General features: G+C 36.5%; 54 protein-coding genes, 1 pseudogene and 1 riboswitch (2 of these 56 cut by a window edge). Of the genes and pseudogenes, 39 read left to right on the forward strand and 16 right to left on the reverse strand.

What is annotated here, in order from left to right:
• The 13 genes from LACWKB8_RS01390 to LACWKB8_RS01450 form a co-directional block, all read left to right on the forward strand.
• Positions 1-242 carry the 3' portion of a ParA family protein gene (locus LACWKB8_RS01390; RefSeq protein ID WP_038521105.1) on the forward strand. 538 nt of this gene lie to the left of the window's left edge, so the window shows 242 of its 780 coding nt (coding positions 539-780); its start codon lies off the left edge, out of view; it ends in the stop codon at positions 240-242.
• Positions 220-1,107 carry a ParB/RepB/Spo0J family partition protein gene (locus LACWKB8_RS01395; RefSeq protein WP_038521108.1) on the forward strand — a complete coding sequence of 296 codons (888 nt, stop codon included), beginning with the start codon at positions 220-222 and terminating at the stop codon, positions 1,105-1,107. The genes LACWKB8_RS01390 and LACWKB8_RS01395 overlap by 23 nt, the downstream gene beginning before the upstream one ends.
• On the forward strand, positions 1,100-1,375 hold the full coding sequence (locus tag LACWKB8_RS01400) for a DUF951 domain-containing protein (RefSeq protein ID WP_038521111.1): 276 nt from the start codon (positions 1,100-1,102) through the stop codon (positions 1,373-1,375). Before LACWKB8_RS01395 ends, LACWKB8_RS01400 begins: the two co-directional genes overlap by 8 nt.
• Before the next feature lie 25 nt (positions 1,376-1,400).
• Positions 1,401-2,501 carry a redox-regulated ATPase YchF gene (gene ychF, locus LACWKB8_RS01405; RefSeq protein WP_038521114.1) on the forward strand — a complete coding sequence of 367 codons (1,101 nt, stop codon included), beginning with the start codon at positions 1,401-1,403 and terminating at the stop codon, positions 2,499-2,501.
• A gap of 9 nt (positions 2,502-2,510) precedes the next feature.
• Complete coding sequence (locus LACWKB8_RS01410; RefSeq protein ID WP_038521116.1) at positions 2,511-3,302, forward strand: DUF1129 family protein; 792 nt, start codon at positions 2,511-2,513, stop codon at positions 3,300-3,302.
• Positions 3,303-3,449: 147 nt separating this feature from the next.
• Complete coding sequence (locus LACWKB8_RS01415) at positions 3,450-5,174, forward strand: ABC transporter ATP-binding protein (protein ID WP_038521119.1); 1,725 nt, start codon at positions 3,450-3,452, stop codon at positions 5,172-5,174.
• A gap of 9 nt (positions 5,175-5,183) precedes the next feature.
• On the forward strand, positions 5,184-7,046 hold the full coding sequence (locus LACWKB8_RS01420) for an ABC transporter ATP-binding protein (RefSeq protein WP_038521122.1): 1,863 nt from the start codon (positions 5,184-5,186) through the stop codon (positions 7,044-7,046).
• 184 nt (positions 7,047-7,230) lie between these two features.
• Positions 7,231-8,757, forward strand: a complete 1,527-nt coding sequence (locus tag LACWKB8_RS01425; RefSeq protein WP_038521125.1) for an ABC transporter permease/substrate-binding protein — start codon at positions 7,231-7,233, stop codon at positions 8,755-8,757.
• Between the two features lies 1 nt (position 8,758).
• Positions 8,759-9,727 carry an ABC transporter ATP-binding protein gene (locus LACWKB8_RS01430; RefSeq protein WP_038521128.1) on the forward strand — a complete coding sequence of 323 codons (969 nt, stop codon included), beginning with the start codon at positions 8,759-8,761 and terminating at the stop codon, positions 9,725-9,727.
• A 178-nt stretch (positions 9,728-9,905) separates the two neighbouring features.
• Positions 9,906-10,592, forward strand: coding sequence for a response regulator transcription factor (locus tag LACWKB8_RS01435; protein ID WP_038521131.1), 687 nt, complete (start codon positions 9,906-9,908; stop codon positions 10,590-10,592).
• A 4-nt stretch (positions 10,593-10,596) separates the two neighbouring features.
• A complete protein-coding gene (locus tag LACWKB8_RS01440; RefSeq protein ID WP_038521134.1) occupies positions 10,597-11,763 on the forward strand; it encodes a cell wall metabolism sensor histidine kinase WalK in 1,167 nt (388 codons plus the stop codon).
• Between the two features lie 33 nt (positions 11,764-11,796).
• Positions 11,797-13,347, forward strand: coding sequence for a UDP-N-acetylmuramoyl-L-alanyl-D-glutamate--2,6-diaminopimelate ligase (locus LACWKB8_RS01445; protein WP_038521137.1), 1,551 nt, complete (start codon positions 11,797-11,799; stop codon positions 13,345-13,347).
• Between the two features lie 30 nt (positions 13,348-13,377).
• Positions 13,378-14,124, forward strand: coding sequence for an aspartate/glutamate racemase family protein (locus LACWKB8_RS01450; RefSeq protein ID WP_038521141.1), 747 nt, complete (start codon positions 13,378-13,380; stop codon positions 14,122-14,124).
• Positions 14,125-14,874: 750 nt separating this feature from the next.
• Here the strand turns inward: LACWKB8_RS01450 and LACWKB8_RS01455 are convergent.
• The 3 genes from LACWKB8_RS01455 to LACWKB8_RS01465 form a co-directional block, all read right to left on the reverse strand.
• Positions 14,875-15,114 (reverse strand): hypothetical protein, encoded by a 240-nt coding sequence (locus LACWKB8_RS01455; protein ID WP_038521144.1) that lies wholly within the window; start codon positions 15,112-15,114, stop codon positions 14,875-14,877.
• Between the two features lie 25 nt (positions 15,115-15,139).
• On the reverse strand, positions 15,140-15,643 hold the full coding sequence (locus tag LACWKB8_RS01460) for a hypothetical protein (RefSeq protein WP_038521147.1): 504 nt from the start codon (positions 15,641-15,643) through the stop codon (positions 15,140-15,142).
• A 401-nt stretch (positions 15,644-16,044) separates the two neighbouring features.
• Positions 16,045-16,563: a hypothetical protein gene (locus tag LACWKB8_RS01465; RefSeq protein WP_038521150.1), complete on the reverse strand. Its 519-nt coding sequence runs from the start codon at positions 16,561-16,563 to the stop codon at positions 16,045-16,047.
• A 373-nt stretch (positions 16,564-16,936) separates the two neighbouring features.
• On the opposite strand from LACWKB8_RS01465, the gene LACWKB8_RS08955 reads away from it, so the two are divergent.
• The 7 genes from LACWKB8_RS08955 (at position 16,937) to LACWKB8_RS01495 (ending at position 23,307) form a co-directional block, all read left to right on the forward strand.
• The gene (locus LACWKB8_RS08955) at positions 16,937-17,938 is read left to right on the forward strand and encodes an SLAP domain-containing protein (protein ID WP_052059623.1); all 1,002 of its coding nucleotides are present in this window, start codon (positions 16,937-16,939) and stop codon (positions 17,936-17,938) included.
• A gap of 195 nt (positions 17,939-18,133) precedes the next feature.
• Positions 18,134-18,883: a helveticin J family class III bacteriocin gene (locus tag LACWKB8_RS01475; RefSeq protein ID WP_052059624.1), complete on the forward strand. Its 750-nt coding sequence runs from the start codon at positions 18,134-18,136 to the stop codon at positions 18,881-18,883.
• 71 nt (positions 18,884-18,954) lie between these two features.
• Positions 18,955-19,182 carry a hypothetical protein gene (locus tag LACWKB8_RS09370; RefSeq protein WP_371211448.1) on the forward strand — a complete coding sequence of 76 codons (228 nt, stop codon included), beginning with the start codon at positions 18,955-18,957 and terminating at the stop codon, positions 19,180-19,182.
• Between the two features lie 110 nt (positions 19,183-19,292).
• The gene (locus LACWKB8_RS01480; RefSeq protein WP_038521153.1) at positions 19,293-19,556 is read left to right on the forward strand and encodes a hypothetical protein; all 264 of its coding nucleotides are present in this window, start codon (positions 19,293-19,295) and stop codon (positions 19,554-19,556) included.
• The gene (locus LACWKB8_RS01485; RefSeq protein ID WP_038521156.1) at positions 19,549-19,866 is read left to right on the forward strand and encodes a phage holin, LLH family; all 318 of its coding nucleotides are present in this window, start codon (positions 19,549-19,551) and stop codon (positions 19,864-19,866) included. The genes LACWKB8_RS01480 and LACWKB8_RS01485 overlap by 8 nt, the downstream gene beginning before the upstream one ends.
• Positions 19,867-22,035: 2,169 nt before the next feature.
• Complete coding sequence (locus tag LACWKB8_RS01490; protein ID WP_038521159.1) at positions 22,036-22,644, forward strand: hypothetical protein; 609 nt, start codon at positions 22,036-22,038, stop codon at positions 22,642-22,644.
• A 21-nt stretch (positions 22,645-22,665) separates the two neighbouring features.
• On the forward strand, positions 22,666-23,307 hold the full coding sequence (locus LACWKB8_RS01495; protein WP_038521162.1) for a hypothetical protein: 642 nt from the start codon (positions 22,666-22,668) through the stop codon (positions 23,305-23,307).
• A 376-nt stretch (positions 23,308-23,683) separates the two neighbouring features.
• Here the strand turns inward: LACWKB8_RS01495 and LACWKB8_RS01500 are convergent, their stop codons facing one another.
• Both LACWKB8_RS01500 and LACWKB8_RS01505 read right to left on the reverse strand, forming a co-directional pair.
• A complete protein-coding gene (locus LACWKB8_RS01500) occupies positions 23,684-23,923 on the reverse strand; it encodes a hypothetical protein (RefSeq protein ID WP_038521165.1) in 240 nt (79 codons plus the stop codon).
• Between the two features lie 24 nt (positions 23,924-23,947).
• Positions 23,948-24,451 (reverse strand): hypothetical protein, encoded by a 504-nt coding sequence (locus LACWKB8_RS01505; protein ID WP_038521168.1) that lies wholly within the window; start codon positions 24,449-24,451, stop codon positions 23,948-23,950.
• Positions 24,452-25,097: 646 nt separating this feature from the next.
• On the opposite strand from LACWKB8_RS01505, the gene LACWKB8_RS09375 reads away from it, so the two are divergent.
• On the forward strand, positions 25,098-25,232 hold the full coding sequence (locus LACWKB8_RS09375; RefSeq protein ID WP_242491941.1) for an IS3 family transposase: 135 nt from the start codon (positions 25,098-25,100) through the stop codon (positions 25,230-25,232).
• Positions 25,184-25,432 (forward strand): annotated as a pseudogene (locus LACWKB8_RS09380) (IS3 family transposase); the annotation flags it as partial. The gene LACWKB8_RS09375 and the pseudogene LACWKB8_RS09380, both read left to right, overlap by 49 nt.
• Positions 25,433-25,850: 418 nt before the next feature.
• Here the strand turns inward: LACWKB8_RS09380 and LACWKB8_RS01525 are convergent.
• Genes LACWKB8_RS01525 through LACWKB8_RS01550 form a run of 6 tightly spaced genes read right to left on the reverse strand, consistent with a single transcriptional unit; the run spans position 25,851 to position 31,961 of the window.
• Positions 25,851-27,122, reverse strand: coding sequence for a PTS galactitol transporter subunit IIC (locus tag LACWKB8_RS01525; protein ID WP_038521174.1), 1,272 nt, complete (start codon positions 27,120-27,122; stop codon positions 25,851-25,853).
• 29 nt (positions 27,123-27,151) lie between these two features.
• Positions 27,152-28,153, reverse strand: a complete 1,002-nt coding sequence (locus tag LACWKB8_RS01530) for a 2-hydroxyacid dehydrogenase (RefSeq protein WP_038521177.1) — start codon at positions 28,151-28,153, stop codon at positions 27,152-27,154.
• Positions 28,154-28,178: 25 nt separating this feature from the next.
• Positions 28,179-28,940 carry an SDR family NAD(P)-dependent oxidoreductase gene (locus LACWKB8_RS01535; RefSeq protein WP_038521180.1) on the reverse strand — a complete coding sequence of 254 codons (762 nt, stop codon included), beginning with the start codon at positions 28,938-28,940 and terminating at the stop codon, positions 28,179-28,181.
• 31 nt (positions 28,941-28,971) lie between these two features.
• Positions 28,972-30,528 carry an FGGY-family carbohydrate kinase gene (locus LACWKB8_RS01540; protein WP_038521183.1) on the reverse strand — a complete coding sequence of 519 codons (1,557 nt, stop codon included), beginning with the start codon at positions 30,526-30,528 and terminating at the stop codon, positions 28,972-28,974.
• 12 nt (positions 30,529-30,540) lie between these two features.
• Positions 30,541-31,089 (reverse strand): glycerol-3-phosphate responsive antiterminator, encoded by a 549-nt coding sequence (locus tag LACWKB8_RS01545; RefSeq protein WP_038521185.1) that lies wholly within the window; start codon positions 31,087-31,089, stop codon positions 30,541-30,543.
• A 59-nt stretch (positions 31,090-31,148) separates the two neighbouring features.
• Positions 31,149-31,961 carry a class I fructose-bisphosphate aldolase gene (locus LACWKB8_RS01550; RefSeq protein ID WP_038521191.1) on the reverse strand — a complete coding sequence of 271 codons (813 nt, stop codon included), beginning with the start codon at positions 31,959-31,961 and terminating at the stop codon, positions 31,149-31,151.
• 248 nt (positions 31,962-32,209) lie between these two features.
• Positions 32,210-32,343, forward strand: a riboswitch (FMN riboswitch).
• Between the two features lie 120 nt (positions 32,344-32,463).
• Between LACWKB8_RS01550 and ribD the strand changes: the two genes are divergently transcribed.
• The 5 genes from ribD to LACWKB8_RS08965 all read left to right on the forward strand — a co-directional run bounded on the left by ribD (position 32,464) and on the right by LACWKB8_RS08965 (position 38,651).
• Positions 32,464-33,525: a bifunctional diaminohydroxyphosphoribosylaminopyrimidine deaminase/5-amino-6-(5-phosphoribosylamino)uracil reductase RibD gene (gene ribD, locus LACWKB8_RS01555; protein WP_207204686.1), complete on the forward strand. Its 1,062-nt coding sequence runs from the start codon at positions 32,464-32,466 to the stop codon at positions 33,523-33,525.
• Positions 33,510-34,115: a riboflavin synthase gene (locus LACWKB8_RS01560; protein WP_038521194.1), complete on the forward strand. Its 606-nt coding sequence runs from the start codon at positions 33,510-33,512 to the stop codon at positions 34,113-34,115. The genes ribD and LACWKB8_RS01560 overlap by 16 nt, the downstream gene beginning before the upstream one ends.
• Before the next feature lie 11 nt (positions 34,116-34,126).
• Positions 34,127-35,353 (forward strand): bifunctional 3,4-dihydroxy-2-butanone-4-phosphate synthase/GTP cyclohydrolase II, encoded by a 1,227-nt coding sequence (locus LACWKB8_RS01565; protein ID WP_038521197.1) that lies wholly within the window; start codon positions 34,127-34,129, stop codon positions 35,351-35,353.
• A 2-nt stretch (positions 35,354-35,355) separates the two neighbouring features.
• Positions 35,356-35,829 carry a 6,7-dimethyl-8-ribityllumazine synthase gene (gene ribH / locus LACWKB8_RS01570; RefSeq protein WP_038521200.1) on the forward strand — a complete coding sequence of 158 codons (474 nt, stop codon included), beginning with the start codon at positions 35,356-35,358 and terminating at the stop codon, positions 35,827-35,829.
• A 299-nt stretch (positions 35,830-36,128) separates the two neighbouring features.
• Entirely contained in the window at positions 36,129-38,651 is a 2,523-nt protein-coding gene (locus LACWKB8_RS08965; protein ID WP_052059628.1) for a BspA family leucine-rich repeat surface protein, read from the forward strand.
• 86 nt (positions 38,652-38,737) lie between these two features.
• On the opposite strand, the gene LACWKB8_RS01580 is transcribed toward LACWKB8_RS08965, so the two are convergent.
• The gene (locus tag LACWKB8_RS01580; protein ID WP_038521203.1) at positions 38,738-39,940 is read right to left on the reverse strand and encodes an MFS transporter; all 1,203 of its coding nucleotides are present in this window, start codon (positions 39,938-39,940) and stop codon (positions 38,738-38,740) included.
• Between the two features lie 261 nt (positions 39,941-40,201).
• Between LACWKB8_RS01580 and LACWKB8_RS01585 the strand changes: the two genes are divergently transcribed.
• From LACWKB8_RS01585 to LACWKB8_RS01600, 4 genes are all read left to right on the forward strand, one after another.
• On the forward strand, positions 40,202-42,013 hold the full coding sequence (locus LACWKB8_RS01585; RefSeq protein ID WP_038521206.1) for a PTS mannitol transporter subunit IICB: 1,812 nt from the start codon (positions 40,202-40,204) through the stop codon (positions 42,011-42,013).
• Positions 42,014-42,017: 4 nt separating this feature from the next.
• Positions 42,018-42,461 (forward strand): PTS sugar transporter subunit IIA, encoded by a 444-nt coding sequence (locus LACWKB8_RS01590; RefSeq protein WP_038524910.1) that lies wholly within the window; start codon positions 42,018-42,020, stop codon positions 42,459-42,461.
• Entirely contained in the window at positions 42,461-43,609 is a 1,149-nt protein-coding gene (locus LACWKB8_RS01595; protein WP_038521210.1) for a mannitol-1-phosphate 5-dehydrogenase, read from the forward strand. The genes LACWKB8_RS01590 and LACWKB8_RS01595 overlap by 1 nt, the downstream gene beginning before the upstream one ends.
• A 101-nt stretch (positions 43,610-43,710) precedes the next feature.
• On the forward strand, positions 43,711-45,756 hold the full coding sequence (locus tag LACWKB8_RS01600) for a BglG family transcription antiterminator (RefSeq protein ID WP_038521213.1): 2,046 nt from the start codon (positions 43,711-43,713) through the stop codon (positions 45,754-45,756).
• Between the two features lie 129 nt (positions 45,757-45,885).
• Here the strand turns inward: LACWKB8_RS01600 and LACWKB8_RS01605 are convergent, their stop codons facing one another.
• Positions 45,886-47,121, reverse strand: a complete 1,236-nt coding sequence (locus tag LACWKB8_RS01605; protein ID WP_038521215.1) for a zinc-binding dehydrogenase — start codon at positions 47,119-47,121, stop codon at positions 45,886-45,888.
• Positions 47,122-47,229: 108 nt separating this feature from the next.
• A complete protein-coding gene (locus LACWKB8_RS01610; RefSeq protein ID WP_038521218.1) occupies positions 47,230-48,177 on the reverse strand; it encodes a sugar-binding transcriptional regulator in 948 nt (315 codons plus the stop codon).
• 182 nt (positions 48,178-48,359) lie between these two features.
• On the opposite strand from LACWKB8_RS01610, the gene LACWKB8_RS01615 reads away from it, so the two are divergent.
• From LACWKB8_RS01615 to LACWKB8_RS01650, 8 genes are all read left to right on the forward strand, one after another.
• Entirely contained in the window at positions 48,360-49,160 is an 801-nt protein-coding gene (locus LACWKB8_RS01615; protein ID WP_038521221.1) for an SDR family oxidoreductase, read from the forward strand.
• Positions 49,161-49,162: 2 nt separating this feature from the next.
• Positions 49,163-49,579, forward strand: coding sequence for a PTS sugar transporter subunit IIA (locus LACWKB8_RS01620; RefSeq protein WP_038521224.1), 417 nt, complete (start codon positions 49,163-49,165; stop codon positions 49,577-49,579).
• Positions 49,579-50,055, forward strand: coding sequence for a mannose/fructose/sorbose PTS transporter subunit IIB (locus LACWKB8_RS01625; protein WP_038521227.1), 477 nt, complete (start codon positions 49,579-49,581; stop codon positions 50,053-50,055). Before LACWKB8_RS01620 ends, LACWKB8_RS01625 begins: the two co-directional genes overlap by 1 nt.
• 33 nt (positions 50,056-50,088) lie before the next feature.
• A complete protein-coding gene (locus LACWKB8_RS01630) occupies positions 50,089-50,895 on the forward strand; it encodes a PTS mannose/fructose/sorbose transporter subunit IIC (RefSeq protein WP_082229313.1) in 807 nt (268 codons plus the stop codon).
• Positions 50,896-50,910: 15 nt separating this feature from the next.
• Positions 50,911-51,744 (forward strand): PTS system mannose/fructose/sorbose family transporter subunit IID, encoded by an 834-nt coding sequence (locus LACWKB8_RS01635; RefSeq protein ID WP_038521232.1) that lies wholly within the window; start codon positions 50,911-50,913, stop codon positions 51,742-51,744.
• Positions 51,745-52,300: 556 nt separating this feature from the next.
• A complete protein-coding gene (locus LACWKB8_RS01640; protein ID WP_038524912.1) occupies positions 52,301-53,512 on the forward strand; it encodes an enolase C-terminal domain-like protein in 1,212 nt (403 codons plus the stop codon).
• Positions 53,513-53,533: 21 nt separating this feature from the next.
• Positions 53,534-55,381 carry a PTS transporter subunit IIBCA gene (locus LACWKB8_RS01645; RefSeq protein ID WP_082229314.1) on the forward strand — a complete coding sequence of 616 codons (1,848 nt, stop codon included), beginning with the start codon at positions 53,534-53,536 and terminating at the stop codon, positions 55,379-55,381.
• 89 nt (positions 55,382-55,470) lie between these two features.
• A complete protein-coding gene (locus LACWKB8_RS01650) occupies positions 55,471-56,250 on the forward strand; it encodes a MurR/RpiR family transcriptional regulator (RefSeq protein ID WP_052059629.1) in 780 nt (259 codons plus the stop codon).
• An 83-nt stretch (positions 56,251-56,333) separates the two neighbouring features.
• Here LACWKB8_RS01650 and LACWKB8_RS01655 read toward each other — a convergent pair whose 3' ends face one another.
• On the reverse strand, positions 56,334-57,137 hold the full coding sequence (locus LACWKB8_RS01655) for an ABC transporter ATP-binding protein (RefSeq protein ID WP_038521235.1): 804 nt from the start codon (positions 57,135-57,137) through the stop codon (positions 56,334-56,336).
• Positions 57,115-57,671, reverse strand: partial view of an ABC transporter permease gene (locus tag LACWKB8_RS01660; protein WP_038521238.1) — the 3' portion only. It continues 361 nt past the right edge of the window; 557 of the gene's 918 nt are visible here — the last part of the coding sequence; its start codon lies off the right edge, out of view — the gene reads right to left on this strand; the stop codon is at positions 57,115-57,117. Before LACWKB8_RS01660 ends, LACWKB8_RS01655 begins: the two co-directional genes overlap by 23 nt.

Below are 57,671 nucleotides of genomic sequence, written 5' to 3' on the forward strand. Positions count from 1 at the left end.
GTGTTTTGCTCACAATGCTGGATGCACGGACTAATTTAGGCGCTGAAGTAGTCAAAGAAGTACGCTCCTATTTTTCTAATAAAGTATATAAAACTATTATTCCGCGGATTACCAAATTGGCGGAAGCGCCAAGTTATGGTGAAGCAATTACAGAATATGCTCCTAATTCCCGCGGAGCTGAAGTTTACGACGATTTAGCCAAGGAGGTGTTAAAGAATCATGGCAAGAAACTCAAGAAATAAGGATACCAAAAAGCATGGTGGTCTTGGTCGCGGCATCGAAGCGCTGTTTGAAGACGAACCTCAGATCGAAGACAACGAAGAAGAAATTCAGGATCTTAATTTAAGCGATATTAGACCTAATCCCTATCAACCACGTAAAAATTTTGATGACAAGTCACTGAAGGAACTGGCTGATTCTATTAAAGAAAATGGTGTCTTTCAGCCTATAATTGTGCGTAAGTCTATTAACGGCTATGAAATTATTGCCGGTGAAAGACGGTTTAGGGCTTCGAAGATGGCCAAGAAAGGCACAATACCAGCTATAGTCCGTGATTTTAGTGAAAGTCAAATGATGGAAGTAGCAGTGTTAGAAAACTTGCAACGTGAAGATTTAACACCGCTTGAAGAAGCTCAAGCATACGAAATGTTGCAAAAAAACTTGGGCCTTACCCAAGAAGAAGTTTCTAAGAGAATGGGTAAATCTCGTCCGTATATTGCCAACTACCTACGTTTATTGACCTTACCAAGCAAGACTAAGCATTTGCTGCAACATGGTGATCTTTCAATGGGTCAAGCGCGGACGCTTTTAGGTTTGAAAAACAAAGATAAAATTGATGAAGTGGCTAAACAAGTGGTTAAAGAAGGAATGCCAGTCAGAAAAGTGGAAGCTTTGGTTGCTAACCTTAATTCCAAAAAGCCCCGCAAGAAGACTGTTAAAAAGTCTGCTTTTATTCGTGCCACAGAGCATCAATTAGCGGATAAACTAGGATCTAGTGTCAATATTTCTGAAAATAAAAAGGGCAGCGGCCATTTATCAATAGGATTTTCATCAGTTGACGAATTGAACAGAATACTTGATGTTTTGGGAGTAGATCTTGATGAATAAAGAAATCTCCTATAATTTAGCTGATACTGTACTCATGAAGAAACCTCACGCTTGTAAGACTAACGATTGGGAAGTTTTGCGTTTAGGAGCAGATATCAGATTAAAATGTATGGGATGTGGTCACATTGTAATGATGCCCAGATCTAAATTCACACATAATCTGAAAAAAGTCTTAACTAAAGCAAATGATCCCGTTAATGTTAAAAACGAGCTTTATGTACCTAAAAGTGACATAGCGCGACCAAATTTTAATCAAGATAATAAATAGTTTTTGTTAAAGAAAGAGGATAAAAATGTCATTAACTGCTGGGATTGTTGGACTACCAAATGTCGGCAAATCAACATTGTTTAATGCTATTACCAAAGCTGGTGCGGAGATGGCCAATTACCCATTTGCTACAATCGAACCTAATGTGGGCATGGTTGAAGTTCCAGATAAAAGACTGGCAAGAATTCAGGAATTAATTCCTGCTAAAAAGATTGTTCACACTACTTTTGAATTCACCGATATTGCTGGTTTAGTTAAAGGTGCTTCCAAAGGAGAAGGCCTTGGCAACAAGTTTTTGGAAAATATTCGTCAAACTGACGCAATAATTCATGTTGTACGGGCTTTTGAAGATGATAATATTACTTCTGTTACCGGTAAAGTTGATCCGGAAGAAGATATTAATACTATTAATTTAGAACTCGCAATTGCCGATTTAGATGCTGTTAACCGCCGGATTAATAAGGTTAAAAAGATTGCCCAGCAAAATGATAAAGAAGCTAAAGCTGAATTTAATGTTTTACAAAAAATCAAGCCGGTTTTAGAAGAAGGCAAGGCAGTACGCTCCATCAGTTTTAATGAGGACGAGCAAAAGATCGTGAAAGGCTTGTTCTTGTTAACTGATAAACCTGTGATTTACGTAGCTAATATTGCAGAAGGCTCAATGGCTGAACCTGAAAAAGATCAGTATTACCAAATTGTTAAAAAGCACGCTGAAAGTGAGAATGCTGAATGCTTAGGTATTTCTGCTGCTACTGAGGAAGAAATTGCTGGTTTAGAAGATGATGAAAAAGCTGAATTTTTAGAGGCAGAAGGCGTAACTGAATCTGGACTTGACCGTTTAATTCGTGCAGCTTACCACATTTTAGGACTCAGAACATTCTTTACAGCTGGTGGACCGGAAACGCGAGCTTGGACTTTCCATGAAGGAATGAAAGCTCCACAAGTTGCGGGAGTAATTCACTCTGACTTTGAGCGGGGCTTTATCCGCGCAGAGGTCGTTTCATTTACTGATCTTGATCAATATGAAACTATGCAAAAAGTTAAAGAAGCAGGTAAATTACGTCTTGAAGGTAAAGACTATGAAGTTCAAGATGGTGACATTATTGAATTTAGATTTAACGTTTAGGAAAAAATAATGGCAGAAAAGAAAACTGAAGAACAGGCTAATCAAGCTAACATAGATATAAATAAGCAACAAAAGCTTAAAGAGAAAGTAATCAACCAAAACAGGGACGATGAAGTTAAGCAGATGACACCCACTGAATTGCGTAAGCAGCTCAGTAATAAGAACTCCGATTACGTTTTTCGTTTGCAAAAAGAACTCGAAGCTCAGGGAAAAATGAGCAGTGAAGATGCACAAAAGCGCATTGATGCTCTTTTAAGTGATTTAGTAGTTGCCCAGCGTCACGGACAACCTGCTAGCACTTACTATAATATGTCTCCTAAGTTAAAAGCGGCAGACATGTTGAAGCCTAAGAAAAGAAAAGCGTCAGATATACCATTTTGGCAATATGCTACGGATAATGCAATGTTTTACACCGCCTTATTCTTTGGACTTTTTGGTTTAGTAGGTTTGTTCCAAAAAAATGAAAAGTATAATCCACAGACGGGTGTTCTGACTTTGCTGGTTATTGGTGTAACCTTAGGGGTCTTCATGACTAAATATAATGATTGGGTTGTTCCAAGTACCGGTAAGACTAAGAAGATACCGTGGTCCAAGTTTATTTGGAGTTCTGTTTTGTTAATGGTAGTTCTCTTTTTATTCCTCTACATCGTCTCAATACCAGCGTTTCGCATTATTAATCCTGCTTTGCCTGCTATATATAACCTCATTATTGCTGCTGCAGTTTATGGTATTCGGTGGCTCTTTAGGAAGCACTACCAAATTATTGGTTCTGCCTTTGCTCCAGCTGATAGGAGCAAATAAAGTGTTTTTTGTCAAGAAAAGAGCTATACTTAGATAACTATATATTTTAAAGGATAAATAGATTTATCATAGGTCTATTTATCCTTTTTAAACTGAATTCACTTACGAAATTAAGCAAATGCAGTAAAAATCAGAAAGGGGTATTCAATGATTAATACGCTGCGTAAATCAATTAGGCAGTATAAAAAACTATCTTTACTGTCGCCTTTATTTGTTACTGGTGAAGTTATCATTGAAATGTTAATACCGTATTTAGTTGGTATTTTGATTGATAATGGAATAATGAAAGGGAACATGGACTATATTACTAAGAGTGGTATAGTTTTGCTGGTGTTAACCCTGGTTTCACTTATTTTAGGTTCAGGTGCCAGTTACGCTTCCGCACATGCCGCAGCTGGATTTGCCGCTAATTTACGTAAAGACATGTTCTATCATGTGCAGGATTATTCTTTTGAAAATATTGATAAATTTTCAAGTGCCAGTTTGGTAACGAGAATGACGACTGATGTTAACAACATTCAGATGTCTTACCAAATGCTAATAAGAATTGCAGTCAGGGCGCCGATGATGTTGCTAGTTTCAATCATCATGTCTATTATTGTCAGCCCGCGGTTGTCACTGGTTTTTGTTGTGATTGCGCCCATTTTTGTAATTCTTTTGGGCTTGGTTATCAAGAGTGCCAGCAAGTATTTCCCTAAAATCTTCCGCGGTTATGACCGCATGAACCAAGTAGTTAGGGAAAATATCCGCGGTATCCGTGAAGTTAAGACTTATGTGCAAGAAGAAGCGCAGACTGTTAAATTTAAAAAGTCAGCCGGCTTCATTTATAAGTTATTTGCTACAGCACAGAAAATTATGTCGCTTAACTCAATGATCGTTATGGCGGTGTTAAATATTTCCAACTTGGCTATCTGCTGGTTTGGTGCAAAAGAAATAGTTGGCGGTAGTTTGCAAACCGGTCAACTGATTTCAATGTTTTCATATTCCAACTCTGTTTTGGGCAGTTTGAATATGCTGGCTATGATTATTACCCAGTTAGTTGTTTCAGGTGCTAGTGGTCATAGGGTTGCAGCAGTCATCAATGAGAAGCCTTCAATTGAAAATCCACGCAAGCCATTAAAGCACATGAACAACGGCGAAGTGATTTTTGATCACGTAAACTTTAAGTATGATCCAGATGATAAAAACCTGGCCTTGAATAATATCAACCTCAATATTAAAACTGGTGAAACGATTGGTATTATTGGTCGGACAGGTTCTTCTAAGTCAACGCTTGTGTCAATGATTCCGCGTCTTTATGACACAGATTCAGGGGCCGTGCGGGTAGCGGGGCATAACGTGAAGTCTTACGACTTGAAGACCCTGCGTGATAACGTTGCTATGGTTTTGCAGAATAACGTTCTCTTTTCCGGTACTATCAAGGAAAACTTGAAGTGGGGTAATGAAAACGCCACTGATGAGGAGATTATTGCTGCAGCCAAAGTTGCTCATGCTGACGATTTTATCCGCGAAATGCCGGATCAATACGATACAATGGTTGAGCAAGGTGGTAATAATGTTTCTGGGGGACAAAAGCAAAGAATTACTATTGCGCGGGCATTATTGAAAAAACCTAAAATCTTAATACTGGATGATTCTACTTCTGCAGTGGACACACAGACTGAACGGCAGATTCGTGAGGCTTTAGGTCAGAATATGCCAGACACAACCAAGATTATCATTTCTCAGAGAATTGTATCTATTAAGGATGCAGATCGCATCATAGTAATGGATGAAGGAAAAATCCAGGACATCGGTACGCATGATGAATTGATGAAACGTAACGATTTATACAGTTCAATAGCTAAGTTCCAAGAAGAACAAAAGAAGTAGGTGATTAATTTGGATAAAGCAGTAGAAAATAATAAAACTAAGAGTACGGCAAAGCGTACGAAAACTCTGGGACGTCTGCTCAAATTAGTTGCCAGTACCAGTCCCTGGATGCTCATTACTTCAAGCGTTGCGATTATTTTAACCGCTGCAGCAAATGTTTTAGGGTCATTATTTATTGAGCGTTTAATCAATGACTATATCATTCCGCTTACTAAAGAAGCTCAACCTAACTTTGGTCCGCTTTTACATGCCATTGCCGTGATGTTTGGTTGCTATGCTATTGGTTTTATTTCCAACTATCTTTTTGCCGTATTAATGGCGGTTTTAGCGCAAAAAGTACAGTTCAGGGTTCGTAACGAAATGTTCGAACACATGGAAAAATTGCCTATTTCATATTTTGACGAAAATGACTACGGCGATATTATGAGTCGCTACACTAACGATATTGATACGTTAATGCAGATGATTTCACAGTCAATTCCGCAATTTATGAATTCAGCATTAAACTTAATTTTTGTGTTGGGAGCAATGCTGACATTAAGCTGGCAATTAACTATTTTTACATTATTTGTTTTTGCACTCTCGATCATTATTGTTCGCTTCTTGACTGTCCGTTCTTCACATTTCTTTACATTGCAACAAAAGGAATTAGGACAAGTTAACGGTTATAATGAGGAAATGCTTAATGGTCTTAAAGTTATCAAGGTCTTTAGTCATGAACCAGAAGTCGAAGAAGACTTTAATGCTTACAACGAATCTTTAAAAGAAGCTGCTGGCAAGGCTAACACTTACGCTACAGTTTTATTCCCAATTATGGGTAACATGGGCAATTTGCTGTATGTTTTAATTGCAGTCTTAGGTGGAGCGGTTGCTATCAATCGTATTGCCCCGCTTTCTCTCGGTGTAATTGGTGCCTTTTTACAGTTATCTAAACAGTTTGCTATGCCAATTGCTCAGATTTCACAGCAGTTGAATTCTATTGTGATGGCCTTAGCTGGAGCTGAAAGAATTTTCAATTTAGAAGATCAACCAGTTGAAGTCGATGACGGTGACGTCACTATTACCAAAGATGAAAACGTCAAGGGTGCCTGGCACTGGAATGTGCCGCAAAAAGACGGTTCAATCAAGAAAATTACGGTTAAAGGTCATATTGTGTTTGACCACGTTAACTTTGGTTATTCACCGAATAAACAAATTCTGTATAATATTTCCATTGATGCTAAACCAGGTATGAAAGTAGCATTAGTTGGTGAAACCGGTGCTGGTAAAACCACTATTTCAAACATGATCAATCGTTTTTATGAAATTAATTCAGGAACGATCACTTATGATGGTATTCCAATTAGCAGGATAAAAAAGGATGATCTGAGACAGTCATTATCAATAGTTTTGCAAGACACTCACATGTTTACCGGAACGGTGATGGACAATATCCGCTTTGGTAATGCTGAAGCTAGTGACGATGATGTTTATCAAGCAGCCCACTTATCTCATGCTGATGAATTTATCCATCATTTGGATGAAGGCTATAAGACTATTATTGACGGTAACGGTGGCGATTTATCCCAAGGTCAAATGCAACTGCTCAGTATAGCACGGGCAATGATTGCTGATGAACCAGTGATGATTCTGGATGAGGCAACTTCAAGTATCGATACGCAAACTGAAAAATTGGTTCAAGCGGGTATGGATAATTTGCTTGCCGGCAGAACCAGTTTTGTTATTGCACACCGTTTATCAACAATAATTAACTCGGATTTGATTTTGGTCTTGGATCATGGTCATATTATTGAAGCTGGTAATCATGATCAGCTCTTAAAGAAAAAGGGCTACTATTACGAGCTGTATACGGGTAAAAAAGAAATAGAATAAGTAAAAAATATTCCTAGTTTTTAAATGACTGGGAATATTTTTTTGTGTCAATCATGACTATAAGCAATTATTACTTTTAAAATATGAGTTTGTGTTATGGTAAAACAAAAGAATTTAACAGACTAGAGCTGTTATTATTTTAGTTATTAGCCTAAAAATTGACGTAAAGCGAAGGAATTAAGCAATGAATCAAATTATACAAATTTTAAGTGAACGCAAGGGTGATCTGGGAATTGCCTTATTGCAGCATTTACAAATATCACTTCTTTCATTGCTGATTGCAATGGTAATTGCAATGCCGTTAGCTTTTTGGGCTGTAAAACATAGCAAGGCAGCAGAATTTTTACTGCAAGTTGCTAGTATTCTGCAGACGATTCCTTCTTTAGCATTGCTGGGTTTATTAATTCCGCTAGTCGGCATTGGCACAGTACCTGCAGTAATTGCGCTGGTAGTTTATGCTTTATTGCCTATTTTTCAAAATACCTATTTAGGCTTAACCGAAATTGATCCGGCCCTGGAAGAAGCCGCGGACGCATTCGGGATGTCTCGGATGCAAAAATTGCTCAAAGTGGAATTGCCGTTAGCAATGCCTACTATTATTTCGGGTATCAGAACTGCTTTGGTTTTAATTATCGGCACCGCCACTATGGCTGCTTTAATTGGCGCCGGCGGACTTGGTAGCTTTATCTTGCTGGGAATAGACCGCAATAATACTGGGTTAATAGTAATTGGTGCAGTTTGCTCTGGCGTTTTGGCTATTACCCTAAGTGCTTTAATTAAGTGGTTAGAACATGCCTCTGTCAAAGCAGCTTTGGGTATTTTGTTGGTCAGTGTCTTATTTTTAGCAGGCAGCAGTATTTATGAAGCTGCCGCAAATCAAAAAGAAACTATTACTATTGCCGGTAAACTGGGATCTGAACCTGATATTTTAATTAATATGTATAAAGAATTAATTGAACAAGGAGATTCTCACGTTCAAGTTACTTTAAAACCTAATTTTGGTAAGACCACTTTTTTATTCAGTGCTTTAAAAAACGGTAAGATAGATATCTATCCGGAGTTTACGGGAACTGTTTTGGAAACTTTTGCTAAAACCCCAGTCGAAACCGCGGGTTTAACCGAAAAAGAAACTTATGAAAAGGCCAGAAATTTAATGAATAAACAGGATAAGCTCACACTGCTTAAACCTATGGCCTATGATAATACCTATGCTTTAGCCGTTAAAACATCATTTAAAAAGAAAAATCATTTGGCTAAAATAAGTGATTTAGCAAACATTGCCAATCAGTTAAAGGGTGGTATGACGCTAGAATTTATTGATCGTGATGATGGCTTTAAAGGAATTAAAAAATTATATCAAATTGATTTCCCTGTCAAATCAATGGAACCGGCATTGCGTTATCAGGCAATTGACCAAAATAAGGTTAATATTGTTGATGCCTACTCAACAGACAGTGAATTAAGGCAATATCATTTAAGTATCTTAAAGGATGACAGGCATAATTTCCCGATTTATCAAGGTGCACCTTTAATGAGCAATGATTTTGCCCGTAAACATCCCCAAATTGTCCGCAGTTTGAATAAGCTGGCCGGTAAAATAACTGAAAAACAAATGCAGGAGATGAACTACAAAGTAAATGTTAAAAACATGGATCCGGGACAGGTAGCGCATGACTTTTTAGTGAAACAGCATTTGCTTAAGGAGAATTAAAATGACTTCAGCGATTAAATTTGAACATGTAAAAAAATCTTTTGCTGATAAAGTAGTGGTAAATGATCTTAATCTTGATATTCAGCAGGGTGAGCTTTTTGTTCTTGTGGGCAATTCTGGCAGTGGGAAAACTACTTCTATTAAGATGATTAACCGTTTAGAAGACCCTAATGGCGGCCGCGTTTTAGTCAATCAGCGTCCTACTACTGAATATAACGTGCAAAAATTGCGCTGGCAAATTGGTTATGTGTTGCAACAAATTGCTCTTTTTCCTAATATGACGGTTGCAAAAAATATTACCCTAATTCCTGAAATACAGGGAGACAAAGGCAATTTAGCAGAAACTGCCGCCAAGTTACTACAAGAAGTGGGGTTGAATCCAGAGGAATATGCTAAGAGATATCCTCATGAATTATCTGGTGGTGAGCAGCAGCGAATTGGTATTTTACGGGCAATTGCTTCTAAGCCGCCGATTGTTCTAATGGATGAGCCCTTTAGCGCCCTTGATCCGCTTTCTCGTGCCAATTTACAAAGCTTGGTAGTTGATCTGCATAAGCAACTGCACAATACCATTATTTTTGTTACCCATGACATGAATGAGGCTTTACGTTTAGCTGATAGGATCGCCATTATGAAAGATGGGCAATTATTGCAGGTTGATCAGCCTCAGGAAATATTGCGGCATCCGGCAAATAAGTATGTCAAGGACTTTTTCAAGGGCAGTCTTGGTAATGACTTGTATGAAACACCTTTAAGGCAAGCCGCTTTGTTTAATGAATTTAAGCAGAAAGAAACAGCAATACTAGCATCTATGACTAAGGTTAAAGCTGATGAAAAGCTTGCCAAGGTCTTAGCAATCTTAAGTGAGCAAGAAGAAGTTGCCGTGCAAAATGAAAATGGCGCATTTTTAGGTTTCGTTGACCGGCAATGGCTTGTGGCATACTTAAATGGTATTAATAAATTAAACTAAAAAATGAGCTGGAGTTTTTCCAGCTTTTTTAATAAAACGATAAAGTTGTGCCTGAATATTAGTAGTTTGTTACAAAATTGTCTAAAATATTAGACATAAGTTCTGCTACACTATATTTAGTAGACTACAAAAATAAAACAAATATAATTAATAAATAAAAAGAAGGGAAATAAGCCCTATGAAAATTTTAGTTGTCGATGATGATAAAGAAATCGTCGAATTGTTAAGTATTTACCTTAAAAACGAAGGATACACTCCCGTTGTCGCATATAGCGGCAAGGAAGCAATTACCAAGCTGACAACTACTCCAGATATTGCATTGATGATTTTAGATGTTATGATGCCCAATATGAGCGGTATTGATGTTATTAAAGAAGTACGCAAGGATTCAGATATTCCTATTATTATTGTATCAGCCAAAACCGGCGATATGGATAAAATTCAGGGATTAATTACTGGAGCCGATGACTATGTGTCTAAACCATTTAATCCGTTAGAGGTAATGGCGCGTGTTCGTTCACTGTTACGACGTAGTCAAAAGCAGGTTAAAGACGATGAACCTGATATTTTAGAGGTAGGGCCACTAATTATTAACCGTGATTCTCACGAAGTTAAAACGATTGATGGTCAGGATATTCAATTAACAGCTTTAGAATTTGGTATTCTGTACTTATTAGCCAGTCACCCTAACCGCGTATTTTCTGCTGATGAGATCTTTGAACGGGTTTGGCAACAAGAGTCAATTGTTTCCGCTAAGACTGTCATGGTGCACGTTTCGCACTTGCGCGATAAGATTCAAAAAGCTACTGGCGGCGAAGATGTCATTCAGACTGTTTGGGGTGTAGGCTATAAAGTTGAGGCTTAGCTAAATGAAAAAAGAACGGGTCAAGCTGACAGCTGCTGAAAAGAGTGAGTTGTTTGCTGAAGGTGTGATAACTGTTATTCTGCTCCTGCTATTGAACCTATCGGTAGTTATTTTAATCAACTTGACAATTTTACAAAATAAAAACCTGGTTAATGGCATTTATTTTTTAAAAAGGACTATTACTTTTGCCGGTGGACGCCACTTATGGTCATGGCAGAATACCTTTATCATTTTTATGGGCGTTGGTGACTTAATCGTTCTTTATTGGCGGTTAATTCGGCGTTACCACCAAATGCAATTAAGGCATGTTATTTCCGAATTGCATTATATTGCTAAAGGACATTTTGACCATACCATATCTTTTAAGGTTAAAACCGATTTGCAAAAGGTTATTGATTCAATCAATTCACTGGTTGACAGTACCGTGAATGCAATTAATGAAGAAAAAGCAATTGAAAAGTCTAAAGACGAACTGATTAGCAATGTTTCTCATGATATCAGGACACCTTTGACTTCTATCATCGGTTACTTAGGACTACTTAAATCGGGGGTATCGGATCCAGCAGATCAACAAAAATATCTTAATATTGCGTATATGAAAGCAGAACAAATGAAGTCGCTGGCTCACGATCTGCTTGAATATACCACGTTAAAATCAACTAGTACCAAACTAAACTTGTCTTCTTTGCATATTTTTTCTATGTTAGAACAAGTAGCAGCTGGTTTTGAATTCGAAGGTCAGGAAAAAGGGATAGTATTTAATATTGAAGCCAGACCGAAGAATTTAACCATTGAAGCTGATGCGGAAAAGTTGGTTCGTGTTTATAACAACCTGATTACCAATGCTTTAAAGTACGGCACCGGTGCCACGCAGATCAACCTGATTGCCAATTTAGTTAACAACAATGAGGTAGAGTTACGCGTAGAGAATAATGGTGCCCAAATTCCGGCTGATTCGCTTAAGAAAATCTTTGAACGTTTTTACCGGGTGGAAGGTTCACGAAATACCCAAACCGGTGGTACAGGACTGGGATTATCAATTACCAAAAGTATTGTTGATTTACATCATGGTAAAATTCGCTGTGAATCTGATCAGGATTGGACCCGTTTCATTATTTGCCTGCCATTAAACTTAAAGAGTGAGCAAAACCCCGGCGCAGATGTGGTATAATTTTGACTGAGATAATAAATAGAGGAGTATAGCATGAGTATTTCTTTAAATACCTGTATTTTAATTTTAAAAGAACACCATCTGCTTAAGTCCAGCGCAGTTCAAGATACTGTTTCATCTAAAATGGAATATGTGTCTTATGACTCACGCGATGTTCAGACGAACACACTGTTCTTTTGTAAGGGAGCCGGCTTTCGCCCCACATACTTATCAATGGCAAAAGCTAATGGTGCTAACTGCTATGTAGCTGAACAGCCTTACCCAGAAGGTAAAGGAATGCATGCGCTAATTGTGCGCAATGTTTCAAAGGCAATGGCTTTGTTATCCGCTGCCTTTTTCCGTTTCCCGCAAGATGATCTGTTTGTAGTAGCGATCACGGGTACAAAAGGTAAGACGACCACGGCGTACTTTTTAAAAGGGATGCTGGATCAAATGAATGGTGGCAAAACCGCTTTAATTTCATCTGTTAATACTGTAGTAGGACCAGAAAAAGAAGATACTTTTAAATCAAGTTTGACTACGCCCGAATCATTAGACTTGTTCCGTGATATGAGAACAGCTGTTGATAATGGCATGACCCACATGGTTATGGAAGTATCGAGCCAAGCATATAAGAAAAACAGAGTATTTGGTTTGACCTATGATTTAGGTTTCTTTTTAAATATTTCTCCAGATCATATTGGACCAAATGAGCATCCTAACTTTGAAGACTATCTGCATTGCAAATTGCAGCTATTGGTTAATGCACGCAAGTGTATTATTAATGCTCAAACTGATCGTTTTGCTGAAGTTTATGCTGCGGCCACAACAACTACTGATCCAGACAGTATTTACTTATTTGCTGATGAGAAATTTACTAATCCAGATTTAAAACAGACGATTGATTTTCGCTTTGCAACTGAGGAGCTGGACATGGTGCGGACAAAATTCCAAGTGCTGTGCGTAACTCCTAAAGCAAAGAAGCTGAATATCAGTGGTAACTACCAGTTGAAAATGTTAGGTGACTTTAACGAATCTAACGGCACAGCTGCTGTAATTGGAGCAGGACTAGCGGGTATGGATCATGATTCCGCTGCTAAAGGCATTAGTCAGGTTACAGTACCTGGACGGATGCAAACCCAAGTTACCAAGGACCACGGTGTGGTAGTTGTAGATTATGCTCATAATGAAGCGTCAATGATGGCACTAATGGGCTTTATGCAACGTGAATTTGATAATCCTAGGATTATTGTGGTTGTGGGCGCACCCGGTGATAAGGGCGTTTCGCGGCGTCCAGGATTTAGTCATAGCTTAAATGCGTTTGCTGATAAGGCCTTTTTAACCACTGATGACCCAGGGTTTGAAGACCCACAGGAAATCGCCCAGGAAATTGATGCTGGAATTGATCATTCTAAGGTTGACGTCACAATTGAATTAGATCGAGAAAAGGCAATCACAGATGCTATCAGTATGTCTAAAAAGGGCGATATTGTTCTTATCTGTGGTAAAGGAGCAGATGGCTATCAAAAAGTGCGTGGTGTAGATACGCCATATCCTTCCGATATTACGGTTGCGCAACAAGTAATTGCTAAATTAGAAGGCTAAAAAACTTTAACGATTAGAAAAGTTGATATAATGAAAAATTTTTTTACTATTATTGGCGGAATGGGCACTATTGCCACTGAAAGTTTTGTGCGTATGATTAATCATCGCATTAAAATTACTAAGGATCAGGATTATTTAAATTATATTTTAGTGAATGATGCACAAGTTCCCGATCGCACCACTTATATTAAAGATCACAATAAGCCTAATTTTTTTAATGCCTTACGTGATGATGTTTTGCAGCAAGCGCCGCTAAAGCCTGACTTTTTTATCATGCCATGTAATACTGCTCATTATTTTTATGATGATCTGGCAAACTTAACTGATGTTCCCTTCTTAAATATGATGCGTATTGCCGTGCATAAGTTCTTAGTCGATTATCCCAATGAAAAAAAGATCGGGTTAATTGCTACAGAAGGGTCTATTTATGATCATTTATATGAAGATGAAATTAAGCAAGTAGGTCGCGAAGCTGAACTTGGCGGTCCAGAAATTCAACCAATGGTTACCGAATTGATCTACTCGAATATCAAAGAGAAGGGTGTAGTTGACAAAGAACTCTATCACCGGATATTGCGTACAATGCATGATCAATACGGTTGCAATGTGATTTTGCTTGGTTGTACGGAATTATCACTGGCTCAGGAAAAAGCGCCAGATCACCCTTATAATGTAATTGACCCGCAAGTTACTATTGCCGATGTTGCAATTGAACTGGAGTTGCAAATACGCTCAGGGATGGATCCACAAACAGTGATTAAGAAGTATTTGTATTAAGGTAAATAAGCTGCTTAAAGAAGTTTAAAAAGATTAATAACCTGAAGTGACCCCCAAATTTAGGACAAATTTGGGGGTCATTTCAGTACACATCAAAGGTTCATGCTTTTTTGTTTGGTCGTATTTTAATCGGTCATGCTATATTAATATACAGCAGGGGAAATTTTCCCTTGGCGTTGAAAAAGGTGCTAAACAAATCGGGTTTAGCACCTAATAATAAATATGAGATAGCTAGTCCCATGCTCTTAGCGCGAGAGCTTTACTAACATCTACTCACGTTATAACCGATTTTGGGTTTAAGTAAAAAGTTTGCAGCAAAGCCAATAAGGATTAGCTACTCTGGGGTAAATCTTGGAAAGTGGCGAGAGCTATGCTAGCAACAAATGCCAGTTTGGCAGTACTATATTATTTTTACCAGTAATTGCGCACGTACTGTGCAAAATGATTGATCGGTATTTTTTTAATGAAAAGTAACAAATAAGCTGGTATGAAGCAATTGGTCTAATTGTGAAATTACCAGGTAATGAAAAAAGGGAAGGCTGTTAAATCAGTCTTCCCTTTTGCTATACGGCTTCAAATTCACAAACATTTTTTTGCTGCAGTTTTTAGCCTTGTGGCTCTAAGCTTTGTAGCAACTTCGCTTAATGTACATTATGTTAAGTTGCTTTGGTATATATGGAATTATTTTTTTGATTAGGTATTTAATCTGCTTAATTTGTAATTAATTTGCGTATTTGAGTTTTGGTTTGCTTATTTTTTGTTATTTTTGAAGAATATCATCCATTCATAAACACATGTAATAACTGCTATTAGATAATCATACCAATGAAAAGCTTTTGAAAAGCCCACTAAAGAGAGGAGAAACACAGCAATCAACGCTAAAGTAAAAAGGATAGGCATAGCAAGCGTCATATTGTATCTGGCAAGCCAAGTATCGATTGGCAGAAGCTCTAGAGCCAAGATAATGATTATTATTAAAGTAGTATTCATGTTATAGTCACACCTTTTAGATTATTTAAAGATAGATAAATACGACTGTTCGTGCCGTCCAGTAAGCGACTGTGCTGTTAAGGTGAAGATAATGAATTAGCGCATATCGTATACCATCTTCAGCTTTACCTTCATAATCAGTTAGAAAGTTTACAAAAGCTTTTAGTGGCTTAGTTTTTAAACTGTTACCAGTAATTTTAGCAACGTATTTGGCAATTTTCTTAATTGTTTCTAACTTTAAGCCACGTGTCAGGTTATTGTTTTGTTCAGTAATTTTGTCTTGTAAGAGAGTATTCTGCTGCTCCTCATTAAGTCCAGCACCATTAACAATTTGATCAAACTCATCTTGTTGATCTTTAGTTAATGAACCGTACAATGCCCCATATGAACTGTTGTTTTGATTTTCATTGGAATTACTTACGGAGTTGTCCGTAGCAGCAAATGTATTTACTACAGTTGTTGCCATAGTCGTTCCTATAAAACTTGCTGCCCCAAGAGAAATTCCCAATTTTTTAATGGTACTTTTCATAATAGTACGCCTTTCATAATATTTTAGATCAATGTCGACATTGATATTAAAACCATAGTTCAGCATAAAAATTTGTCAACAAATAATATTAAAAAATAATCATGTATATATAAACATATAGTTCGTTAAATATCCAGTTAATTTGTGCTTTATAATATGAAATTATCAAGTTTTTCAAAGATTAATAACTAGAAGATAAAATAAAAAATGACTCTTACGAGTCATTTGAAATATTGATTACTTATTTAAAAAATACAGTGAAAATTAATATTATAGTAGGTGAAATTATTGTCAAAATAACTTTGAATACGTTACTTTTAAACATTAAGTTCCCTATTGTTAGCGAATGATTATAAGTCAGTTAGAAGTGATCTTAAGATGCCTCAAGGTCTTATGCCCAATTATTTAAAAATCTTTTGCCACCAGTGTTCATTTTTTCGAACTGGCTCTTTTAGTTCATTATCAATGTTTCTTTCCTTACGTTCTAAAGAGCCCTGCTCTTTTATCTTTTGGTCTCTGCCATGTAACTGTTGTTGTTGGTTCATAAGCTGCATTAACCGATCAAACTTTTTTCCTAAAGCCCTATTAGCTTCTCTTAACTCTTTATTCTGCTCCTCGATTTTACTTAAATATCGATTATTAAGCTGATCAATTTCTTCTTGTTGTTTCGCTACTTTTTCTTCCAAATGTCTGACGTAATCAGTTTTACTAATTGATCTAGCAGAACCTACTTCACCATTTTTAAAATGAGCAATGACTTTCTTCGCTTCTGATTCATCAAGAACCATTTTTCTATTTTCTTTTTTATATATTATCTTATATTTTTTTATATACGAATTAATCCTTGTTCTATATCTTGCTACTTCTTTATTAGATGCTGTAGGTACTATTATATCAATTATTTCTCTTATATCTTTCATATATATTTCTCTTATATTGCTATATATTGCTATATATTTCTATATATTATTATATATCAATAACAGGACGAAGTCCTCAAAAGAGTAAAGAGGGTTTTATTAAAACATAGAAGCACACGTAGATTTCAAAAGTGTAGATATACAAAAAGGCAATCCAAATGGATTGCCTAGACGTCTAGTATGTCTCTTTTGCATGCGAGGATCGCACTTTATTTTTCACGAAGTTTTTTATAAATCTTTTAAAACTGATAGCCATTTGGCTTAGCACTACTTCGACTAATATTTATATTAGGTTGCCTGGTCCAGTAAAGGTAGCCTTAATAGACAATTAACCAGATAGCTATTAGAATTTAAGGATAAAGGAGTAATTACAATGAAAATTAACAAAAAATTGTTTATTAGCTTATTAGCTGGAATATTGACAACAACATCATTAGCAGTTACTACAACTAATATTGATCAAGCTCAAACTACTACGTCAAATGTAAATTCTGAGCAAGGCAAGCTAACCTTGAATCATAAGACTCGTGTTTATAACAAAAAGGGTAAGAAAAAGTATTCTTATCTTAAAACGAATGGGCTGCTAAAAAAGGGTGCTTTAGTAAGATATGTTGGCAAAATTAAAGCCCTATCTGATCCAGATACCAAGCGTTATTCCTTTAATGACAAAGATATGAACTGGTATTATCTACCATATAAAACAATTAAAGGTAAACAATACTACAACATCGGTCATGGCGGTTATATTAAAGCTATAAATGTTGATAGTATCAATGGAAATAAGTTATTTACTAATTATGCTACTGTTACAATAGCATCATCGCCATTTTCTTCTGATAAAGATTTTACAAAAGCAAATCTTGTTAATAATAAAGGTGAATTTACCAATAAATATGTCAAAAAGGGTACGAAACTAGTGGTTGATCGTCGCAGTAATAGAGAAGAACTAGCAGGGACGACTAAAATTGATATGCTTGATAATGGAGTTCTAGAAGTATTCCGCATAAAAAACAATAAAAAATTGTTTGTTTTAAGAGACGACCTTAAAACGCAGCCTCGTCAGCAACTAATACCGTATACTAATATCATGCATGTAAGATTTGTGAATGACGCATATCTTTATAATATAAAAGGAGAATTTGCGGACGATTCATGGTTTAGTTCAGGTGATACGGTTTCGGTTACAGGATTAAGATATATATGGGTTCCAGCAGATAAAAAAGCAGAACTATTTTATGAAGTTTTAGATTCACCTTCATCGATGTCAAACTGTAATTTTGTGAAAGCTTCGACTGCTAAATATACTTTTGGCAATCATTTAAAGCCAATAAATACAGCAGCTGATGTCACGCCAGCCAACATAGAAAAAATATAAAAGAATAAAGTTAAATATAAAAAGCAATGAATCCTCATTGTTTTTTTTTTGCTTAAAACTTGCACAATTCCTCCAACAAAGAATTAAGCCGACATTAGTCGGCTTAATTCCTCCTTACGTGCTATTTTAATTATGATCTCGAGATTAAAGATTTGGATAGATAATTATTTTTTCAATTAGTAAAGGAGTTTCGATATGAGAAAAGTATCTAGTGTAACGCCAAGTTTGAAATATGAATTGAATGGTCTCCATCAGGTAGTTGTTCAAAAAGGTAATGTAGCAACTAAATATATATATGCGTTGCAGCAATTGGCCAAAGGTACAGATACTGTAGTTTATAGAGCAAGAAAAGATGGATTTAATGCACAATTTACAAAAGGCGAAAAGCATTTTCGGTTATTTTTAAAGGGTGCTAAAAAGAGTGGTACAGCAGGTTCTCATACACAAACTTGGGAATATGCTGGACCTAACGGCAATGGTGAGTGGTTTATTGGTACAAAACCTAAAAAACTTTCAAGCTCTAAATATTACTGGGCTACTCAAATAGCAAGGGTAAAATTTCAAAATAAAAAATATACGAAAAATACACAGATGCCTAGGTTGTCAGCTCTTAATAGAGCAGGAGCAGGCTATGATGATAATGTAGTTTATCCAGGAGTTAATTTGCTTAGATCCGAAGCTGCGGTTTCTCCAAATTATCTAGATATGTTGATTGTTACTATTGATACAAGTGGAACGGCTCATTTTGGTTTCTACTCAGTGAATGAAATTAATAAAGCTCTCAATGGTGGTCCTACAAATTATCCGCTTGATCAATTTCGTTGTTCTTATGCATTTAAAATTGAGAATTTTACATCTGCTGTTGGATCAATTCAGGGCTTTGATATAGACGATAAAAAAATATCTATATTTCAAGTGAAGCTGCACCTAAAACAGATGATGTAGGTCAAGGGGTAGCTCAAGATCGTTATATTTATAAAATACCTTATGGTTATCAAAAACTGCCGAATGGATTAGTGGATTGGAATAGCACAGAGAACTGGCATAGAATTAATTTGAATGCTAATAATAATGATCACAATAATGGTTCAGTCTTAGATCGGAGTAAATTTGTTACTGAGTTTGAAAGTATTCAAGTAATTAATAAAAATGATGCATATTTAACGGTCTCATATCATGACGCAACTACATTAAAGACTTTGCACAGTAGAATTTATGAAATTACTTGGAATGACCCAGAGTAGTAATAAGTTTTATAAATAGATCATAAAATATTTAAAAGTCTCAAACAGCTCACTTACTGTTGAGACTCTTTCTTTTATACAAACCAAAATAGCAAGGAGGAATATGCATAATGTATAAAAAACTGATAATTTTGCTAACCTCAACTGCCTTTTGTGGACTCGTTTCAATGCTAATCAATTTTTATCAGTGGCATGTAAAAACAAGAAATACTGCAAATGATAAAGAACGGCGACGATTATATAACGAAGTAAAATACTATCGTACAAAGTTTCTTAATGATGAAAATGAAATTGATCATTTAAAAGAAAAAATTCGTAAATTAAAGGCAGCACAATTTACTACTGTCAAGGAGAGAAGTGATATTGATGGATAAATTAACGTCTATTTTACAATTGTTAAGCACGCTAGCTGTAATAATTGCGTTTATTCTTGTTGGTATTTATCCATATATTAAAGAACGTAATAAATCTTTAGCAGATAAGTTAGATGTATGGTATAAGCTTGCTCAAGTTTTAGTTAACGAGGAAGCTATTAAAAGTGAGAAATCTGGTGCAGATAAAAAACAGACAGCTACTGATACATTAATGATCCAAGCAAAAAAGTTAAAAGTACCATTAACCAAGAATGTGGCTGCTGGATTGGTACAAAATGCTTATAATCAAACTAAAACAAGACGTAGTTGAATGCCTACAAAGCAGATTTAGCAAATTGCGTAAATCATACAAGAACTTAATGAGCAGGTAGTTGAATTATATAATTTATTAGATTAATGATAATTAGCCATTAAAACACGCTGGCAGCAATTTGTTGTTAATCTAGAAAGCTTTTAAGCTTGATAGAATACTACTCTCAGTCTAAAAGACTATTAATTTTAAAAAAATTAGTAGAATTTGATATTTCTATGGTATGATTACTTTAACAAGCAAATAAAATGCCTTGATTGCCAATAAGGACAATCAAGGCATGAAAAAAGCTAATCTCAAACTTTTGCAGGGTAACAGATTAGCTTCATCAATTAAATTAAGTATAACAAAAATACTTAAAAATTCAAGAGATGAAGTTAAAAAGACCTTCGAGTTAAAAGATTAGCCCGGAGGTCTTTTCCGTTATCAAGCGAACCAACAGGACAAAGTTGAAAAAAGGGACAGGTTTAATAGAGCCATTTCAAGTAATAAATCTATTTCCGAAAGCACGTAACGAATGCAGTGGGGCAAGTGGCGGTGACGACCAGCAGTTAAGCGAACCAGGTCAGGGCGGTACAGACGACTACTGTCTGGTCAGAATTACTCATGCGTAAGGCGAGCAGGCAGCAGTGGAACATACGGCAGTAGCAAGGACAGAACATAGTACGAGGTACTATTGGCTGGGGTTAGCATATGGCGTTGCCCAGACCTTCAGATCATATTTTGGAGCGACAAAAAACAACGGCTCGGCTACTGTGCAGGGCGTTTTTTAGCTTAAATGTATGCTGGTTCTTTGTGACCAGATTAGTAACCAACAATCGACAAAGCGGTTAGTTAGATAGTTTCTTCTCCTTATCGCAAGGGGAAATTACCTAACTAACCGCTTTGCGGTTATGTTAGTTACCTTATGGGGCCAGTGTGCCCACTGCAGGGAACAGTAATTGGCAGTTTAGGTTAATTATTTGATCTTGTTTTAGGTTTAGTTGGAGCAGCTGGCGTAGTAGATTTTGGTTCAGCAGTCTTTCATGGTTTATTTGCAGGTTAGGGTGTCGAGTAGTGTTTTAGTTTTGCTTGTAGGAGATTAACCTGGTTCTTGATGTTGATTTATATTGGTCGTTCGTTGTCATTTATCGGATTAGATAAAGTTGTTTTGTTACCTATATCTTGGAATTTCACAAATTTTTAGGAAAGAGCATAAGGGAAACTGCTATCACTTACTTAACGTAAGGTGAGAGCTTGGCGGTGCCAAGCGTTTTCTAACAGCAGCTGCCTGCTAGCACTTTTTTTGCGAAATATCCCACCGTGGGACTGTTGTGAATATTGGTGTAGAGCCAAAAGCCTCATCTGGGTTTGTGAAAGGGAGCTGACAGTCCCACATTGGGATTGTTACAAATCCTGGTAGAGCAGCATTCTTCTAAAGGCAAAGATCGTATCAAAAACCGTATTTTAGCTCCGCTGAATGCCAGGTTCACTTTAGATGTAATGGAGAGCGGGGGGGTAAAAAATAAAAGTAGGCAAAATAGTTGAGGAATGATTTTGTTTACTTTTAAAAAATTGGGACAGTCATTTTTGCTAGGAAGTCGTCCATTTGGTGGAAAATCAGGTGTAAGTATACCCGGGGGCGAAAAAACGGCTCACAGGGGCTAATAGGGGCTAAATTAGGCAAGCTGTTGTTGGTAAGTTAGAAGAGAATAAAAAATAAATATATAAAAAAAGCGATCCTTGTGGACCGCCTTAGACGTCTTGCAAGTGACTGAACCTGCTTACACGTTTAGTTAAACATGTCTGACGTTATCTAATTCTATAAAAATTATATCATGAAAATAAAAATTTGGTAAAATAATCCTGCGCGTTTAGTGCACTATCTTGAGAAGTTGACTGGCTTCTCATAAAGGAGGTGAAAAGACGTGTCTGATGTTCTAATTCTAATTCTTTTGTATCTTGTAATTACCGCAATTCGAGATGTGTTGAATATCGTCAAAGATATTCTTAACGAACTACTTAAGTAGTACAAAAGTGAGGCCTAAGATTTTATCTTAGGCTATTTTTATAGGTATAAATAATTGAATAAAATTAATTAAAGATATATAATCTCGATATTAAAATATTAATTTATTAAGGCATTATATCATTATAATATTTTAATATACGTTTATAGGAGAATTAATTATGAAATTTAAGTATGTTGTTGGATTAGGTGTTGCTGCTGCAACCTTTGCGACAGTTGCAACTCCATTAGCGGTAACAAGTGTCAAAGCTGAGGCAACAAGTGATAGTGTAGAAAGTCCTGTTTCTAAATATGATATAAATCCTGTAGCAAACTATGATAACGATTCATTAAGACAAATTGCAATTAATAATAATTTAGATTTGTCTGTAGTTGAAGCTTTAAATGATAATATCGATCCCGATAAAGCCTTACCTAATGGTACGCCTATTTATTTGCCACAAAATGTTGGCTCTGTAGAAAACGTAGTAGGACCTCAGGCGTTCGGACCTTATGATGGTGTACCAGCAAGTATTAAGAAAAAATATTATGATAGTTTAAGTAGTGCAGAACGTTCAGCTAAACTTTGGATTGCAAAGAGAGAATCAGGATACAATTATTATGTTTCTAACGGTACGCATTACGGTCGCTTTCAGTTAGATAAAGCATATCTTAATGGCGACTATAGTATAGCTAATCAAGAAAAAGCTGCTACGATATATATTCACAAACGTTATAGTGGAAGTTGGGTAAAAGCTAAAGCATTTTGGCAAGCTCATGGCTGGTATTAAATCAAAGTAGGTTGGGTAAAAATGAAAAGATCACTTAGTATAGCAGCATTTGCAGCTGTTTTTGGTGCAAGCTTGATATTTAGTGCAACAAGCAGTAATTATGTGCCTGTTAAAGCAGCTGACGTAAGCGATACAAATACTGTAGTCAATAATCAGGGTGTGTCTGATAAAACATGGTCTAACAAACTGACTAAAGCTGGCTATGTTTTCAAGTTAGCTAAAAATATAGCTACTACTGATGGCGGATTGTATCAAAGAAAAAATGGCTTACTTAAAAAATATAGTTTGAAGCATGCTAAAAAAGTTTTCGCTAAAAACATGTTATTCAAAATAGATCGCGCTATATCAGTAGAAAATGGTTCTTTAGTTCATATTGTGTCGCAAAATGGCAAATATAAGTTTTGGACTAATTTTTTAACCGGGACATACAATGTAAATGGTCATAAAAAATCTCTTAAACCATTAATAAAAACCGAAGTAGAAATGATCACTAATACTTCTAAAGAGAAAATAGCAAAAAAGCTAGTCACTGCCGAAAAATTGGCTAATAAATTAAAGGGTTCAGATAAAAAATTGGCTCAAGAATCAATTACTCAATTGAAGCAATGGATTGATAATGAAGTTTTTGCTAATATTCCTGTTCTTCTAATTGGTAGCCTGTAAGACAAGTAAACAAGTTTTTAATTTACTGCTGCTATCAAAGTGATTTTCTTATTAATTTACGAAGCATACGGAGCAATTTAAAGTTAAAGATTAAAAGTAACAAATAAGCTGGTATGAAGCAATTGGTCTAATTGTGAAATTACCAGGTAATGAAAAAAGGGAAGGCTGTTAAATCAGTCTTCCCTTTTGCTATACGGCTTCAAATTCACAAACATTTTTTTGCTGCAGTTTTTAGCCTTGTGGCTCTAAGCTTTGTAGCAACTTCGCTTAATGTACATTATGTTAAGTTGCTTTGGTATATATGGAATTATTTTTTTGATTAGGTATTTAATCTGCTTAATTTGTAATTAATTTGCGTATTTGAGTTTTGGTTTGCTTATTTTTTGTTATTTTTGAAGAATATCATCCATTCATAAACACATGTAATAACTGCTATTAGATAATCATACCAATGAAAAGCTTTTGCAAAGCCCACTAGAGAGAGGAGAAACACGGCAATCAACGCTAAAGTAAAAAAGATAGGTATAGCAAGCGTCATATTATATCTGGCAAGCCAAGTATCGATTGGCAGAACCTCTAGAGCCAAGATAATGATTATTATTAAAGTAGTATTCATGTTGTAGTCACACCTTTAGATTATTTATAGATAAATAAATACGATTGTTCGTGCGGTCCAGTAAGCGACTGTGCTGTTAAAGTGAAGATAATGAATTAGTGCATATCGTATACCATCTTCAGCTTTACCTTCATAATCAGTTAGAAAGTTTACAAAAGCTTTTAGTGATTTAGCTTTTAAACTGTTATCAGTAATTTTAGCAACATATTTGGCGATTTCTTTAATTGTTTCTAACTTTAAACTACGCGTCAGGTTATTGTTTTGTTCAGTAATTTTATCTTGTAAGAGAGTATTCTGTTGCTCCTCACTAAGTCCAGCACCATTAACAATTTGATCAAACTCATCTTGTTGATCTTTAGTTAATGAACCGTACAATGCCTCATATGAACTGTCGTTTTGATTTTCATTGGAATTACATACGGAGTTATCCGTAGCAGCAAATGTATTTACTACAGTTGTTGCCATAGTCGTTCCTATAAAACTTGCTGCTGCAAGAGAAATTCCCAATTTTTTAATGGTACTTTTCATAATAGTACACCTTTCATAATATTTTTCGTCAATGTCGACATTGATATTAAAACTATAATTCAGTATAAAAATTTGTCAACAAATAATATTAAAAAATATTTATGTATATATAAATATATAGTTCATTAAATATCCAGTTAATTTGTGCTTGATAATATGAACTTATCAAGTTTTTCAAAGATTAATAACTAGAAGATAAAATAAAAAATGACTCTTACGAGTCGTTTGAAATATTGATTACTTATTTAAAAAACACAGTAGAAATTAATATTATAGTGGGTGCAAATATTGTCAAAATAACTTTAAATACGGTACTTTTAAATGTTAAGTTCTCTATTGTTAGCGAATAATTATAAGCCAGTTAGAAGGGATCTTAAGATGCCTTAAGGTCTTATGCCCAATTATTTAAAAATTTTTTGCCATCAGTGTTCATTTTTTCGAACTGGCTCTTTTAGTTCATTAGCAATATTTCTTTCTTTACGTTCTAAAGAGCCCTGGCAGTTACCCAACTAAGACGTGAGCTTAAAGTCAGCGTACTTTTATTCTTGATACCATTAATGCCAATCCCAATTTGCCCCATCTATCCCGTAGTAATTACTACTACACTTTAAAGAAGAAGGACAAAGAGCGGGACAATCGAGAAATAATGACTGAAATCAAAGCTATCTATGAAGGACACAAGCACCGCTATGGCTATCGCCGCATTACTGCAGAGCTTAGGCGTTGCAGTTTATTAGTCAATCAATGTCACGCAAGGGCAATTCGCTTGATGATGGGTTAATGGAAGGCTTCTTCGGGATACTCAAACGAGAAATGTTTTATGGATTTGAAAAGCAGTTTAAAAATCTCACTGAACTGGAAGACGCGATTAGAGACTACATTGAGTATTACAATCAGAAAAGAATCAAGATTAAACTAAAAGGACTAACTCCGCTTGAATATCGGAAGTTAGTCCTTAGTAAAGCTAATAAAGTGTCCTAATTTTAGGGTTCACATCACCCTATGATTATACTCTTTTTTACCTGAAAATTTGCAGTTAGATATTGACAAAGTTATAATCTGGTAGTAGTGTATTAGGTAAATATAACACTAATAGAAATAAAGGAGGGCTAAGTATGCTTTATCTCTTGTATATATTTATCGGTTTACTCATAATTTTAATCACTGATTTAATGGTAACGTCTTTGTTAACTTTAAAAGATATTTTTCATAATCATGCTCAGGATAAGTTGGACTTTAGCTCTGCCTTTAAAAAGTATTTTGCTAAAAATAATAATCTTTTCTTTTTTAAAGTATACTAAGAACGATCAAAAACTGCGGCTCAATAATTTCCTTGGCATCAGAAAACCCTCAAACTTAATTTGAAAAAGTCTGAGGGTTTATTTTTGATTGAATTTGTCTAAATAATGGCAGCGATCCATTCGCTAACTTTAATAAATATCCAGCCAATCCAAGTTGTAGCTGAGCCAACAATGTTGGTTATTGAACTAAAAGATTTAATCGAAGTAACATTTGCTTGTAAAGCCGCTTTAGTAAATTCGGGTGCAATAGAAGTGCCAATATAAAAGATGGTGATAATAATTAATAAACCCGAGATAAGCATTCTGAAAATGTTACGATTGCAAAATGGTGCAACCAAAGCAAAGAGAAACATTAGTGAGGCTAAATCAGCAAAAGGCAGTACCTTATTACCAGGCAAAAGAAAGGCTAAAATTATTGCCAGTGGCAAGAGTAACAGTCCTGTTGAAAGCACTGATGGATCATCAATTAGTAAAGCGGTATCCATGCCAATGTAGAATTTTCTTTTAGGAAACCAATCCTTCAATTTGGCATTAACGTGATCTTTAACCATCACGAGTCCAGATACTAATACGTTAACAACTATGGGCAATAAGTACATTGAGGCAGCGATATTAACACCTAATGTTAAAATCTTAGAAAAACTATAATTGGCCAAGATGCCCATTAATACACCAATAATTGCCCCAAAGCTGATTGGTTCGCCAAGTATGCCCAGTTTTTTGTTGATAGTTTCAGGATCTAACTGGATTTTATTCAAACCAGGGATATGTTCACAGATCCAATTACCAATGATACCGAAAGGCACCCAGGCCAAACATGTTAAGTGGGGAAAAGAAATGCCATTTAAGTCCTTATTAGGAAATTTCTTTTGAATGATAGGTTGTGTGATATCAGCGATGATTAAAGTCAAAGTGTAAATAATCCAATCAGCAATAATAGCGATCCAGTAATTATTGGTCCCGGCGTAGATAACGGCGCCAACTAAGAGGAAAATCCAAAAATTGAAGATATCAAGATCAACCGTTTTAGTTAAATTTAAAAACAATAAGATTGCATTTATGACTAAAAAGCCTACTACTGCAACTAACATAATTGGCGAGCCCCAGCCGATAGTAGACGCCGTTCCCCAACCAACATCTGTGACAGTGAGCTTTAAGCCTAGTCGTTCAACCATTGCTTTAGATGCTGGACCCAAAGCGCCAAGCATCAAATTAATTACCATTGATACTCCGGTAAAGCCGACTCCAACCAGCATACCTGCTTTAAAAGCTTTTGCAGGGTGCATTCTGAAGATTAGACCAACGATAAAAAAGATGATAGGCATCATGACGGAGGAGCCCAAACCGATAATAGAATTAATAAAAGCCATTTAATAACCTCCAATTTATTTATTCATGGTTATTTTTGTGCACTTAGAAATCTTTCAGCAAATAGTTTTGGAGTATTCTTGAAAGCATCGGCTGTAGAACCAGCTAAGTGCGAGGTTAAAGTAACGTTTTCCAAGCTTAAAAATGCAGAGTTTGCGGGTAATGGTTCATCGTCAAAAGTATCAATAGCTGCACCCGCAATTTTGCCCTGCTTGAGTACAGCAATCAGAGCTTTTTCATCGACCAGAGCTGAACGCGCCGTATTAATAAAGTATGCCGTGGGTTTCATTAAATCGAACATATCTTGGTCAATAATGTGGTGGGTTTCTTCCGTAGCCCGCATGTGAATTGTAATGATATCGGATTGTCTAATTAGAGCTGAAATGCTGTCGATTTTTTCGGCATAAAGATTATTACCCTCAACATAAGGATCGTAAAAAATAATTTTGGCACCAAAGCCCTTTAAAAATTGAGCTACTAATTGGCCAATGTGCCCAAAACCAATGATTCCAATGGTTTTACCACCAATTTCGGGAATATTATCTTTGTTAGGAAAATCTTTGTACCAAATGTCTTCGTGCATTTTGGCATTAGTACGGGCAATATTTCTGGTTTCGGCTAAAATCATACCAACGGTGAATTCCGCAACTGCTCGTGCATTGCGTCCGGCAGTGTTAATCACTTTAATCCCTTTACTTTGGGCATAATCCACATCTACATTTTCCATACCACCTCTTAAAACACCTATGTATTTAAGGTTTTGAGCCAGATCAATGACCTGTTTTCCGATTGGCATAAACTGCGTAATGATCATGTCATAATCTGCTATTTCAGCTAACAAATTTTGATCAGTAATTTCGACTGCATTTGCTCCTTCTTGCTCAATTTTGATATTGTCGTTTTGCAAACTTTCTACAGTTTCATGGCTCCAATCACGAATTTCCACAATGTCGCCGTTTTCCTGAAATTGTGTTAAACCAGCTTTTAACATTTCGGGAGTAATCAAGTTATCTCCAAATGCTACTATTTTCATAATTATTCTCCTCTTAACTTTCTGATTAATGCATCAGCATTCCACCGGTTAAATCTACTGTTGCTCCAGTCATATAACTATAGACATCGGAAACTAACAGAGTGCCCATTTTGGCAATTTCTTCTGGTTCGACCACTCTGCCCATTGGGATTCTGCTGACATAATAATTAGGATCTTTGTCAAGATTGGCCTGAATCATTCTGGTATGCATGATACCGATAGCAATATTGTTGCTGTTGATGCCGTTTTGAGCCTGTTCTCTGGCAAAAGAGGCATTAAAAGCTATTAAGCCCGCCTTTGATGCAGCATAATGAGAGTGTCCGGTTGTTGAACCATAGTAAGCGGCCTGACTAGTTACATTTAAAACGTGGCCGCCGTGTTTTTCCTTATTAGCGGCAAGTGCGAATTTTTGGGCAAGTAGAAATGGTGCCCTAAGATTGGTTTTCATTTCCAAATCCCAATCTTGCTCTTTAATTTCCGTTACTTTGCCACTTAGCCAGATACCAGCGTTATTAATTAAGATGTCTATTTGTCCCAACTGCTCGTGGGCTTCATCAAACAGTTTTCTGGCTTGATCAACTTGGGACAAGTCTGTTTTAAAGCCGTAAGCTTTTTGATGAGTCTCTTTTTCTACTTTGTCCAGTGTTACTTCTGGGTGTTCTTTTTCATTTAAATAACTAAAAGCAACTGTGACGCCTTCTTTTGCTAAAGCTAAAACAAATTGTTGTCCTAAACCTGTAGCACCACCGGTTACTAATGCGTTTTTACCTTGTAGTCCTAGTTTCATTATTAATCCTCCTTAAAATTAAATTTTGTTGTTAGTTAGCTGTTTCTAACTGGGTATTGCCGATATCATTCCAAACAAAAGATTGGTCCTTAACTACTTTTTGATATAGATCATATTTTTCCTGATAAACTTCTGCTAGTTCAGGATTAGGAGTAATTGTTCTTGAAATATGAACCATACTTTTTGCTGCTGCTTTAAAGTCGGTAAATAAGCCGGACATTACGCCAGCTGCCATAGCTGCTCCCATTGCGCCGTTTTCCTTAACGTTAACTAGTTCTAATGGTTTTTGAAAAATATCCGCAAACATTTGTAACCATACTTGTGAATTAGTGATTCCACCGGCTATGCGAATTGGAGAAGACAAAACATTGGCATTTATTTTGAGTAATTTTTCAACATGAGCTTTATGGGCGAAACAAACGCCTTCATAAACTGCATTTACAAATTGGGCTAATGAGGTATCTTTTGAAGCCCCAATGAAGCCGGCAGATGAGTTCGCAATGCCAGCGTTAGAGCCAAAAATGAATGGATAAAAAATCAGTTTGCTTTCCCAAGGTTTAACTGATGCCACCAATTTTGAGCAGTAATCATAGATACTATTTTCATCATTAACAATCTTTAACAGTTGGGTATGATCCTTCATAAATGTTTCTGTGAACCAGGTTAAGTTAGAGCCACTTGTAGGTGACGCCTCAGTTAAGAGATATTCGCCCTTAATAGGATAATCAGAAGTCATAAATAAGTCTTTAACAACTGAGATTTTGTTATCAATGTACTGGTTAATGCTCCAAGTTCCAGTTACAATTGATAACTGATTGTGTTTAACCAATCCTGTTGAAAGTGCGCTTGCTGTGATGTCAAAAAGCCCGCCAGCTACTGGAGTCCCTTCACACAGTCCGGTTTTCTTGCTGACAGCTGCGGTAATTTTGCCGCATTCAGCTGTAGAGTCTACTAGAGGTGGAATCTTTTTTAACCACTTTTTGATACCAAAAAATTCGAATACCTTTTCATCTAATTTTTCTGTGTCTTGGTTAAAAAGTGAGGTGCCACTTGCGTTTGAAATTTCAAAACCTGCTTTGCCGGTTAGCCAATATCTGACTAAGTCGGTAATCATGAAGACGTATTCTGTTTTGTCATAGACTTCAGGTTCATTTTCATCAAGCCACTTTAAAAGGGCGGCTGGTTGTGAGCTCCAAATAGTGGCATAGGTTCTAGGTCTGACAGCTGTTTCATAATTTTTATCAGCAAGCCATTTTTCGACAATAGCACTAGCCCTATTATCTGTAGAAATAATGCCGTTGCGCACAAACTGACCATTCTTACCGATTAAGTAAAGCCCATTGCCATGACCAGTCATACCGACTCCAGCAATTTCTTGTGGGTTAATTTTTGATTTTTGCAAAACATCATGAATGACCTGAAAATTTACTGCTCTTAATTCAGACATATCCCTTTCAGTCCAGTATTCATGAGGTGTTATCATTTCCGTATATATTGTGGACTTTGCTATTTCGTTGCCGGCAGCATCATAAATAGCTGCCTTAGTTGAAGTACCACCATTATCTATTCCCATTAAATATTTGGTCATTTTATACCTCTTTCATTGCCATAATTTGCTATTACTAGTAGTAATGCCAGAAAATCCTAATCCAAAAATCTGATCGACCATATTTAAAGTTTTAATAAAACCTCCGGCAAATAATTTAGAACTTATGTTTAATTTAGCTAGATCAGCTGATTCAGCAATTGCTGAACATGCTGGCAAAACTTCAATAGCATCAAACTTATTATTTTCAAGTATTGCGCCGGTTCTTTTAAGAGAGCGGCTGTCAATTAAGAAAAAACGATAGATCACGTTGAGGCCAATACTCTTTGCAATATTGCCTGCTTGAATATTAGTAGTAAAAACACCATCCACTTGGTACATGTTTTTAAGTAACCGCAAGCCTTTTGCATCTGGTGCAAAACCTGCAATTAATTCCAAATGTACAAAAGCTTTTTTTCTGAATTTATGAACGTACGAAGTTTGCTTAATTAAGTTTCCTATATCTGTGTTACTCAATAGAATAATTGATGCCTTAGACTTACAAGCAAGTTGCAAAAGTTTTAGCTCTCTAACTGAGGGTATGATTGTTTTCTGGTTCTGCATTCAATTTCCTCCAATTAAATTATTAGTAGGCTTTATTAAAGAAAATTATTAAGTGGTAATTAGGATTTGGTAGTTGAATATATTTGAAGAGCCTCCTCAACTGTTTTGCCATCATGGACAATTGCAGATAGAGCTGCTACCTTACCAACTGGGTTAGGGTCTTGGGTAATATTTCTTCCGGTTGCAATTCCGCAAACTCCAGCTGTCATTAAGTTGTGGACATATTCGAAGTAGGTCTTGTTGTCAGTTTTTGGTCCTCCCAAAGCAACTGCAGGACGTCTGGTATTTTCTACAATTTTTCTGTCAGTCTCAATATCACCAGTAAATCTGGTTTTAATGACATCGGCACCGTATTCAACGCCTAATCTTGCTGCCGTTTTAATATAGTCTGGATTATCTGAGTTAGGTTCTTGGTCTGAAACGGCGTAAGAACAAGGAAGGGTCTCAGCAATTACTGGTACGTTCCATTCCTCGCCTTGTTTTGCGAGCCGCGCTAACATTTTATGAGAAAATTCTTCTCTACCACCTTGACTACCGGGGAAAGTCATGCAGACAACGCCGCTTGCTCCTAGTTTTAATGCATCAGTGACATCGAAGAATTGTGCTGTTTCGGGAACGCTGCTGTCAAAAACATTAACCGAACCGTCTACTCTTAAAATCGTCGGCACATCAATTAAGTCTTGCGCAAATAATTGAGCTTGTCCGTATGTAACTAAGGCGCAGTTAAGCCCATACTTTAATAACTGATGAACGCTTTTGACTGAAAAATCTACCCCGTCTGTATTAGCGGAAAAACCGAATCCGTCTAAAGCGACAATAATCGTTTTACCATCTTTACCAAAAATATTATTTAAACGTTTTGCTTTATCCATTTGTAATCTCCTTTTCTAATTGAAGTCAAAAAAAAGAAGGTCCAAATAAACCCAAGTGCAGAATTCTGCACAGGTTTAATTGAACCTTCTAATTTTCTCGTTCAGTTTTATATTTTATTACGATGTAAGCATAGCAGTATTTGAAAACGCTGTCAATGAAATTTGGCAAATTGTTTTAGTAATAATTTTTCAAAGTAAATGCTATTGCTCATATCGTATAACTATACTATACTTGAAATAGTTGAATACGGTTTCTTCGGGGCAGGGTGCAATTCCTTACCGACGGTGACAATTAATAATTGAAGTCCGTGACCCGCGTTTTGCGGTGGAACTAGTGAGAGTCTAGTACCGACAGTTATAGTCTGGATGGGAGAAGAACAAACAAGATTAGACAGAAAACTCGCGTCGTTATTAAACTTCGCTGAAATCTTATTTGATGAATAAAAAATAAGCCTCGTTGATAAAATCAACGGGGCTTTTTCAATGCTTAGGAAGTGAGATAGTGCAAGACAAGGATTATATGCAAATGGCAGCCCAAGAAGCTGTGAAAGCAGAAGGGATGACTTGGACTAATCCATTAGTTGGTGCGGTTTTAGTTAAAAACGAGCAAGTTTTAGCAACTGGCTATCACCATCAATACGGCAGAGAACATGCTGAAGTGAATACATTAGCGCATTTATCTGATCCTAAAGAGGCTCAGGGAGCAACCTTGTATGTCACTTTAGAGCCCTGCAGTCATTATGGCAAACAGCCACCTTGTTGCAAAAAAGTAGCCGAAGCTGGAATCAAAAGAGTAGTTATCGGTCAGGTTGATCCTCATCAAATTGTAGCAGGTAAGGGCATTAAATATTTAGAAAGTCATGGTGTTCAGACTGAGGTCATTGGTGGCACTGAAAATTTAAATGTTGCGTATAACTTTTTTTATCGGCAAAAAAGACCGTTTGTAACACTTAAATATGCAATGTCTATTGACGGCAAAATTAATGCTGCGGGTAAAACGAGAACGCTTTTGACTGGGGATGCAGCTCAAATAGATGTGCAAAGGTTGCGCCTGCAAAACCAAGCAATTTTAATCGGGGCCAATACCCTACGAATTGATAATCCGCTGTTAACAGTTAGAATTAAGAACTTACCACAGCCACCAATTAAGATTGTGTTAACTAGGGATGCTAATCAGATTGATTTTTCCAGTCAGATATTTAAGACACGTGGTGAAATTTGGCTGTTAAGTACAACCAATTTGTCGCAAAAAGTAGCTGAAAACGTTCATTGCTATACTGCAACTAATTGGACACCAGCAAAAATAGTGCAATTTTTAGCTGAACATGAAATTCAGTCACTATTAGTTGAAGGTGGCAGCAACGTACAAGCTCAATTTGTGGCAGCCGGTTTGGCGGACGAGTTAGTAACATACGTAGCTCCTTTAGTTTTAGGCGGCACTGGTTTACCAGCTGTGTTTGGTCAGCCTGCAGCAACCAAAAGAGACTATCAACTTTTGGATGTTAAGAGATTCAATCAAGATATCAGAATACGCGTGAGGAGAAAAGAATGTTTACAGGAATAATTCAGGCAACAGGCACTATAACTCGTTTAGAAATTAACGCGCAACATGCCAGATTGGGCATCTGTGCTTCTGCATTAACGCCAGCAGATTTGCCACTAGGAGCAAGTATTGCCGTTAATGGTATTTGTTTGACTGTTACCGATTGGAGCGATAATGACTTTGCGGTAGACGTGATGCCGGAAACGATGAAAAGGACTAATCTAGGCCATTTACAAAAAGGTAGTTTAGTAAATTTAGAGCCCGCACTAGCACTGAACGGCAAACTAGATGGTCATATTGTTGCGGGTCATGTTGATACTACAGCTGAACTGGTTATAAGAAACGAAAATGAAAATTCCATAGAATTAGAATTCGCAGTACCACATAAGTATGCTCCCTTTATTGTTGAAAAAGGGTCGATCGCTATTGACGGTATCAGTTTAACCGTCACGATGGCAGAGAATGATCATTTTGGCGTAAGTTTAATTCCTTATACTATCCAAAATACTACACTTGCACATTATCAGGTCGGTGATAAAGCAAATATTGAAGTGGATATGATTGGTCGCTACGCAGTTAAGCAGATTCAGGCTTGGAAAAAAGAATTTTGATGGAGAAAAAAATGACAGAACAATTGAATGAAAAAATGCAAAAAGTATTACAGCATATGTTAAAAGGTGGATTAGTTATTGTCGCTGATTCGCCTCAACGTGAGTCTGAAGGGGATATGATTGGCTTAGCAGAGAAGGTTACACCGCAAGCGGTTAATATGATGATTACTAAGGCTCGTGGATTATTATGCGTACCAATGAGCAAAGCGTATGCCGACCGTCTGCAATTAAAACCAATTGAAACTGGCTCGAACGATACTTTTGGCACGGCTTTTACTCTTAGTGTTGACTCCACTGAAACTACTACGGGAATTTCAGCTTTTGATCGTGCGAAAACAATTAAAAAGTTAGCTGATCCTAATAGTCAATGGGCTGATTTTTATCATCCTGGTCATGTTTTCCCGTTAGTAGCTAAAGAAGGTGGCGTGCTGGAGCGGACCGGTCATACGGAAGCAGCCTTAGATTTGGCAAGACTAGCTGGCGTTGCTCCTGTTGGCTTTATCTGTGAATGTATTAAAAAAGACGGAACAATGGCCAGACGCAAAGATTTGAAAGCTTTAGCAGAAGGACTTGGCATACCTTATTTGACCATTGAGGAGTTAATTGCATACCGCAAAAATCAGGAAAACAAAGATTTGGGAATTGAGTCTTTTACCAAGGTTGACTTTCCCACAAAATATGGTCACTTCCAGCTTGAAGGTTTCAGAGATACAAAGCACCCTGAAAAGCAGCCAACTTTATTGATTAGCAAAGGTGAAGTTAAAAAAGGTGAACCGCTTTTATTGCGGCTTCACAGTGAATGCTTAACGGGAGATGTGTTTGGTTCTAAGCGTTGTGATTGTGGCGCTCAACTGGCAGAAGCATTAACTAAAATTGAAGAAAATGGTTCAGGAGCAGTTTTATACTTGCGTCAAGAAGGTCGGGGAATTGGTCTTGAGAATAAATTACGTGCTTATAAGCTACAAGATGAGGGTATGAATACAGTAGAAGCTAATCAACATCTTGGACTGCCGGTTGATGCTCGCCGCTATAATGTCGCTGCTGAAATTTTAAGACAAAAAGGGGTTAGCGAAGTTAAATTAATGACTAATAACCCAGATAAAGTAGCGCAATTAGAAAATTACGGCATTAAAGTTACTGAACGCATTCCAGTTGAAGTGGGCATGACTGAAGAAAATAAAAAATATTTGGCAACTAAAAAACATAAAATGAATCATATTTTAAATGAGGTGGATTAATTATGAAAGAAATTAACGGAAACATTGCTCAAGGACAAGATAAAAAGATTGGGATTGTTGTTGCTCAGTTTAATGGTGTGGTCACAGACCGTTTGCTTTCTGGAGCAGTGTCACAATTAAAAAAATCGGGCGTGAAAGATGAAAATATTGTGATTGTGAGAGTACCCGGTGCCTTTGAAATTGCCCGCACAGTCAACTGCTTGGCAAAGAGTGGTAAAGTCGATGGCATTATTGCTCTAGGCGCAGTAATTCGGGGCGAAACTGCTCACTTTACCTATGTTTGTGAAGGCACTACGTCGCAGTTGGCAGCAGCATCAGCTAACGGAAAAGTGCCAGTGATGTTTGGCGTGTTAATGACTGATACGGTGGCACAAGCAACTGATCGTGCCGGTGGTAAGTCAGGCAATAAAGGTGCAGAATGTGCGACGGATGTGTTAGAGGTTTTAAATATAGAAGAACAAATTAAACAATTATAATTACTACATTTAATCACTGTTAATAATGACTAGAAAACAAGTCGTTTCTATTCTCAGAAACGACTTGTTTTATTTTTTTAATTAATAAATATGTGATTATCAATTATATATTATATAAAAGCTATTAATGTTATTTTATATCTTGAATTTTACTGTAGTATTTTAATTTATTTATCATTATTTTAGTAAAAATAATTTATAATAAGCTTGCTTTGTTATTGTTTAATATATATACTGAATATGTGATAGTATACATACTTTTTTAGACAAAATAGTTCGATTTATGATAGAGGTAAGAAATGAATAAAGGATTAGATCACAATAAGCGGACTGGAGCACTGCTTTTTAGCAGTTTAACGGCAGCTGCGCTTGGTTTGATGAGTTTGAATACTAATGTCGTAAAGGCTGATAGCAATTCAGGAACACAAGACACTGCACAGAGCTTTAATAAGAATGATAATGATAGTCGTGTTAAAACTCGAGTAGCAAATAATCAGGGCGTTACTACTGATAATGCGAATACCACTGCACCAGAAGGAAATGCTAATGGTACTACAGATAATGCAGATGAAACTCAAAATGGGAGTGTAGAATCGCCGCAGGGCAACAATAAAGATTCCAACTCCCAAACTTCTGCTGGTAATGATCAACCAGAAACAGACATCACTAAGAATGAAAACAAAATTAGTACAAAAACTATTAAAACAGGTAAGTGGGGTAATGCTGACGTAAGGTACGATAGTGATACTAACGTATTAACTGTGAGTGGGAGTCATGATAAGGATAATCCGACTATTGTAAGTAATGCTGGTCTCGTAGCTGGATTTCTAGGTCAAGATGGACCAGACCCTGAGTGTACGCATGTAAAAAAGGTAAACTTTGACGGCTACTTTAAAGTTGTCGGCGATGTTAAGTCAGTTTTTATTCGTCTTAGAGGCCTAACTGATATTGAAGGTTTAGAAAACGTTGATACTTCGGAAGCAACCACCATGTATGCCTGGTTTAGTCAATGCAGTAGTCTTAAACATGTAGATCTTTCTCATTTTAATACCTCAAATGTTAAAAATATGTATTGTATGTTTGACCGCTGTACCAATCTTGAAGATCTTGACCTAAGTAAATTTGATACTTCCCAAGTCAAAGATATGTCATATATGTTTGCTGGTTGCAAAAGTCTCAAAGAATTAGATTTGCAGAATTTTAATACTTCCCAAGTCACAAATATGTCATGGATGTTTGCAGGGTGTGAGAGTCTTGAAAAATTAAATGTTACTAGCTTCAATACCACTAATGTTAAAGACATGTCATATATGTTTAATCACTGTGCAAGTTTGACTAACATTGATGTACACAGTTTTGATACTAAAAATGTTGAAAACATGACGTCAATGTTTAGTATGTATTATAAATACTCTAGCGATACGAGTTCAGTATTCGGTTGGGATTCCAGCCTTGTCTCACTTGATCTTTCTAACTTTAATACTAGTAAAGTTACGGATATGTCATTTATGTTCATGAAATGTACAAAGCTAAAAGACCTAAACATTTCTAGCTTTGACACCTCTCAAGTTACAACTATGAATAGTATGTTTCAAGGATGTAATAAGTTAACATACTTAGACCTGCGCAACTTTGATACTGCAAATGTTGTAGATATGTCATACATGTTTCGTGATACGAATAGTTTAATCGGTTTAAATTTGTCAAGTTTCAATACTTCTAAAGTAAAAAGCATGAGTCAAATGTTCTATCTCTACGCTAATCCTAAAGTAGATGGTAAATATCCTAAACTTTCGAACTTAAGAACCCTAGACATCAGCAATTTTGATATGAGTAGTAATGGTAACACCTTTGATATGCTGAAAGGGCACCAAAACCTGCTAGTTTTGAAACTGGGAAAAGGAAACAAACTCGTTTCAATTATGGGTCTTGATACACCAGGAACTTGGTTAAATGTTGGAAAGAAAACAATGCAGGATCCTGAAGGCTCAGAAAAATGGTCATCAGATCAACTGATAAACAATTGGAAAGATGGTGCAAAAGATGAAACGTACGTGCGTGAAACTACAATAACAGCACACTATCAAGATGAAGAGGGCAAGAAGCTTGCAGATGATGAGACCTACACTGGCACATACGGCACTCCTTATGAAGCTAAAGTCAAAGAAATTCCTGGTTATGTTTTAACGGCTATGCCGAAAAATGCTAAAGGACTGATAGGCGAAAACGTAGATGATATTATGTTTATTTATCAAAAACCTACAAATAACGGTAAAACGCCTATTAAGGCCGCTGATGTAACGGTTCATTATGAAGATGAAAACGGTAATCAAATCGCTCCTAATGTTATTTTAAGCGGTAATGTTGGTGACGGCTATCAAACTGAAACAAAAACTATTTCCGGTTATACGTTAAAGACCAGACCTAATAACGCTACAGGTTTCTTTACCAGCCAACCTCAGGACGTGGTTTACGTTTACACGAAGAATGATCAAAGTGCTAAGGAACCGGGAAAAGAACCAGGACAGGAACCAAGCGACAATGACAATAGTCATAATTCTAGCGGTAATTCAAAGCCGAATAAGAATAAGAAGGGACCACATAAGACTAATAAAAAGGCAACTAAAGAAAAGAAATCTACCGCTAAGCTAAATGAAGGTCGTGAACAACTAAGTAAGTCTACTGGTGCAAGTAAAAAGACCAGAACTTTGGCTCAGACAGGTTCAGATAGAAAATCTCAAGTAGGTATGCTTCTCATAGGCGCTTCAGCACTAATTTTGAGTCTTTTAGGTGCGGAGATTGAACGCAGAAGAAAAGAATAATAACTGTTTGAAGCATATTAATTTAAAAAGTTAACTTAAATCAATCATTTCTATTACGAGAAATGGTTGATTTTTTTGACCAATTTTTAATTGATCATTTCTTGGCGGTACCGCTGCATATTATTGCCAAGAAGGCTAAAAACAAGTAAAAGGGCAATTCCTGCAGCAAGTAAAGTAAGAGCTGGTTGGTGGCAAGCATTGGCAATTGCAGATACTCCGACAGTAAAAAAGATATTCAAGAGAGCACTCCCCAGCTGCAAGAAACTTGACTGGGAAGACTGCACCTCTTTACCGGTTCTTTTAATTCTAGTTTTATTGCACCAATTAGCGATTGGTAAAGTTTCGCCATATATCAGTACAGTAATAACAGTCATAGTAACGATTGTTTGGTTTAAAAAGAAAATTCCTAAAGCCAGAGTGGTAATAAATACTAAAGCACTAAGTAGCCAAAATCTATTATCAAAGCGAATAAGAATAGCACCTAAGAAAAGGCCACTGATAACGGCAACTAGTAGCCAGTAAACGTGACTATAATTAGGATCAATCGCTTTCCAGAAATAGATCATCAATCCGTTAAATACTGCTTGGAGAGCACTGGTAAAAATGGCAATAATAACTGAGGCGCGTAAGCCTTTGTTAGCAGCTATTTTGTGCCAAACTGTTATGAGGTGAGTTAAGGTTTTAAAACTATTTTGGTTTTTAGTAAAGTGCCTTTGGTGTAAAGCAATAGAGAGAAAGATATTTATAAAAAAGCCGCCGCTTGCTACCAAGAGAAAAGACAAATAGTTGCGGGTAGTAAAAATTAAAACTGCCATCGCTGCCACACTGGCAATATTACCAATAAGTCCGGCAATGGAATTAAGGTTAATAGTTCGCTCCAGTGCATTATCAGTCAAAAGTGACTTTAAATTCCCAGTGAAAGATAACCCTTCTACTAAGCTAAACATTGTTATACAAAGGTCAACCATAATGTATAAGGGTACAAAGTATTTTTGTGGAAAAGTAAAAGGGAGTAATAAAAATAAACTCAGTAAAATATACATCCAGATAAGCATGCGTCTCTTGTCAGTGTTATCAAGCTTGGAACCGATAAATAAAACACTCAAAATAAGTGCTAATGAACTGATACTTGAGATCAAGCCGTTAATAACGATATTATCTGAATATTCACGGATAATTAGTGAACCACCAATTCCAACTAAGATGCTGCTAAAATTCGTTAAAAAATTGATTAGTGGTAATAATATTTGGTTACGGCTGAGAAAGTTATTATTGTCCAATTTTGCCACGCTTTCGTTTTATATAATGAGAAGCGTAACATGTAGCATTTTTGCTGGCATCAAATGCAACACAAAAGACCGTTTTCTTTGCGTAAAACGGTCTTTTTTAATATACAAATTCGTAAATCAAAAATTTGTTTTTTCACTAAATAAATCTTACTTAATTCGTTTTGACAATTTACAACTGCCAAAAGTGCCACTAGATTTCCTTGTAAGCGTATACATACTCCCCTAGAATTAAGATAGATAGATTTAAAGAGGAGGAAAATGATGTCACAAGAAAGTTTAGCTACTGGTCAAAATACAGTAAAAAGTAAAAAATCAGTCAAAACTAGAGTGCAGCAATTTGGCACAGCGCTTTCGGGTATGATTATGCCCAATATTTCAGCGATTATAGCTTGGGGCCTAATTACTGCTTTGTTCATGGTTCCAGGTGGCTGGTTCCCTAACGCACATATTGCAGAGTTGATTAATCCAATGCTGCATTACTTATTACCATTGCTGATTGGCTATGTAGGCGGTCGAATGGTCTATGATGAGCGCGGAGCAGTTCTTGGCGCTATCGCTACCACCGGTGTTATCGTCGGAGCCAAAGTACCAATGTTTCTTGGTGCGATGATTATGGGTCCTTTAGCCGGTTGGTGCATTAAGAAATTTGATCAATTATTTTTAGATAAAATAAGAGCCGGTTTTGAAATGATTTATAAAAATTTCTCTGCCGGTATCATTGGTATTATTTTAGCCATTATTGGCCAATCCATCATTAATCCTTTAGTTGTTAGTGGGAGTAACTTAGCTGCTAAAGGTGTTTCTTGGATTATTTCCGTTCACTTATTGCCATTAGCCAACATTTTTATTGAACCAGCAAAGGTTCTATTCTTAAACAATGCTGTCGGAAATGGTATCTTGGTTCCTTTGGGTATCCAGCAGGCAGGACAACTGGGCAAGTCAGTGCTGTTTTTACTGGAATCTAATCCTGGCCCCGGCTTAGGAATTTTATTAGCTTTTTGCCTCTACGGCAAAGGAAGTTCCAAGTCTTCTGCTCCCGGTGCAGTTATTATTCACTTTTTGGGTGGTGTTCATGAAATATACTTCCCCTATATTTTAATGAAACCTATTTTAATTATTCCAGCAATTTTAGCAGGTGTTTCAGGTACATTTACGTTCCAATTATTAGGTGCTGGTTTAAAAGCTGCTGCTTCACCGGGTTCAATTATTGCAATTTTGCTGATGACGCCAAAAGGCAGCTATGTAGCAAACCTAGCCGGAGTTTTGGTAGCAACTGTTGTCTCATTTGTTTTATCTGCAATCATTTTAAAGCGGGATAAATCTTTAGGTGATGATCTGGAAGAAAAACAGGCACAAGTAGAACAAATGAAAGCTGAGTCCAAAGGAATTACTACTAATAATATCGACTTCAGCAAATCTGGAAAGATTAAAAAGATTATTTTTGCTTGTGATGCCGGAATGGGTTCATCTGCAATGGGCGCATCTTTACTTCGTGACAAATTGAAAAAAGAAGGAATTACTGATATTCCAGTTACAAATACTGCTATTCGAGATCTTAAGCCTGAACCTAATTTATTAGTTGTAACGCAGAAAGAATTAGCAGATCGGGCTATTGCACAAACTCCAGACGCAATGCACATTTCTGTAGGTAACTTTATGAGTAGCAGCCGCTATGATGAAATTGCTGCAATGCTCAAACAGGAAACCAAAGAAAATAAACCTAGTGGGGCAGATAAGGATACAGCAGGCACTACTAACCTTCTTGACAAGATTGACTTTGACAGAGTCCAAAAAATATATTTTGTCAGCGGGCAAAATAATATAGGTTCTACTACCATGGCTGCAAGCTTATTCAATGATGAGCTTGCCAAAACTCACCAGAAATTTGTTGCTGCCAGAAAAGCACTTGATGAAGTTGTTGATAGTGCAGATGAGCTGCTTATCACAACTAAACCTGTAGCAGAGCAGTTAGGCAGTCAAATAAATCAAGCACAAATGATTGTGGTTGATGATTTACTAAAAAGTAAAGAATTAAAGCAACTAGTTCTTTATTTAAACGGTGAGGATGTGTAAGATGATGAAACTTGATCAAAATATGATAGTACTTAACCAAAAATATGACACAAAAGAAGATGCGATTCGAGCAGCTGGACAGTTGTTAGTTGATGGTGGTTGTGTAAGCACTGATTATATTGACTCAATGATTGCCCGTAATAAAGAGCTTTCCACCTACGTGGGCAACTTTATCGCGATTCCTCACGGTACAGAAGAAGGAAAAAAGTACATCAAAAAAACTGGTATTTCTTTTATTCAAGTTCCAGAGGGTATTGACTTCTCAGATGATCCAGCAAAAAAGCAAATTGTGACTGCCATTTTTGGGATCGCGGGTATTAATAATGAACATTTACAAGTTTTATCACAAATTGCATCATTTTGTGGACAGATTGAAAATGTAGCCCATTTAGCAGATGCACAATCAAAACAAGAAGTAATTGATTTATTAGAAGGAGCAAAAGATTAATGAAAGCAGTTCATTTTGGAGCAGGTAATATTGGTAGAGGGTTTATTGGGGAAACTCTTGCCGCTAATGATTTTGCAATTACATTTGTTGACGTTAATGACACCATCATTAATGAACTTAATAAACGTAAGGAATACAACATTGAAATGGCTGCAGAAGGGCAACAGAAAATTACTGTCAAAAATGTTTGCGGCATAAATAATGGACAAAATCCAGAAGCAGTGGTCGCTGCCATTGCTCACACAGATTTAGTGACCACAGCTATTGGACCCAAGATTTTGCAGTTTATTGCTCCACTGATTGCACAAGGGATCAGTGCCCGTAAGAATAGTGGCAATGAAGAAAAACTTGATTGCATAGCTTGTGAGAATATGATTGGCGGTTCACAATTATTAAAAAAGGAAGTCTATCAACATTTAAACGATGATGATAAAGAATACTGCGAGCAATATATTGGCTTTCCCAATGCAGCTGTAGACCGTATTGTTCCTTTACAAAAGCATGATGATCCGCTGCTTGTCTCAGTGGAGCCGTTTAAAGAATGGATAGTTGATGAATCTCAGATGGCTAATCCATCTTTAAAATTAACTGGAGTTGATTATGCACCTGATTTGGAACCATATATTGAGCGCAAATTATTTTCGGTTAACACTGGGCACGCTACGGTTGCCTATACTGGAAAAACTCTAGGGTACACCAATATTGGCGAAGCGATTAAAGATGAACGAGTATTAAACCAACTAAAAGGTGTTTTGCAAGAAACTGGTGCTCTGCTAATTGCTAAATGGCATTTTGATCCTGCTCAACATGCACAGTACCAAAAGAAAATCATTCAGCGTTTTGAAAATCCATACATTTCCGATACTATAGCTCGCGTCGGACGCACCCCAATTCGCAAGTTAGGTTATGATGAAAGATTTATCAGACCAATTCGTGAAGCTAAGAAACGGGGATTAAAGTATGACAAGTTGCTTGAAACGGTGGCAAAAATATACCAGTTTGATGTTCCAAGCGATGATGAAAGTGTCAAACTACAGCAGATAATCCAGAATAAATTTGCTGAAGTAGTTAAAGAAACAACCGGCTTGCAAGATCAAGATTTGATTGGTGAAATTGCTACTCAAATATCAGCAGAATTTAAAAAATAAATTAATTTAATATATCAAAAACAGCCATTATATAGTTTAATTATACTAATGGCTGTTTTCTTAATTAAATGTATTATCAAATATTAAGCAAGAGTAGAAAAATGGTTGTATTTACAGAGCGACAGAAAAAAATTTTGTTAAAGTTAATTAATAATAAAAATGGTTTAGCTTTAGCTGAATTGGAACAACAACTTGGTATTAGTCAGAGAACGTTATACAGAGAATTTGCTGATTTAAGACCAAGTTTGCGGCAAGAAGGAGCAGTTCTGACCAGCAAAAATGGTATCTATCAAGTCGAGGGTAATGCTGCAACTTTAAATAATATAGAAATAAGTTTGGTGGGGCAGAGAAATACACTGTATTTATCTACTCCTTCAAGACAAAATGCGGTAATTTGCATCTTACTATTAAGCACTGCCGAAATGAAGATTAATAATTTAGCATTAACTCTGGAAGTGAGCCAGGGCACAATTCAAAGGGATTTAGGTGTAGTAGCTAAATCACTCAAGGCGTATGGCTTGTCACTAGTTCGCAAAAAAGGTGTAGGAATTTTAATAAGTGGTTCTGAAGAAATCCGCAGATACCTTTTTTGCAGGATTGTTTTGCAAGAAATCAATGAATATCAATTTTTACAAGGACTAGCAAATAAGGAAATAACGGGTAATTTGTTTGCCGTTCTTATTCCTACTGATCTCTTATTAGAATGCTATCAAATTCTAGCAGATTGTGTTTTGCCTCAACTTACTGGAATTTATGACAGACAAACCATATCTTTAGTTTTAATGTTTTCTTTATCGTTATATCGTTTTAAGAATGGCTGCGTTTTAACTGAAACCAGTGATGATAAAATAAAACCGCAATATAGCAAATTAGTAAAGAACTTTTTAGCGAGACTAAAATATCAGGATCTTAGCCAAAAATTAACCGAAAATGAAGCCAACTTTCTAGCACTGCAATTACAAAATAGTGACCGCGTCAAGGCACCTAGTAATATCGATGATATGGACCTGTCACTTTCGCTTCAAGTTAAGGAGTTCATATCGTTAGTATCCACGGCATACGGTTGGGATTTTACACGTAATCCAGATTTTTCTGAAAAAATCACTAATCATATAAAAAGCCTGCTGCAAAAGTCACAGCCCGTTTTGCCTGAGAATAGTTTAGAGTCAATTACATATTTAACCGAAAAGTACCAAAAGCTAATCACTGTTATTAGTGAAAAATGGGATGAAGTATTTACAAATAAAAAGCTTCATCAGTACGAAAAACAACTATTGCTTTTGTATTTTGCCAATGAAATTGAAAACCATAAATATCGTCAAGGCCTAAGTGCATTGGTAATTTGCGAAAATGGCTTTTCAACATCACAAATCTTAAAGAGTCGGTTGCAACAGGAAATTCCAGAACTCACTCAAATTGATACGACTAAAATAACTAAGTTAAATCAAATTGAACTGGCAAATTACGACATTATTTTGACTACAGTTGATTTACCAGGGTTTGCAAGAGATTATCTAGTTGTCAGTCCCTTGCTCTTAAACGATGAGGCGCAAAAAATAAGAAATTACTTGCAGACTTACCAATATCAGAATCCTAATTTTAAGCAGGATAATAGTCAGCAGGCTTTGAAACAGTTGCAAGAAAGAAAAAAGGAACTTGACCTTTATCTTGATTTGGCTGATAATGTGCAACTTTTTACGTATCAAAATAATGAAGAACAAACTCTTAAAGAGATAATTAAAGGCGTTTTAGATTTACTGCCTGCGACTATACTAATTGATTCGCAACAGGTGGCACAAAAATTATTAAAGCGTGTTAACCAATCTCCCGTGGGCATTCCCAATAGTAGTTTAGCTCTTGTTCACGCCAGTAGTTCAGCTGTCAGAAAGGCTTACGTTGCTGTATGCCAGTTGCAGACAGCGGTGAAAATGAAGGCGATGGATTATAATGAGATTAAGGTAAAAAGATTTCTGCTACTTTTAGCTCCAAGCAAAAGCAGTAAGGTTGAAACTAAAGCATTGGGCACGGTCAGTAGTACGCTGGTAATGAATAATGACAGTATCAGCTTATTTGAAAAAGGCGATACTAGTGACTTAAAAGAGTTTTTAGCAGAAAATTTTTGGACTTTATTAGAGCAAAAAGATTAAAGAAAATTTCAAGCACCCTTTTTTAGGGTGTTTTTTATATTAAAAAATCAAGCTTTAAGAAGGTATTGCCAACTTGCAAGTCGTCTCCTCTGTGCTTGATTTTTGAAATTATATTTTTAAAAAGGAAATTTAGATGTCCGGCATATTATTTAAAATCCACTGTTCTGCTTCGTGGGACCAGATGCCGTTGTGCTTTTTCAGGATTTTACCTAACTCTGAATCAGGATCTACTTTAGCTAACTCTATCCGATCAAATTTCTTGTGGGTATAGATTAGCTTTTTACCACCACCAATTTCGGGTTGTGTCAAGGTGGTTTCAGCCGCGGCATTTAGACCTAAGACATGAGTAATGACTTTAGCCACGTCCAGTTTGTGTTCGGCAATTAGTTTAGCTGCTTTAGCTTCGTTTTCCGCATTACCACCGGAAGTACCAACAACGTGGGTAAAGTTGTAGTGGATATCATAGAAGTTGAGGTCAGCGGAAAACGATTTGTCGACTGGTCCAGCGAACTGGTTAAGGCAGGCATCTGTATTCATTAAACGCCCAGCCATTTCAGCCAGTGGCTTGACACTAATCATTAAGAATAAGTCATCGTATTTTTCATTATTTACTTTTGCATTCAATAATTTCTCTTGTTCGTCAACTGACAAGCCCTTAGTATTGACGAAATGAACCTCGACTTCGTCTGACGGGTAGAGCTCTTTGGCCCTATCTAATTTTGCCTGATCAATATCGGTTACAACTAGTCGTTTAGGTTTGGTATCAGCGTGAAGTGCATAGTCAATAGCCAGTAGTCCCATAGGTCCGGTTCCGCCTACAATTAACATGTTGCCGCCTGCTTTAATCCCCATTTTGTGGTTGTATGTATGGGGAATAAGGTGGTATTGGGCGTCAAAGGCAGCGATGACGCAGCTGACTGGTTCACATAAAGAACCTTCATAATAAGAATCGCCCTTAAACGGAATAAGGCAGCCCAATTCCATCACTTCATTCGGAATAATAATATAGGTCGCATCACCGCCAATATAAGGATATGAATAGCCCGGGACAAAGGGCGTGTCGTCTCTAGCTAAATTTGGTTGCACAACGAAGTCTTCATTTGCATGAAACTTGTCTTGCCACTTGGAACCGACTTTTAAAATCTTGCCGGAAAATTCGTGGCCCACCATGATGGGATGATCCTTTAAATTATTAGGCGTCTTTTTGTGATCTTCACCTTCTTTGGCTAATTTCCAAGAAGACATGCACATTGAATCGGACATGACCTCAGCTAAGATTTCATCGTCTTTTATTTCAGGTAATGAAACCTCGTCAATTTTTAGATTGTCTTTGCCGTATAATCGTAAAGCTTTGCTTAAAACCATTTTTAATCTCCTTAATGCTAAAAAACAGAAAGCGCTAACTTCACAAATGATACTAATAAATATTTACCGTAATTGCAATATGATTTGGCTTTATTGCACAAATGTGATTTAACTACATAAATCACGAATACCCAGCGCGGTAATGTCCGTGGTAATTAGAACATCTAAAATATGGGCGTTGAGAGCACCCAAAATTGATTTTATTTTGTTTTTGCCACATGCGATTCCTATAACGGTTGGAACTTTTTTCAACTCGTCAAGTTCCATGCTAATAATATGATATTTGGATGAACTGATAATTTCACCATCCTCAGAAAAGGGACGGGAAAGAATATCACCTACAGCATTGGTTTCACTAAAAATTGTGGCGAAACTAGAGTTTTTATAAAATTCCTGCCACTGTTCCATATCAATTATTAAATTACTACCAATACCGACAATGGCATAATCAAGATTTTGCCAGAGATTAAAAATAAGCTGGTTATTGGGGTTAGACATTAATTCATCTTGTAAACTCTGGGAACTGACTATCGCAGGGCAGTTGAGTGTTTCGCTTTTTGCGTTTAGTTTTTCACTCAGTAGGTAAGCCAACCGGTTGGACTGATAATCATTCTTGAGTCTCCCTGCTGGGCCACCGACTAAAGGGACAACGACGATACCGTGTTTTTCGCTTTTAGCAGGCATGGCCTGAAAGGCATGCGCCAATGTCCTACCCCAAGAAATACCGACAATCGAATTACTGCTAATTGTGCTTGAGAGATAATTGGCAGCAAAATTCCCCAGTGTTTTTAAGTTTAAATCATTAATATTTTCAGGCACAATTAGAGCATCTTTTAAATTGAATTTTTTCACAAGGAAGTCTTGCAGGTCGGTAAAATCTTGCGAACCTGAAGTAACGGTTATTTTTACCAGCCCGAGCTTTCTAGCTTCTTTTAACATTCTGCTGATTTGACTTCTGTGAATATGAACTTTTTTTGCAATTTCTTCTTGTGTAAGACCATTTATATAATAAAGTTTTGAAACTGAAATGAGTTGGTTTATTAAATTTTCTTCCATAGTATATTGACCTTTTTAATTTAACAATAAAATTTAAAATACATGTTTATTATAAATCACATTTGTGAAAATTACCACAATATTATTGAATGTTACCCCATTAGTTGCTATATTTTTAGTTAAGATAGCGCTAACAAAAATACTAAATTTATTATTCACATTTGTTAAAAGGAGATAATAATATGGAAAATTGGATTGATTTGGCTAAGAAAACATACATTGTAACTGGTGGTTCTTCGGGAATTGGCGATGCAATTGTGAAAGAATTACTAGCAAACGGTGCCAATGTTGTTGATGCAGATTTAAATCCATCCCAAATCAATGATAATCATTTGCTGTACGTAAAATGTGACGTCACTTCACCTGAAGATGTTACTAATGTTCTTAATCAAACTAAAACTAAATTTAATCAGATTGATGGCTTAGTAAATAATGCCGGCATCAATTTACCCAGATTACTGGTTGACGAAAAAGAGCCTGAAAGCAAATATGAAATGCACCTAAATGACTTTAAAAAGATGTTTGCTGTAAATGTACAAAGCGTTTACTTGCTATCTCAAGCCGTTGCCCGTGAATTGGTGCAAAAGCAAAAGGGCGTAATTGTGAACATGTCATCAGAGGCTGGTCTAGAAGGCTCCCAGGGACAAAGCATTTATTCTGCAACCAAGGGCGCAATTAATGGCTTTACCAGATCATGGGCAAAGGAATTAGGCAGATTTAATGTGCGTGTCGTTGGTGTTGCACCGGGCATTTTAGAGGCAACTGGTTTGCGGACACCTTCTTATGAAGAAGCCCTAGCATATACCAGAAATATCACTGTTGAGCAGTTAAGAAAAGGTTATTCAAGTACTTCAACCACTCCCCTTGGCAGAAGTGGCAAATTGTCAGAAGTAGCAGATTTAGTGAGCTACCTTTTATCTGACAGAGCCAGTTATATTACTGGAGTCACAATTAATGTCGCTGGTGGAAAATCAAGGGGTTAAAGATGAAAGTTATTTTAATTGGTCATGGTAAAACAGGTGTTGCTTTTAAAGAAGCTGTGGAAATGATCTTTGGCAAAGCCGAGGATTTTATAGCTTTAACGTTTGCTCCAGGAGAAGGTCTTGAAGATGTTTGTAACAAAATTATCACTGCCAGCTCAGGCATTCCCAGCGATCAAATCTTAATCGTGACTGATCTGTATTCTGGCACGCCATATAATGCTGCGGCCAGTTTAGTTTTAAAAGGCAAAGCAAAAGATGTAATAGCGGGAATGTCGCTGCCAATTTTGTTGGAAATTGCAACTAAAATGAATAGCACTTCAATTACAGATATAGTTAAAGGAATTTTGCAGGATTCTGGCACCTATACCACAGCTTTAAGTGCAGAAATGCAGAAACAAGAAGAGGAGGATGATTTTTGATGATTATCAAATTTGCTAGAATTGATGACCGGTTAATACATGGTCAAGTTGCTACTGTATGGGCTAAGTTAGCTAATGCACAAAGAATAATTGTGGTCAGTAAAGAAGTATTTAACGATAAAATTCGCAAGGTTTTAGTCAAACAGGCTGCTCCGGCAGGGATGAAAGTTAATGTAGTTGATGTCCCCAAAGCAATAGCCGTTTATAACAACCCCAAATATCAAAATGATACAGTTTTCTATTTGTTTACCAATCCTACAGAAGTACTGGAGTTGGTAAAGGGCGGAATTCCATTGAAGTCAATCAATATTGGTGGTTTAAGTTATGCCGAAGGTAAAAAACAAATAACAAAAGCAGTATCTGTGACCCCTGAAGACATACAGGCTTTTAAAGAGCTGGATAAATTAGGTGTAAATTTAGATTTACGAGTTTTAGCTGATGATCCTAAAAAGGATATTCTCAAACTAATTAGTTAAAAGTCTGTGGTCTAATTATATAGGAGAATAAACATGACAACATTTCAAATTATTTTAGTTTTTTTGTGGTCATCTATTGTAGGCTGTGGAAGTGTTTTGGACGAATTCCAAACTCATCGTCCTTTAATTGCATGTTCCGTGATGGGTCTTATTTTAGGCGATCCTGTTAAAGGCATTATTCTGGGCGGGACACTGGAACTCATTGCTTTAGGTTGGATGAACGTCGGGGCAGCTCAATCACCAGATTCGGCTTTGGCCAGCACGATTTCCACTATTCTAGTAGTTATTGGTCATCAAAGCATTACTAAAGGGATTGCTATAGCCCTTCCTGTAGCTGCTGCCGGACAAGTATTAACAGTTATCGTTCGTACATGTACTGTCTTCTTCCAACATGCTTCAGACAGAGAAGTTGAAAAGGCCAACTTTAGGGCTATTGAGTGGCTCCACTTTTCTGCCTTGATCTTCCAAGCACTGAGAGTGTCAATTCCGACTACTTTGGTTGCAGCTTTTGTAAATCCGACAATGGTTCAAAATGCTTTGAATTCTTTACCAGAAGTCGTTACAGGCGGTCTGGCTGTCGCAGGTGGCTTTATCGTAACTGTTGGTTATGCGATGATCTTAAACATGATGTATGTAAAATATTTAATGCCATTCTTTTACTTGGGCTTTGTTCTAAGCGGTTATTTAAAGCTTAGTTTACTCGCCTTTGGTGCAGTGGGCTTGATATTGGCATTAATCTACGTTCAATTAGACCCGCAATTTTCACAAAAGACAGTCCCAGCAAATTCTGCAGACGCAGATACTGATGCTGAATTAGCCGAAGATGAATTAGAAGACTAAATTTGGAGATTTATTATGGTAGAGAAAAAAATCAAAAATCAATTAACTAAGAAAGATATTTTTCAAACTTTTATCTTTGAAAATTTTCAACAGGCATCATTTAACTACGAAAGAATTCATGCTTTAGCGTTTTGTGTTGACATGATTCCTACAATCAAAAGGGTATACAAGAAAAAAGAAGACCAAGTTGCCGCTTTGAAAAGGCACAACACATTCTTTAATGTTACGCCAGCATTTTGTGGTCCGGTTATAGGTTTGACCAGTGCTTTGGAACAAGCTAAAGCCCAAGGAGAAGATATTGACGTTGGAACTATTAATAGTTTGAAAGTTGGTTTAATGGGTCCACTGTGTGGGGTCGGCGACCCGGTGATGTGGGGCACATTAAGACCTATATTAGCTGCTTTGGGTGCAACTCTGGCATTACAAGGCTCTTGGCTGGGACCTGTTCTATTTTTTGTTGTCTTTAATATCGTTCGTTTAGGAATTAAATGGTACGGCTTAAAACTTGGCTTGAATGAAGGTATGTCGTTAGTTCAAGAACTTTCGGGAAACTTTTTAAAGAAATTGACTGAAGGTGCAACCGTTCTGGGATTGTTTATTATGGGTGTGTTAGTAAACAAATGGACAACAATTAATGTTCCACTCGTAGTTTCCAAAACTACCCTTAATGGCAAGACTACCATTACCACTGTGCAGAATATTCTGGATCAATTATGTCCAGGTTTACTTTCTTTAGGATTAACTCTGTTAATGATGTATTTACTAAAGAAGAGAGTAAGTCCAATTATACTAATCTTTATTCTATTTGGAGTAGGAATACTTGGATACGGAATTGGTGTTTTAAAATAGAAAATGGTGACCAAAATGGGTATAGACAATTATATTACTCTGGCAGTTGGTTTTCTGCTCTTTATTACAGGTTTTATTACTAAAAAAAGAACAGGCGTTTATGATTGGCTGTACATAATTTTGGGATTTGTTATCATTTGTATAGGCATTCTAAGAGCCTTTGGGTTGATAAAACTTAATTAGAAATCTAGTCATATTTTTTACAAAGTTTAGATTATTGATAATTGTCTTAATGCTCAGGAAATAAAAATTCCTGGGCTTTTTTGTTGTCTGATTTTTACTTTTAACTTTTTAATGGTCAAAAGGGTTCCTGAAAGTTAACTAAAGTCATATCTGAATAGCAAGATATTGGCAAAAATTTGAAATAACAAAAATATTTTTGGTAATTTTTATTTGAATTAACGCTCTTAAAAAAATTTTTAAGTAATAAAAAATAATCTAAAATGTGGCCTTTGTGCCTAAATCCCTTGGTATTGTATAAAAAGCAAGAACAAGCGCTTACAATAAAAATGAAAATTATATAATTTTCACTCAGATGCGGAAGGGATTAATGCTGATGAAAAATTTGATTATTAAAAATGTTAAGACAATTATTACTGCACCGGAAGGTATCAATTTACTGGCTGTAAAGGTTGAAACAAATGATCCAAGTATTTACGGAGTAGGTTGTGCTACCTTTACTCAGAGGGTGAAAGTTGTCAAGGCGGTAATTGACCAATATTTAAAGCCTATTCTAATCGGTCAGAGTCCAAATAAAATTGAAGATATCTGGCAAGTTTGCACATCCAATGCTTATTGGCGCAATGGTCCTGTCTTAAATTGTGCTATTGGTGGTGTGGATATGGCACTATGGGACATCAAAGGTAAGTTAGCCGATATGCCGCTTTACGAATTACTTGGAGGAAAATGTCGAAATGCGGTTCCAGCATATGCGCACGTGGATGCCGGTTCTATCAAAGATGCTCTAAAGCAGGTAAAAGAGAGAATTGATAATGGTTGGACTAATCTTCGTGTTCAAATAAACGGCTATGGCGGTTCTGAACTAAAAAAGCCAAAAGAAGAAAATGATGGCAATTATTATAATCCTTTGAGATATATGGAGACAACTGTCAAAGCCTTTAAAGAAATTAAATCTGCTTTTGGCAACAAAGTTAACCTCATTCACGATGTCCATGAAAAATTAACACCCAATCAGGTAATTACCTTGGCAAAGAAATTAGAAGGATATGATTTGCTTTTCCTAGAAGATCCCGTTTCACCTGAACAACTCTCGTGGTTAAAACAGATAAGGAACCACACCAATATTCCCCTAGCGATGGGGGAGCTTTTTAATAACCCGCAAGAATGGCAGCAGGTAATTCAAAATCATTATGTTGATTACATAAGATGTCATATTAGTCAGATTGGTGGAATTACTCCAGCTAAAAAAATAATTGCATTCGCGGATATCTATGGTGTGCAAACTGCTTGGCATGGCCCAGGTGATCTTTCGGGGATTGGTCATGCGGTAAATGCCCAATTAAGCATAGCTTCACATAACTGTGGTTTACAAGAATGGAGTAACAGCATAAAGAAAAATACCTATGATGTATTCCCTGGCACACCAGTTGCTAAGTCAGGCTATATCTATCTAAATGACGAGCCCGGTCTTGGTGTTGATATTAATGAAGAAGCTGCTGCAGAATTTCCAGAAATTCCGTTTGCAAAAGATTGGACAAGTAAGTGGACAACAATGAGATTGCCAGATGGCACCTCGGTAAGACCTTGATTAGAAAAGAGGAGTAAGAATATGAAAAGAAATGATCAAAATATTGCTAAAGCTATTTTAGCCAGTATTGGCGGCGCCAAAAATATAGCTAACATTTCCCACTGTTCAACCAGATTGAGAATTACCCCTGTTAACAAAGATAAAGTAGATGAAGCTGGTATTGAACAAATTGATGGTGTTAAAGGTCAATTTTATTCGGGTAACCAGTTGCAAATAATTTTAGGAACTGGATTAGTGGGGAGGATCTATGACATCATTAATCCAGAAGAAAAAGAAGGCAGCACTGACCAATATGCTGGTATGTCGTTACCTAAAAAGCTTTCCCGAATTTTAGGTGATATTTTTATACCAGTCATTCCAGCGTTAGTTGCGACTGGATTATTTAGTGGGATTATCAATTGTTTAACTGCTTTTCATGTGCAAATGAGTCCAGCGGTCTTAACCATAGCTACTGTTTTAATGAAAACAGCATTTACATTTTTGCCAGTACTAATTGCGTGGTCAGGAATGAAACAATTTGGCGGCTCTCCTGTTTTAGGTCTAATTTTGGGTTTAATGCTCGTCAACCCGCTTCTTCCTAATCCCAATGATGTGATTAAAGGGACTGTAAAGGCATTAACTGTTAACATTTTAGGTATTCATGTCAATATTGTTAGTTATGCGGGATCAGTTTTACCAGCTCTTGTGGTGGTGTTAGTAGCCGCAATGATAGAAAAGCGATTAAAAAAAGTTGTACCTGATAGTTTAGACTTAATTATCACTCCGTTTGTTACACTCTTGATATCAGGTTTATTAGGAATACTGATAATTGGACCAGTTTGTCAACAAGTAGAACAGGGCATTTTGTTTGTAGCAAAAGCAGTGATTAATTTACCATTCGGTCTCGGTGGATTAATTATTGGAGGAACGCAACAAGCAATTGTTGTAACTGGGATGCACCATATCTTTTTAGCTTTGGAAAGTAGCTTGCTGGCAACAACTGGTTATAATCCCTTTAATGCAATGATTACGGGGGGAATTATTGCCCAGGCTACTGCCGCGTTTGTTACCGGCTTAAAAGTAAAAGACCCTAAAAAGCGCAGCTTATATACTTCTTCATCATTACCAGCGTTTTTAGGTATCACAGAACCAGCAATTTTTGGTGTGAATTTACGTTTTGGTTTGCCATTTATATTTGCGTTATGTGGTGGAGCTGCATCAGGAATGCTAGCTGGTTTGCTGCATGCTGCAAGTACAGGAATGGGTGTTGCTGCATTACCAGGTTTAGTAACATATTTATACAGCAAACAAGCTATTTTAAATTACGTGTTAATTCACGTGACAGCCATGTTGGTTTCAGGTGGACTAGTTTACTTCTTCTTTGACCCGAACAAAGAAATTAAAGACGAACCAGAGCAAAAAACAAATCAACCTCATAATTATGCTATCGTTTCACCCGTCAATGGCAGTTTTAAAAGTAATGATCAAATTAAAGACCAAACTTTTGCTAAAGAAATATTAGGGCAAACAGTTGGAATTGAACCTAAAGATGGCAAAATTTATGCTCCTATTTCCGGCAAGATAGTCATGCTGGCTCCTACAAAGCATGCAATTGGAATTAAAGATGATAAAACGGGTATAGAAGTTTTGCTGCACTTAGGTATTGATACTGTTGAAATGAAAGGCAAACCGTTTAAAGCAGCGGTTAATGTTGGAGATACTGTTTTTAAGGGACAGTTATTGCTAGAAATGAATATTGAAAGTATTAAACAAGCCAATTATGATCCTATAGTTTTGCTTGTGATTACCAAAAATACGGGTGAAAAGTTTGAAGTTAAAAAGCAGAGTTCAATAATTCATGCAAGACAAGATTTACTTTATTTAAATTAAAATTACAGATATAGCCTTCAAGAAATATTCTTAACATGATATAGTTTTTGAAGGCTATTTTTGATAAATAAATAGAAAGGGGCGGGAAAGTGATTGAAGACTTAGTAATCAAGAATTTTGAAATGTTAACTACAACTGATAAACATATTTGGCAGTATATCAAAGAAAATAAAAAAAGAGTTTATAAGCTTAATTTAAAAAGCTTGGCTCAAAAATGTAATGTTTCAACTTCTGCAATAGTAAGATTTTCTAAGCGCATATCTTTACAAGGGTTTTCGGAATTAAAATATTTGTTAAGACAAGAAGATGAACCAGAAAAATTTAATGGCAATATTTTTGAGCAATACCAAATAAAAATGGATGAATTTTTCGAAAATATTACTAAGAAAGACCTTAGACCTGTTTGTCGTTTGTTAAGTAGCAGTAAAAAGATTTTTGTCTATGGTACTGGCACTTTGCAGCGAACCATAGCTCAAGAAATTAGGCGCTTATTTTTAACAATTAATATTCCCATCTTTTTTATTGAGGGCGTTGACGAGCTGTCGGCTTTGACTGCTTCTTTGACTCAAGATGATGTGGTTATTTTAATAACGTTAAAGGGTTCTTCCGATAACGCTATACTATTTGCCAAGAATTTAAAAGCTAATGGAATACCATTCATTTCTATTGTAGAAAGAGTTGATAATGAAATATCTCGCTTGAGTGATCAAAATATTTTTATTGATCCGATTGAACTTAAACTAAACCCAAGTAGACAACTATCAATTAAAGATCCGTATTTCATAATGGTTAGTGTACTGTTTATAAGAATGAACCGTTATTTATGTGAAATTAAAGAAAATACAATAGACAAAAAGCAAGATAATTGAAGTTTAACTGTATCAAAAAAAGCTTTGCACCTTGAATACACCATTCAAAATACAGAGCTTTTTGTTAATTAAATTTAGTTTTTTTATGCCAACAATATCGCATCGTCTTCAAGACCTGCACCTACATGCTTTTGGAATAATTCCATTAACTTGGGTACAGTTAAGTTTTGCTTGTCTTCCCCGGCTAAGTCAATTGCAACACGACCTTGGTGCAACATAATCAAACGATTGCCATAGCGGATTGCATCTTCCATGTTATGGGTAACCATAAATGCTGTCAAATGCTGTTCAGAAATCAACTTTTCAGTTAATTCCATCACGGTAATTGAAGTTTGTGGATCAAGAGCCGCAGTATGTTCATCCAGTAAAATCAAATCTGGTCTTTGCAAAGTAGCCATTAAGAGTGTAATTGCTTGTCTTTGACCACCGGAAAGAAGTCCAATTTCAGTTTCCAAACGATTTTCCAGATTTAAGTTAAGTTGGGCAAGCTGTTTTTTGAAAAATTTTCTATCCTGTTTTTTAACTCCGGGACGAAAACCCCGCCGTTGACCTCTTTTCATTGCCAAGGCCAAATTTTCTTCGACGGTCAGTCTCACTGCAGTCCCCATTTTAGGATCTTGGAAGACGCGACTGATATTTTGGGCACGTTTAGTTACAGGTAATTTGGTAATGTCGTTGCCATTTAAAATTATTTGACCTTCTTGAATTGGCAGCGTTCCGGCAATGCTGTTAAGCAGCGTAGATTTTCCAGCACCGTTACTACCAATAATAGTTACAAAGTCGCCCGCTTCTAAATTAAGGTCAATTCCGCGCAGTACCCGATTTTCGTTTACAGTTCCGCGCTCGAATGTTTGATGTAAGTTTTTAATTTTTAGTACTTCCGGCATCTTTTTTTCCTCCTTTTAGATTGTGTGGTAAATGGAAATTAGGTAATGTTAAACAAACAACTAAAACTAAGGCTGAAGCTAATTTGGCATCAGACGGTTCTACGTTCATTTGGAATACCAGAGCTAAGATTAGGCGGTAAATAATTGCCCCTAATACTAAAGTCAGTAAGCGACCACCGATTGATAGATTGCGTAAAAGTACTTCGGCGATGATAATTGATGCCAGTCCAATAACCAGGGTACCTACACCAGAGTTTAAATCGGCAAAGCCGTTATTCTGTGCTAAAAGTCCGCCGGATAGGGCAATGCAGCCGTTAGAAATCATGTAACCTAAAATTTTCATTCCCTGAGTTTTGATGCCGTTGGCAGCACTCATTTGAGGGTTATCACCAGTGGCTCTCATAGCCAAGCCTATTTCTGTTTTGAAGAAAACGACTAATAAGAAGATCACTAAAAGTGATATTATCAATCCCATTGCAATCACAGCATTATTACGACTTAACCCCCAGTTTTGCGCTATGGTAAAAACCGTGT

Source organism: Lactobacillus sp. wkB8 (assembly GCF_000761135.1).
Taxonomy (GTDB): domain Bacteria; phylum Bacillota; class Bacilli; order Lactobacillales; family Lactobacillaceae; genus Lactobacillus; species Lactobacillus helsingborgensis.

Coding starts and splice junctions, on each gene's coding strand:
- LACWKB8_RS01395 (WP_038521108.1), top strand. CDS start 220: ATGGCAAGAAACTCAAGAAATAAGGATACCAAAAAGCATGGTGGTCTT.
- LACWKB8_RS01400 (WP_038521111.1), top strand. CDS start 1,100: ATGAATAAAGAAATCTCCTATAATTTAGCTGATACTGTACTCATGAAG.
- ychF (WP_038521114.1), top strand. CDS start 1,401: ATGTCATTAACTGCTGGGATTGTTGGACTACCAAATGTCGGCAAATCA.
- LACWKB8_RS01410 (WP_038521116.1), top strand. CDS start 2,511: ATGGCAGAAAAGAAAACTGAAGAACAGGCTAATCAAGCTAACATAGAT.
- LACWKB8_RS01415 (WP_038521119.1), top strand. CDS start 3,450: ATGATTAATACGCTGCGTAAATCAATTAGGCAGTATAAAAAACTATCT.
- LACWKB8_RS01425 (WP_038521125.1), top strand. CDS start 7,231: ATGAATCAAATTATACAAATTTTAAGTGAACGCAAGGGTGATCTGGGA.
- LACWKB8_RS01430 (WP_038521128.1), top strand. CDS start 8,759: ATGACTTCAGCGATTAAATTTGAACATGTAAAAAAATCTTTTGCTGAT.
- LACWKB8_RS01435 (WP_038521131.1), top strand. CDS start 9,906: ATGAAAATTTTAGTTGTCGATGATGATAAAGAAATCGTCGAATTGTTA.
- LACWKB8_RS01440 (WP_038521134.1), top strand. CDS start 10,597: ATGAAAAAAGAACGGGTCAAGCTGACAGCTGCTGAAAAGAGTGAGTTG.
- LACWKB8_RS01445 (WP_038521137.1), top strand. CDS start 11,797: ATGAGTATTTCTTTAAATACCTGTATTTTAATTTTAAAAGAACACCAT.
- LACWKB8_RS01450 (WP_038521141.1), top strand. CDS start 13,378: ATGAAAAATTTTTTTACTATTATTGGCGGAATGGGCACTATTGCCACT.
- LACWKB8_RS01455 (WP_038521144.1), bottom strand. CDS start 15,114: ATGAATACTACTTTAATAATAATCATTATCTTGGCTCTAGAGCTTCTG.
- LACWKB8_RS01460 (WP_038521147.1), bottom strand. CDS start 15,643: ATGAAAAGTACCATTAAAAAATTGGGAATTTCTCTTGGGGCAGCAAGT.
- LACWKB8_RS01465 (WP_038521150.1), bottom strand. CDS start 16,563: ATGAAAGATATAAGAGAAATAATTGATATAATAGTACCTACAGCATCT.
- LACWKB8_RS08955 (WP_052059623.1), top strand. CDS start 16,937: ATGAAAATTAACAAAAAATTGTTTATTAGCTTATTAGCTGGAATATTG.
- LACWKB8_RS01475 (WP_052059624.1), top strand. CDS start 18,134: ATGAGAAAAGTATCTAGTGTAACGCCAAGTTTGAAATATGAATTGAAT.
- LACWKB8_RS01480 (WP_038521153.1), top strand. CDS start 19,293: ATGTATAAAAAACTGATAATTTTGCTAACCTCAACTGCCTTTTGTGGA.
- LACWKB8_RS01485 (WP_038521156.1), top strand. CDS start 19,549: ATGGATAAATTAACGTCTATTTTACAATTGTTAAGCACGCTAGCTGTA.
- LACWKB8_RS01490 (WP_038521159.1), top strand. CDS start 22,036: ATGAAATTTAAGTATGTTGTTGGATTAGGTGTTGCTGCTGCAACCTTT.
- LACWKB8_RS01495 (WP_038521162.1), top strand. CDS start 22,666: ATGAAAAGATCACTTAGTATAGCAGCATTTGCAGCTGTTTTTGGTGCA.
- LACWKB8_RS01500 (WP_038521165.1), bottom strand. CDS start 23,923: ATGAATACTACTTTAATAATAATCATTATCTTGGCTCTAGAGGTTCTG.
- LACWKB8_RS01505 (WP_038521168.1), bottom strand. CDS start 24,451: ATGAAAAGTACCATTAAAAAATTGGGAATTTCTCTTGCAGCAGCAAGT.
- LACWKB8_RS09375 (WP_242491941.1), top strand. CDS start 25,098: ATGACTGAAATCAAAGCTATCTATGAAGGACACAAGCACCGCTATGGC.
- LACWKB8_RS01525 (WP_038521174.1), bottom strand. CDS start 27,122: ATGGCTTTTATTAATTCTATTATCGGTTTGGGCTCCTCCGTCATGATG.
- LACWKB8_RS01530 (WP_038521177.1), bottom strand. CDS start 28,153: ATGAAAATAGTAGCATTTGGAGATAACTTGATTACTCCCGAAATGTTA.
- LACWKB8_RS01535 (WP_038521180.1), bottom strand. CDS start 28,940: ATGAAACTAGGACTACAAGGTAAAAACGCATTAGTAACCGGTGGTGCT.
- LACWKB8_RS01540 (WP_038521183.1), bottom strand. CDS start 30,528: ATGACCAAATATTTAATGGGAATAGATAATGGTGGTACTTCAACTAAG.
- LACWKB8_RS01545 (WP_038521185.1), bottom strand. CDS start 31,089: ATGCAGAACCAGAAAACAATCATACCCTCAGTTAGAGAGCTAAAACTT.
- LACWKB8_RS01550 (WP_038521191.1), bottom strand. CDS start 31,961: ATGGATAAAGCAAAACGTTTAAATAATATTTTTGGTAAAGATGGTAAA.
- LACWKB8_RS01560 (WP_038521194.1), top strand. CDS start 33,510: ATGTTTACAGGAATAATTCAGGCAACAGGCACTATAACTCGTTTAGAA.
- LACWKB8_RS01565 (WP_038521197.1), top strand. CDS start 34,127: ATGACAGAACAATTGAATGAAAAAATGCAAAAAGTATTACAGCATATG.
- ribH (WP_038521200.1), top strand. CDS start 35,356: ATGAAAGAAATTAACGGAAACATTGCTCAAGGACAAGATAAAAAGATT.
- LACWKB8_RS08965 (WP_052059628.1), top strand. CDS start 36,129: ATGAATAAAGGATTAGATCACAATAAGCGGACTGGAGCACTGCTTTTT.
- LACWKB8_RS01585 (WP_038521206.1), top strand. CDS start 40,202: ATGTCACAAGAAAGTTTAGCTACTGGTCAAAATACAGTAAAAAGTAAA.
- LACWKB8_RS01590 (WP_038524910.1), top strand. CDS start 42,018: ATGAAACTTGATCAAAATATGATAGTACTTAACCAAAAATATGACACA.
- LACWKB8_RS01595 (WP_038521210.1), top strand. CDS start 42,461: ATGAAAGCAGTTCATTTTGGAGCAGGTAATATTGGTAGAGGGTTTATT.
- LACWKB8_RS01600 (WP_038521213.1), top strand. CDS start 43,711: ATGGTTGTATTTACAGAGCGACAGAAAAAAATTTTGTTAAAGTTAATT.
- LACWKB8_RS01605 (WP_038521215.1), bottom strand. CDS start 47,121: ATGGTTTTAAGCAAAGCTTTACGATTATACGGCAAAGACAATCTAAAA.
- LACWKB8_RS01610 (WP_038521218.1), bottom strand. CDS start 48,177: ATGGAAGAAAATTTAATAAACCAACTCATTTCAGTTTCAAAACTTTAT.
- LACWKB8_RS01615 (WP_038521221.1), top strand. CDS start 48,360: ATGGAAAATTGGATTGATTTGGCTAAGAAAACATACATTGTAACTGGT.
- LACWKB8_RS01620 (WP_038521224.1), top strand. CDS start 49,163: ATGAAAGTTATTTTAATTGGTCATGGTAAAACAGGTGTTGCTTTTAAA.
- LACWKB8_RS01625 (WP_038521227.1), top strand. CDS start 49,579: ATGATTATCAAATTTGCTAGAATTGATGACCGGTTAATACATGGTCAA.
- LACWKB8_RS01630 (WP_082229313.1), top strand. CDS start 50,089: ATGACAACATTTCAAATTATTTTAGTTTTTTTGTGGTCATCTATTGTA.
- LACWKB8_RS01635 (WP_038521232.1), top strand. CDS start 50,911: ATGGTAGAGAAAAAAATCAAAAATCAATTAACTAAGAAAGATATTTTT.
- LACWKB8_RS01640 (WP_038524912.1), top strand. CDS start 52,301: ATGAAAAATTTGATTATTAAAAATGTTAAGACAATTATTACTGCACCG.
- LACWKB8_RS01645 (WP_082229314.1), top strand. CDS start 53,534: ATGAAAAGAAATGATCAAAATATTGCTAAAGCTATTTTAGCCAGTATT.
- LACWKB8_RS01655 (WP_038521235.1), bottom strand. CDS start 57,137: ATGCCGGAAGTACTAAAAATTAAAAACTTACATCAAACATTCGAGCGC.